This is a genomic window from Sanguibacter biliveldensis (assembly GCF_033798665.1).
In the GTDB taxonomy this organism is placed as follows: Bacteria; Actinomycetota; Actinomycetes; order Actinomycetales; family Cellulomonadaceae; genus Sanguibacter; species Sanguibacter inulinus.
This window is the reverse complement of sequence record NZ_CP138359.1, coordinates 1432278-1488248: the sequence shown is the minus strand read 5'-3', so window position 1 is coordinate 1488248 and position 55971 is coordinate 1432278. Positions and strand designations below refer to the sequence as shown.

Genomic DNA, 55971 nt, shown 5'->3' with positions numbered 1-55971 from the left:
GCCGGGATCTCGACGACGCCTGGCGCGTTGACCTGCCCGACGACGTGGACGAGCACCGTCTCGCCGCTCGCCCCTGCTCCGGACGAAGCCTCGTCCCCCGGATCGGACGACCCGTCTCCCATCTCACCGGAGGTCGTCTGAGCGGCATCGCCCTGGTTCTCTCCACCGTCCTGATCGTCTCCGATCGTCTGAGCCTCAGCAGCCGCGCCGTCACCCTCGCTGACGGCGACAGGCTCGACCGACATGGTCCTCAGGTCACGCACCACCACGACACCCCCGACGACGAGCAGCGCCACGGCAGCTGCGAGGGCCGCTCGCAGCCCGAGCGCCCAGCGTCGGCGTCCTGTCTCGCGGTCCACGAGCGTGTCGTGCTCGGCCGGGTGGCCGTGGGCTGCGGTGTAGGCGGCAGCGACCGAGCGGACGAGCGCGCTGCCCGGGGCCTCGGGCAGGTCTCTGGCGTCGGACGCCGCCGACAAGTCGTCAGCCCAGTCGTCAGCCAAGCCGCCTGGCCCCTCGTGCCCTTGGACGTGCTCCCGCTCGCGCGAGTCCCCGCCGTCCTCCCGCAGGCGACCTCGGGACCTGGTCGGAAGTCCACCGGAGGGCCCGTGCTCGTCTGGTCCGTCAAGAGATCGAGGTGCAGTCACCTGCCAGACGCTAGATCTGGGCGCGTGCCTCGGCACTCGCCCTCGCGCCGTCTGTGGAAGCCCCGGCTACCCGAAGGCCTGTGGACACAGAGCAAGCCTGTCGAGGCCCCAGGGGCCTCGGCCTACTGCTCCCCAACCCCGACGTCGACAGCTCCCGGGTCGTCGACCGACACGAGCGCGAGCAACCCCGGTCCGACGTGAGCCCCGAGGACAGCGCTGACCGGCGAGACGAGCACAGAGCGACCTGTCGCGTCCTCGACCCGCCGCGCGCACCCCCTCGCCGCCGCGTCGTCGCCCAGGTGGTGCACGGCGAAGCGCACGTGCGGGCTCGCATCGAGGGCCGCCTCTGCTGCAGCGACCAGCCTGTCGGCACCGGCACCTCGGGACCGGACCTTCTGGACCACCTCGATCCGCCCGTCGCGCACGCCGAGCACGGGCCGCAGCCCGAGGGCGGTCCCGATCGCCGCAGCAGCAGCACTCAGTCGTCCGCCCCGTCGCAGGTGGTCGAGGGAGTCGACCACGAACAGCGCACGGGTCGACTCCGCCACCCGCTCGGCGACACGCACCACCTCGTCGGCGGGCGCGCCGGCCGCAGCGGACCGGGCTGCGGCGAGGGCCGCGAAGCCCAGGCCTGTCGCGACGGTCCGCGAGTCGACCACCTCGACAGGGACCGGGCTGTCGGCCGCGGCGAGGGCGGCTGCCCGGACCGTCCCTGAGAGCTCACCCGAGAGGTGCACCGAGACGATCCGCTCGGCTCCGGCAGCCGCAGCCGCCCTGTAGACCTCGAGGAAGGCACCCACCGAGGGCTGCGACGTCGTGACGACGGCGTGCCGGTCGAGCGCCGCGACCAGGGCAGCCGAGTCGAGGTCGAGACCCTCGTGGAAGGTCTCGCCGTCGATCCCCACCTGGAGCGGGACCACCCCGACCCTGTGCTCGGCCGCGAGGCCCGCAGGCAGCGAGGCCGTCGAGTCCGTCACGACCAGGACGCGGCGCAGGGCCGCGCCGGCTGCTGCCGGCACGGCCCCGTCGGTGCGGTCTCCCGCCATGTCTGCTCGAGCCGCTACTTCGCCGGGACGATGTTGACCAGCTTGGGCGCGCGAGTGATGACCTTCATGACCGCACGGCCGTCGAGCGCACGCTGCACCCCCGGGTCGGCGAGGGCGAGCGCCTCGAGGTCCGCCTCGGAGATCGCCGGCGGCACGTCGGCGCGGCCGCGCACCTTGCCCTGCACCTGGAACACGCAGGTCACCGAGTCCTGGACGAGGTACTGCTCGTCCGCGACAGGGAAGGGCTCGTAGGTGAGCGACTCGTCGTGGCCGAGGCGCTCCCACAGCTCTTCGGCGATGTGCGGGGCGACCGGTGCGGTCATCAGCACGATCGCCTCGGCAGCCTCGCGCGGCACGGCCTCGAGCGTGGTCAGGTGGTTGTTGAGCGTGATGAGCTTCGCGATCGCCGTGTTGGTGCGCATGTTCTCCATCTCGACGCGCACGTCGGCGATGGCACGGTGCACGTGGCGCAGCGTCTCGTCCGAGGCCGGCTCGTCGGTGACGGTGAGCTCACCGGTCTCCTCGGAGACCACGTTGCGCCACAGGCGCTGCAGGAACCTCTGCGACCCGACGACGGCGCGCGTGTCCCACGGGCGGGACACGTCGAGCGGGCCCATCGACATCTCGTAGACCCGGAAGGTGTCCGCACCGTAGGCCTCGTACATGTCGTCGGGCGTGACGACGTTCTTGAGCGACTTGCCCATCTTCCCGTACTCACGGGTGACGGACTCGCCGTTCCACACGTACATGCTCGAGCCGTCGCCCGCCGTGATCTCCTCGACCTCGTCGGCCGGGACGTAGGCGCCGCGCGCGTCGACGAAGGCGTAGGCCTGCACGTAGCCCTGGTTGAAGAGCTTGTGGAAAGGCTCGACGCTCGACACGTACCCGAGGTCGAAGAGCACCTTGTGCCAGAAGCGCGCGTAGAGCAGGTGCAGCACGGCGTGCTCGACACCGCCGACGTAGAGGTCGACACCGCCGGCAGCACCAGCGGTCGAGTTGTGGTTCGGACCCATCCAGTACTCGTCGAGGCTCGCGTCGACCGGCACCGTCGCCGACGGGCCGTCGTTGTGGGGGTCGAGGTAGCGCAGGTAGTACCAGCACGACCCGGCCCAGTTGGGCATGGTGTTGGTCTCGCGCCGGTACTCGCGCGGTCCGTCGCCCAGGTCGAGCGTGACGGTCACCCAGTCGTCGTTGCGGCCCAGCGGTGGCTCGGGCGAGGAGTCCGCGTCGTCGGGCGCGTAGGTGCGCGGCGAGTAGTCCGGGACGTCCGGCAGGTCGACGGGCAGCATCGCCTCGGTCAGGGCGATGGGCTGGTCGTCGTCGCCGTAGACGATCGGGAAGGGCTCGCCCCAGTAGCGCTGGCGGCTGAAGAGCCAGTCGCGCAGGCGGTAGGTGATGGTGCCCGAGCCGTAGCCCTTGGACTCCAGCCACTCGATCATGCGGCTCTTCGCCTCGGCGACCGAGAGCCCGTCGAGGGAGACCTCGTCGTTGGCGGAGCCGACGATCGCGCCGTCACCCGTCCAGGCGCCTCCCTCGAAGCCCTCGGGCGTCGCGACCGTGTAGACGACGGGCAGGCCGAAGGCTTCCGCGAAGGCGAAGTCGCGCTCGTCGCCGCCGGGCACGGCCATGATCGCGCCGGTGCCGTAGCCCATGAGGACGTAGTCCGCCGTGAAGACGGGCAGCAGCTGGCCGTTCGCAGGGTTGGTCGCGAGGTGACCTGTGAACACACCGGTCTTCTTGCCGGCGTCGGCCTGACGCTCGACGGCCGTCTTGGCGGCGGCCATCGCGCGGTAGGCGGCGACGGCGTCCGCGGGGGTGGCGTGCTCACCGGTCCAGGCGTCCGACGTGCCGTCAGGCCACTCGGCCGGGACCTCGTCGAGCAGCGGGTGCTCGGGAGAGACCACCATGAAGGTGGCGCCGAAGAGCGTGTCCGGACGCGTGGTGAACACGGTGACAGGCTCGCGCCCGCCGACCACGTCGAAGACCACGTGCGCACCCTCGGAGCGGCCGATCCAGTTGCGCTGCATCGCCTTGACCTTGTCCGGCCAGTCGATGCCCTCGAGGTCGTCGACCAGGCGGTCGGCGTAGGCGGTGATGCGCATGTTCCACTGGCGCAGGTTGCGCTGGAACACCGGGAAGTTGCCGCGCTCGGAGCGACCGTCGGAGGTGACCTCTTCGTTCGCGAGCACCGTGCCCAGGCCGGGGCACCAGTTGACCGGGGCGTTCGAGACGTAGGCGAGACGCTGGTCGTTGATGACCTCACGCTGCTCGGCGCTCGTCAGCTCGGCCCACGCGCGGCCGTCGGAGGCCGTCCGCGTCCCGGCGGCGTACTCCGCCTCGAGCTCGCCGATCGGGCGCGCGCGGCCGGTCCCGCCGTCGGGACGCACGGCGTCGACGTCGTACCAGGAGTTGAACATCTTGAGGAAGATCCACTGCGTCCAGCGCACGAACTCTGAGTCGGTCGTCGCGAAGGAGCGGCGATCGTCGTGGGCCAGACCCAGACGGCGGAGCTGCCGGCTCATGTTGGCGATGTTCGCCTCGGTCGTGATGCGCGGGTGCTGACCCGTCTGGACCGCGAACTGCTCGGCTGGCAGGCCGAAGGCGTCGTAACCGAGAGCGTGCAGCACGTTGTCACCGGACATGCGCCGGAAGCGGCCGACGACGTCGGTCGCGATGTAGCCGAGCGGGTGGCCGACGTGCAGGCCTGCACCCGAGGGGTACGGGAACATGTCCATGACGAAGAAGCTCGGGCTCGACGGGTCGGCGTTGCGACCCTTGCCGTCGGTCAGCGGACCTGTCGGGTTGGCGGCGTGGAAGGTCCCGCGCTCGGCCCAGCGCTCCTGCCACCGGAGCTCGATCTCGCCCGCGAGGGCAGCGGTGTAGCGCTGCGAGGGCTCTCCCGGTCCTGTCGAGGAGGGAGTCTGGGCGTGGGTGGCATCCTGCGTGGTCACCCGGACAACTTTACCGCCAGGCTCCGACGCCTCGGACCCGCGTCCGGGGGGCCGGCTCCGTCCGCCCGGCAGCGCGTGGACGGTCCGGAGTCCTCCGCGGTCAGGAGTAGCGCAGGTGGTCCGCGATCGCCGGGGCCAGCGCGATGACGACCCACGCCGTGACGACCAGGTACAGCGCGACCAGCAGCACGAAGCGGTTGCGGACGATCACGCTGCGGATCTTCTCCGACGCCGGGACCATGCGCTCCTGGACCGAGTAGACGAGCGAGTACCAGAACAGCGGGATCACGGCGAACCACACGACCATGCAGTAGGGGCAGAGCTTGCCGAGCTCGGCGACCGACGTGTAGACGAGGAAGACCACGAGCCCGAGCGCCGCGACGGTCCCCCCGAGCAGCGAGCGCCAGTACCAGGCCGGCAGCCGCGCCCCGGCCAGCAGCACGACGCCCGAGGTCACGACGACGGGGAAGGCGGCGACGCCGATGAACGGGTTGGGGAAGCCGAGCAGGCTGCCCTGCCACGAGCCCATCGCTGCCGAGCAGTCGAGGAAGAGGTTGAAGCTGCAGCTCGCGACGTGGTCCGGGTCCTGGAGCTTGAGCACCTTCTCGATCGACAGCGCGAGCGACGCCGCGAAGCCGATCAGGCCGAAGACCAGCAGCACCCAGCCGTAGCGGCGGTCGCCGAGGGTCCGGCTCCGGGCCTGCGGGAGGGCCATCTCGGCGGCGAGGAGCTCGTCGTCGGTGAGGTCGGCGTCGGGGTCGACGACGTCGGCGTCCGCGCCGGCCGCGCGTCCCTCGGCGCCGGACCGTCCGGACGAGCCGGGAGCGGTGTGCTCGTTCCTGGTAGCCACACGGTCTCCTAGGTCAGCGGTCGGACGGGGCGGTTCACCGTAGCCAGCGACGCTGGGGGTTTCCTGAGACTGCCACGACAGGATCTGTCACGCACGGCGGCGCACCGCAGGTCGGCTGCGGCGCACCGCAGGTCGACGTCGGCGCGCCGCAGGAGCGCACGGATCAGTGTGCGAGGAGCTCGGCCGGGACCCGGGTGATCTTCTGGCGCCCGAAGAGCACGATGACCGCGAGCCCGACGATCGTCAGCGCGGCCCCTGCCCAGGCGAGCGAGAGATAGCCCCAGCCTGCCGCGATGACCAGCCCGCCGAGGAAGGCGCCGTTCGCGTTGGCGGCGTTGAGCGAGGAGTGGCACAGCGCCGCGCCGAGGGACGGGGCCGCCGGCGAGAGGTCCATGAGCCGGGCCTGGAGCGCGATCCCGAGGATCTGCGACGTCACCCCGATCGCGAAGAGCGCGACGACCGCAGGCACCGGCGAGGCGCCGACCAGACCGAAGGCCACGAGCGCGAGCGCCGTGCTCACGTACCCGAGGTAGACGGTCCGCATGACGTCCCGGTCGACCAGCCTGCCCCCGATGAGCACCCCGAGCGTCATGCCGATCCCGAAGAGCGCGAGGATGCCCGGGACTGCGCCGACCGACAGGCCGGTGACGTCGATGAGGGTCGGCTTGACGTAGGAGTAGACGGCGAACATGCCGCCGAAGCCGATCGCGCAGCCCGCGAAGGCCACCCACAGCGGTCCGTTGCGCAGCGCGCCGAGCTCGGTGCGGGGGGTCGCGCCGGCGGCGGCCGGGGTCCGCGGCAGCAGCGCGAGCAGCCCGACGACGGTCACCAGCCCGAGGCCTCCGATGATGACGAAGGCGACCCGCCATCCCAGGTGGTCCCCCACCCACGAGGACAGCGGCACCCCGACGATGTTCGCGACCGTCAGACCGGCCATCATCATCGCGACGGCGTGCCCGCGACGCGCGCGGCCCACGACGGCCGTGCCGACGATCGCGCCGGTCCCGAAGAACACGCCGTGCGGCAGCCCGGTGACAAATCGCCCGAGGAGCAGCAGCTCGAGGTTCGGGGCCGCAGCCGAGACGAGGTTGCCGATCGCGTAGGCGATCATCAGCCAGACGACGAGGGTCTTGCGCTCGACCTTGGCGGCCAGCACGGTGATGAGGGGCGCACCGAGGACGACACCGAGCGCGTAGGCCGTGATCGTGTGACCGGCGGCCGGGATGGACGCCTGGAGGTCGTCGGCGATGTTGGTCAGCAGCCCCATCGTCGCGAACTCGGTCGTGCCGATCGTGAAGCCACCGAGGGCGAGGGCGAGGAGCGCGAGGCCGGGGCGGCTGCCGCGAGCCGGAGCACCCGTCGTCTCCGGAGCCGCGGCCGTCGGAGCGTCCTTGGCCAGGGACACCGAGGGGTCGGGGGTCGTCACCGCGTCACGACCCACACGGCGTCAGCGGCACGCAGGCCGAGGTCGACCGTCGTCGTGCTCTCGGGAGCGTCGCTCGGGGCCCACTCGATGCAGAGCACACCTGCGAAGTCGCGACGTTCGACGACTGTGAGCTGCACGTCGAGACCGAAGCCGATCTCCGCGAAGTACCGCAGCACCTCGGCGTCCGCGTCGGAGATGCGGGCGACCACGGCCTGCGTGCCGGCCTGGAGGGCCGCGAGCGTGACGGCCGGGGGCGTCGGGACCGTGCCGTCGGGCGCCGGGATCGGGTCGCCGTGAGGGTCCCGGGTCGGGTGACCGAGACGCTGGTCGATCCTGTCGACCATGAGGTCGGAGACGGCGTGCTCGAGGACCTCGGCCTCGTCGTGCACCTCGTCCCAGGTGTAGTCGAGCTCGGACACGAGGAAGGTCTCGATGAGCCTGTGCCGGCGGACGATCTGCACGGCGTGCCTGCGGCCGAGCTCGGTCAGCTCGACCGAGCCGTAGCGCGGGTGCTCCAGCAGGCCCTGGGCCGTCAGGCGGCGCACGGTCTCCGAGACTGTCGACGCACCGACGCCGATCCGCTCGGCGAGGAGCTTGGTGGTGACGGGCTCGTCCGACCACTCCTGGGCTCCCCAGACCACCTTGAGATAGTCCTGGGCCACAGCGGTCAGCTCGAGTTCATCTGTCACCGGTCAAGCGTAGGGCACCCTGACCTGCCTCCAGCGTGATGTCCGGCACGGGTGCGCGGCTGGTTGCCGCGCTCAGGCGCGCACGCGACGGCTCCGCCAGGTCGCCGAGTAGGCCACCCCGAAGGCGAGGCCCTGCATGAGCACGATCATCCCGGCGCTCGACGCGTCGAGGCAGTAGCTCGCGTACATCCCGGCCACGGCGCAGAGCGCCGCCACGGCTGGGGCGATCACCAGCATGCGCGAGATGCGGTCGGTGAGGAGGAAGGCCGTCGCACCGGGGGTGATGACCATCGCGACCACGAGGATCACCCCGACGGCCTGGAGCGCGACGACGACGGTGATCGCCAGCGCCGCGAGCAGCAGAGCACGCAGCCTGCGCGGCGAGAGCCCGATAGCGTGCGCGTGGACGGGGTCGAAGGCGAGCAGCGTGAGGTCTCGGCGCTTGACGACGAGGACCGCCGTGGTGAGCGCACCGAGGACGACCACCTGCCAGATGTCCGCATCGGTGACACCGAGCAGGTTGCCGAAGAGGATGTGCGACAGGTCGATGTGGCTCGGGGTGACCGAGACCAGCACGAGCCCGATCGCGAAGAGGGTCGTGAAGACGACGCCGATCACGGCATCTTCTTTGAGCCGCGTCGTGTCGCGCACAGCGCCGATGAGCGCGACGGCACCGAAGCCGAAGACGAGCGCGCCCGCTGCGAAGGGGATGCCGACGATGTACGAGAGCACCACGCCCGGCAGGACGGCGTGCGAGACCGCGTCACCGAGCAGGGACCAGCCGATGAGGACGAGCCAGCAGCTGAGCAGCGCGCAGACGATGCTCGCGACGACGGTGACCAGCAGCGACCGCTGCATGAACTCGTAGGTGAAGGGGTCGGTCAACCAGGTGAGCGCTGTCATCGCAGGTCCTCTCCGCCGAAGGCGCGGGCCAGGTTCTCAGGGGTCAGCACGGCGTCCGGCGTGCCGGAGGCCAGGACCGAGTGGTGGACGAGGACGACGTGGTCGGCGAGGGACGGGAGCGCGACGAGGTCGTGGGTCGAGAGCAGCACGGCGCCGCCCCGGGCGACGAGGTCACGGAGCACCGCGACCACGAGGGCCTCGGAGCCTCGGTCGACCCCTGCGAAGGGCTCGTCGAGCAGCAGCACCTGGGCCTCCTGGCACAGGCTCCGGGCGACGAAGACCCGGCGCCGCTGCCCACCGGAGAGCCGTCCGATCTGGCGGTCGGCGAGGTCGGCGAGCCTGACCTGCTCGAGCGCCGCGTCGACGGCCAGCCTGTCGTCGCGCCCGAGACGACGGGTGGTGCCGAGCCGTCCGTAGCGTCCCGTCGAGACGACGTCGCGGACCGTCAGCGGGAAGGTGTCGTCGATGGCCTCGGCCTGCGGCACGTAGCCCACGAGACCGGCGCGCCGCGCGGCCTGGGGTGCCTGGCCGAGGATGCTCAGGTCCCCGGTGTCGGGCTCGATCATCCCCATGAGCGCCTTGAACAGCGTGGACTTGCCAGCCCCGTTGACGCCCACCAGCCCGGTGATCGACCCCGTGCGGACGGTCAGCGAGGCCTTGTCGAGGGCGGGTCGGGCAGCCCTGCCCCGGCCCGAGGACGAGGGATAGGTGTAGCTGAGGTCGTCGACAGTCACCGCGTCGACGGCGGTCGACCAGGTGACCGCCGCGCGGTCCGCACGGCTCATCGTCCGGCCCCGGCGGACGCGGGCTGCGCCGAGGGACGGCTCACGGAGTCGGTACCGGCCGCGCCGGTCAGCCCCGCGATGATGAGCTCGACGTCGTGGGTGAGCAGGTCCTTGTAGGTGGGGACGGGTCCGTCGGGCTCGGAGAGCGAGTCGACGTACAGCACCCCTGCGAAGGTCGAGCCGGACTCGCGGGCCACCTGCTCCTGGGAGTCCGAGGAGACCGTCGACTCGCAGAACACCGCCGGCACCTGACGGTCCCGGACCGTGGAGATCGCCGCCTCCATGCGGCGTGGGCTCGACTGTCCCTCGGAGTTCACGGGCCACAGGTACACCTCGTCGAGACCCGCGTCCCGGGCCAGGTACGAGAAGGCCCCCTCGCAGGTGACGAGCACCCGGGACTCGGCGGGGATCTCGGCGAGCGCCGCGGTGAGCGTCTCCCCCACTGCGAGCAGCTCGCCGGCGTAGCGCTCGGCGTTCACCCTGTAGGCCTCCGCGTGCTCGGGGTCCTGGGCAGCGAAGGCCTCGGCCGCGGCGTGCGCGTAGTGGGCGCCGACAGCCGGGGACATCCACGCGTGCGGGTTCGGGGCACCCAGGTCGTCGCCGGGCGGCGCCTCACCCTCGACACCGACGGACTCGACGACCGGGAGCGCCTCGATCCCGTCCGACAGCGTGACAGTCGGGACGTCGAGGCCGGCGACGAACCTGTCGAACCACGCCTCGAGGCCGAGGCCGTTCTCGAGGACGAGGTCCGCGTCCGAGGCCCTCCTCAGGTCCGAGGGGGTCGGTTCGTAGCCGTGGATCTCTGCCCCGACCGCGGTGACCGACTCGACGTGGACGTGGTCACCCCCGACCTCACGGGCGATGTCGGCGATCACCGTGAAGGTCGTCAGGACCAGCAGCCTGTCACCGGCCTCGTCCCGCACCGACGCGGTCGGGGCGCAGGCGGAGACGAGCAGGGCGAGCGTCGCGGCGGCTGCGACGAGCACGGGTCCGCGGCCTGGACGGCGCACCAGGACGCTCACGGGTCTCCGGATCAAGAAGTTCGGCATACCGAACTTTCTCATCCGTGCCCCCGGATGTCGAGTCGTCCCCCTGCGGACGAGGGGTTCAGCCCGTCGTCTCGACCTCCCCCGGGGTCTCCGCGCCAGGGTCGGCAGCCGGGGCAGTCGGCGTGTCGCCCGGAGCGAGCGTCGAGACGTCGGTCGGTGCGTCCGTGGGCGCGTCGGACGAGCCGTCGACCGCGGTGCCACCCGACCCGCTCGAGGCGCCGCCGGGGATCGGCGGGAAGGTCATGCGCTCCCCGACCTGGACCGAGCGGTCGGGCTGGACGGCGATCACCTGGTAGTCGAGCATGACGCGACGCTCGCGGTCGAAGCGGAAGACCGTCATCTCCGCGGTGCCGTTGAGCGGGCCGATGGTCGGCTGGCCGGAGGCCGCGCCGGCCGTCGTCGAGCTGACGTACCGCACGCCCTTGCCGAACTGGAGCGGACCAGACCTGTGGTGGATGTGCCCCGACAGCTGGATCGGGACGCATCCCGAGGCCATGACAGGTTCGCCCACGCCCGGGGTGTGGATGAGCAAGATGTCGGCCGGGTCGTCCTCGGAGCAGGCGACGTCGCGCAGACGGTTCCCGGCCTCCTCGTAGCTCTCGCCAGCGACCGACGTCGACCCCTGCCCGATGCGGGTCTCCTTGGGGTCGGAGTCCCCGAGGAACCTCACGCCGTCGATGTCGACGACGGAGCCGTCGAGCACGGTCGCCCCGGCCGAGCGCGCCTGGTCGGAGGTGATCGAGCTGTCGTGGTTGCCGTCGGCCTGGACCCAGTCGACACCGTCGGGCGCAGCCCCGACGAAGGAGTCGACGCAGAACCTCTCGACCGCCGTGCCGTTGATGGTCGAGTCACCGCCGTTGATGATGACCGACGCCTCGGACAGGGTCGCAGCCGTGGTGATGAGCGGGCTCATGCCGGTGTTGCAGTGCAGGTCGGAGACCATGAGCATCGTGACGACGTCATCGGGGTCGCTCGTCGACGGGGTCTGCGTGGGCTCGTCGCCGGGTTCCTCGGTCGCGTCGCCCTCGGCAGGGCTCGAGGCATCTGCCGACGCGGCGTCCGTCGCGTCGTCCGAGGACGCGCCGTCGGAGGGCGTTGCCGAGGCGTCGGCCTCTCCCGCGTCGTCACCCGCGGCGCCGGCGAGTGTCTCGGCGCGCCCCGAGACGCCGTTGTCCCAGAGCAGGGACGTGCGCTGCTCGTCGAAGGCCTGGCGGTCCGCCCACGCGGTCTCGAGGTTGCGGTCGGCCGTCTCGTAGAAGGACTCGTTCGACCTGTACACGTTGACCAGCTGGCCGCCGTAGGTGTCGATGACCCCGGAGAGCCGCCCGGTGATGCGCGCCCCCTCGAGAGCCGTCCCGTCGAAGACCGGGGACGCCTGGGCGTCGACCCTGTCGAGCGCTGTGCTCGCACGGTCGGTGACCACGAGCGTCGTCGCGACGAGGGCGACAGCCACCCCTCCGGCGACGACCACCGATGCGCGGGCGAGGGGCTCGCCGAGCTCGCGCCGCCGGGTCGCACCGAGCGCGAGATACCCCGCACAGCCCACCACCAGGATCGCCGCGAGCGCTCCGGCGGCCCGCCAGGCGGCGTCGGTGAGCAGCGTGCGGGTGACGTAGGAGATGGTCGCGTCAGGGCCTGAGAAGAACTGGAGATAGCCGTCGACGTCACCCGCGAGCGCGTTCAGCGTGGTCGCAGAGTCGACGGCCGTGAGGTCGGCGGGGATCTCCTCGATCGTGACGCGCACGCCGAGCATGAGGGGCAGGGGCGACTCGAGCTGGACCGTGCCGAGAGGACCGAGGTCGACGGTCACGAGGGAGGAGGTGGTGACCTCGTAACGGGCGTTGTGGGGTCCGAGGCTCGCCTCGGTCGACGCCGTGGTGATCCCGAACCAGAGGCAGGAGAGCACGGCGAGCAGGCCCACGAGGGTGTACCGGACCCAGCGCGGCAGCACAGGGAGCCTGTCGGAGAAGCTGGAGACCTTGCGTCGGACGGCGTCGCGCGGAGCTGTCATCAGTTCCCCGCAGCGCGGTACTGCGCGACGACGTCGTCGGGGATCTTCTTGCCCCGGGCGGGCAGCGCGATGCCGCGGGCGTCGGCCCAGGCGCGCAGCGCGGCCGGGTCGTGGCCGGTGACGACTCGCGTGAAGCCGCGGGTCGACCCGAGCGACGAGGACTTGCGTCCGTGGCCGACGTGCTGCGCCAGGGCGTCACGCAGGGCGTGCGCGTTCTGGGCGGAGAGGTCGATCTCGTACTCGCTGCCGTCGAGGCCGAAGCGGACGGTCTCGGTCGCCGGACCGCCGTCGAGGTCGTCGGTCAGGACGACCTTGGTGTGCTGTGCCACGAGCGTTCTCCCGACGTGTCTGTGCTGCTCCCCGGTCTGGTGAACGCGTCGATCTTAACGTGGCGGCCTGGGGCCCGCGCGGTGCTGGAGGTTGTCCACAAGCAGCGGTAACGGGTTGCCGCAGCCCAGCGCACCGGGCAGGCTCGTGGGCATGGCCAGAACTGTCGCACGCGCCGAGCGTGCCACCCGCGAGCAGCTGCTCGACTTCGTCCGTCCGCGCCACCGCGCGGTCCTCACGACCTACAAGCGTGACGGGTCTCTGCAGACCTCCCCCGTCGCCTGCGGCCTCGACGCCGAGGGCCGGGTCGTCGTGTCGACGTACCCCGAGCGCGCGAAGGCGGCCAACGCCCGTCGCGACCCGCGCGTCATGCTCTGCATCCTGTCCGACGACTGGGACGGTCCCTACGTCCAGGTCGACGGGACGGCCGAGGTGCTCGACATGCCGGAGGCGCTCGAGCCTCTGGTCGAGTACTTCCGGGTGATCGCCGGGGAGCACCCGGACTGGGACGAGTACCGCGAGGCGATGCGCGCGCAGGACAAGTCGCTGATCCGCGTGACCATCACGTCGTGGGGCCCGCTCGCCTCGGGCGGTTTCCCGGCGCGGCTCGCATGAGCGGCGCGAGCACGCAGGCGCCACAGGTGCCGGTCAGCAGGATGGTGATCGGCGAGACCGACTTCCTGCTCGACGGGGAGCCTGTGCGGATCCTCTCCGGGGCGCTCCACTACTTCCGGGTGCACCCTGACCTCTGGGCCGACCGCATCCACAAGGCCCGGCTCATGGGGCTCAACACGATCGAGACCTACGTGCCCTGGAACGCGCACGCACCCCGCCGCGGCGAGTTCCGGACCGACGGCGGTCTGGACCTCGAGAGGTTCTTGCGGCTGGTCGAGGCCGAGGGCATGCACGCGATCGTGCGCCCCGGGCCCTACATCTGCGCGGAGTGGGACAACGGCGGTCTGCCGGGCTGGCTGTTCCGTGACCCTGCCGTGGGTGTGCGCCGCGACGAGCCGCTGTACATGGAGGCCGTCTCGGAGTACCTCGGCACCGTCCTCGACCTCGTCGCACCCTTCCAGGTGGACCGGGGCGGGCCGGTGGTCCTCGTGCAGGTCGAGAACGAGTACGGCGCCTACGGCTCCGACCACGTGTACCTCGACAAGCTGGTCGCGCTGACCCGGTCGCACGGCATCACCGTGCCGCTGACGAGCATCGACCAGCCGAGCGGGACGATGCTCGCCGACGGGTCGGTCGACGCGCTGCACAGCACGGGCTCCTTCGGCTCGCGCAGCGCCGAGCGCCTCGCCACCCTGCGCGAGCACCAGCCGACGGGTCCGCTCATGTGCGCAGAGTTCTGGGACGGCTGGTTCGACCACTGGGGCGCGCACCACCACACGACCTCGGCCGAGGACGCCGCGCGCGAGCTCGACGAGCTGCTCGCCGCGGGTGCGTCGGTCAACATCTACATGTTCCACGGCGGGACGAACTTCGGCTTCACGAGCGGCGCCAACGACAAGGGCGTCTACCAGCCGACCACGACGTCCTACGACTACGACGCCCCGCTCGCCGAGGACGGCACCCCGACGGCGAAGTTCTTCGCCTTCCGCGACGTCATCGCCCGCTACGCGCCGGTCCCCGACGAGGCTCTGCCCGAGCGGGTCCCTGCGCCGACACCCGCGGTCGACCTGGAGTTCTCGCTCTCGGTCCTCGACGCCGCCGAGGGTCTCGGGTCGTGGACAGCGTCGGAGCACGTGCCGACCACCGACGAGGTCGACAGCTACACAGGCTTCGCCCTCTACCGCACGACGCTCGCCGCCGCGCAGCAGCGCGTGCTGTCTGTCGGCGAGGTGCGCGACAGGGCCCAGGCCATGCTCGACGGGTCGGCCGTCGGCACCCTCGACAGGTCCCGCCACGAGCGGACGCTCTCGCTCCCCGGCGGCCCGGAGGGTGTGCTGACCTTCCTCGTCGAAGACCAGGGCCGGGTCAACTACGGACCGCGCCTCGGCGAGCACAAGGGGATCATCGGGCCGGTGACTGTCGGCGGCACCGAGGTGACGGGGTGGGAGGTCCTCCCCCTCGGCCTCGACGACGTCGGGCCGCTCACCGAGGACGTGCGTGCCCACGGCGGACCCGTGGTCAAGGGCGGCGCCGTGCTCGGACCGTCCTTCGTCGCGGGGAGCTTCGAGGTCGACGAGCCCGCCGACCTCTTCCTCGACGCCGCGCGGCTCGGCAAGGGTGTCGTCTGGGTCAACGGCTTCAACCTCGGGCGGTACTGGAGCGCCGGACCCCAGCAGACGCTCTACGTCCCGGCACCTGTCGTGGTGGCCGGGCGCAACACCGTGCTGGTGCTGACCCTCGACGGTCTCGACGAGGCACCCGTCTTCGTCCCGGGTCTCGACCTCGGGCACGAGGAGCAGTAGCCCGCCACGGGCCTGCGATGCCTCCGGGCCGCGACCACGCGCTGCCGTCGGCCGTGGGTGGCCACGGCACACGGGACGTCGCGTCGGACCCCGAGCCTGCGAGCACAGGGCGGCACTGCTGCCGCCCTGTGCTCGCAGGTGGGTATCGTTCTCCCATGGACACCGGCACCGACGTCGCCTCTCGCTCGTGACGGCCCTCCCCCCGCGCCAGTCGCTGCTGACCCCTGACACCCCTGTCGACCTCGACAACTGCGCGCGCGAGCCGATCCACATCCCGGGCCGTGTGCAGCCCCGCGGGTGCCTGCTGGTGGTTCGATCGAGCGACCTCACCGTCGTCCAGTGCTCCGTCAACGTCGCCGAGCTGCTCGGCCGCCCGAGCCAGACCCTGCTCGGCTCGACGCTGCGCGAGGGGCTCGGCACGTACTTCGAGGGCGTGGTGCGCCGTCACCTGGCTGCAGGTCCTCGCCTGCACGACCGCAACCCGCTGCTCGTGGCCGTCGAGGTCGACGGCCAGCTCCGCGAGATGGACGCGATCCTGCACAGGATCCCGCTGCCCGACGACCTCGACGATTCGCTCCTCGTCATCGAGCTCGAGCCTGCCGAGGGCCCGCGCCCCTTCACCTTCGCCAACACCTACCAGGCCGTCCGCGACGCCGTGAACGACCTCAACCGCGTCTCGAGCCTCGCGGAGGTCTTCGACATCGCGGCCCGTCACGTCCGGGATCTCACGGGCTTCGACCGCGTGATGATCTACGCCTTCGACGAGGACTACAACGGCGAGGTCGTCGCGGAGGTGCACAGGGAAGGTCTCAACTCCTTCCTCGGTCTGCACTACCCGGCGACAGACATCCCCGCCCAGGCCCGCGCGCTCTACGAGAAGAACTGGATCCGGCTCATCTCGGACGTCGACTACGTCCCGTCCGAGATCGTCCCCACGGCCAACCCGATCACCGGCGCTCCCCTCGACCTCACCCACGCGACCCTGCGCAGCGTCTCGCCGATCCACCTCGAGTACCTGGGCAACATGGGCGTGCGCGCCTCGATGTCGATCTCGCTGCTGCGCGACGGCAAGCTCTGGGGGCTCATCGCCTGCCATCACTACTCCGGCCCGCACGAGCCGCCCTTCGGCGTCCGCGCCGCCGCAGAGTTCCTCGGGTCCACGCTCTCCCTACGGCTCGTCGCGCAGGTAGAAGAAGACCGCCTCGCCGCCTCGCAGCGTGCCGCAGGGATGCTGGCCGACCTCGTCGCCCGCAGCCGCGACGAAGAGCTCCCGCTCGGGCAGGCCCTCACGAGCTCCGACCTGCTGCTCGACCTCGTGCAGGCCGACGGCGTGGTCGTCTTCGCCGACGACGAGGTCTCGACCCGGGGCGAGACCCCCGACGCGCAGAAGAGCCGTGAGCTCGCCGAGTGGGTGCTGGAGCAGGACGACGACCTGGTCCGGACCGACAGCATCGTCGCCTCGGTGCCCGAGCTCGCGGGGGCCGACGACGCTGCTGGTCTCCTCGGGATCACGCTCCCCGACGGTCAGGCCGTCGTGTGGCTGCGGCACGAGGCCACCCGCGACGTCGACTGGGGCGGCGACCCGCACAACAAGACCATCGAGCGCCTCGAGGACGACTCCGTCCGCCTGAGCCCGCGCAAGTCCTTCGAACGGTGGCGAGAGGTCGTCCGCGACCACAGCATCCCGTGGCAGGACGACGTCGTCGCGTCTGCCACCTCGTTGCGCGCCCACCTCGTGGAGGCGCTGTACCTGCGCGGGCAGCGCGACCTGCGCTCGGCCCAGGCCATGCAGCGGTCCATGCTGCCGTCCTCCCTCCCCCAGCCGACAGGGTGGCAGGTGACCGCGCGGTACGAGCCCGCCGACGGTGGACGGGTCGGCGGCGACTGGTACGACGCACTCGTCCTCCCGAGCGGGCGGCTCGCTGCGGTCGTCGGCGACGTCGCCGGCCACGGGCTGCCTGCCGCAGCCTCGATGGGTCAGCTGCGCAACGCGCTCCGCGCGATCCTCGTCGGCTCCGAGTCGCCTGCACGGTCGATCGCCGAGCTCGACCGCGTCGCGCGCTGGACCCTCCCGGACCAGTACGCCACCGTGCTGGTCGCTGTGCTCGACCTCGCGACGGGCGAGGTCGAGTACTCCTGCGCGGGTCACCTGCCGCCGCTCCTGCTCGCCCCGGACAGCTCGTCGACGTGGGACCGCCCGCTCGGCACCCCGCCGCTCGGGGTCATCGACAGCGAGCCCGCCACGCGACGCGTCACGGTCCCCAAGGGCGGCGGGATCGCGCTGTTCAGCGACGGTCTGGTCGAGCGACGCACGGAGTCGATCGTGGTCGGTGTCGACAGGCTCCAGTCCGCGCTGGCCGGCGGCGCGGGGGTCGACGGGGCGATGGAGCTGTCCCATGCGGCCGACTCCAACGACGATGCGACCCTGCTGCTGCTCTGCCGCGACGACGACTGCGCCTGACGGCAGGAGACGTCGGTCCGCCGTCGCGCAGCGTGGCAAGGACCGGGAGCGGCGCACGTCCGTGCGGGTCGTCCGGCCCCGGCCCGGACACGGGCGAGGCGACGTCGGGCCGCGTAGGAGGTCGCGGCTGCTCGCGGAGCGCTACCCCAGGTCCGCGAGGGGCAGGTCGTCGTCCGACGTCGACGACGTCGTCCGGAAGTCGAAGCGCGAGGTGAGCCCTGTCACGTCGATGATCCACTGGGCGCGCTCAGGCACGTCCACCAAGACCGGGCGCTGCCCCTCCGGGGTCACCTTGAGCGCCTCGTAGAGGATCCGCAGACCGCTCGAGTCGATGAAGGTGACGTCCCCCATGTGGACCTCGACAGGCTCGAGGGAGCGACGGTCCGCGGGCCACACCTCACGGAACCGCGTGTTGACCACGACGTCGACCTCGCCGCTGAGCACCCACAGGTGCGGTGACGCGTCGTCGAGCGAGAAGCGCCCGCTCGTGGTCTTGCGGTTGTCCATGAACTCTCCCCAGGTACGACTGCGAGCACGTCGGTGCTCGGCACACAACTATCTCAGACCCTCGCCACCTCGACCACAGGAGACTGTGGACGTCAGCACTGTCCAGGGAGCTACCCAGAGAGTCTCTCCCCGTAAGCGTCCGCAGGCCGGGTGAACCGTGACCAGGACGGTCGAGCCACGTCCCGCGTTGAGCGCGCACTCGGCGCGGACCGGTGGCAAGATGGCCGTTCACCGCAGACACCAGCGCGGCGACGGCGTCCCCGAGCGTCGACCGCCCGAGACCACGAAGGGCCTTCCTTGTGAGCGAGATCAGGTCAGCACGGCCCCCAGCCGACTTCACCGAGGTGCGCCACTGGATCCTCGACTCTGTCGACGGGCTCGCGAAGCTGCGCGGCTCGCTGTTCCGCGAGCTCACGGGCACCCCGTACCTCGGCAGCTCGTCGCTCGACGAGATCCCCGAGAAGATGGTCCTGGTGACGAGCGAGCTCGCGACGAACGCGCTGCGCCACGGGAAGCCGCCGACGATCGTCACCCTCATGGTCAACGGAGACGAGCACCTCCTCGACGTCGCCGACCACGACACGTCGAGCGTCCCTGCGCTCGCCGAGGAGCGGGAGCCCGGCGAGGGTGGCTTCGGCCTCATGCTGGCCCAGCAGCTCGCGCTCGACGTCGGCTGGTACGTCTCGGAGACCACCAAGCACATCTGGGCGCGATTCTCCCCGGCCCACGCCACGCCCGAGGGTCGGCCCGGCGCCTCGGCCGAGATCCCTCAGACCTGAGGACGGTCCGGCCCTGCCGGGGCTCAGGCCTCTCGGTCGCGCCCCGCTCTGCCCACCTCGGCCACCTGGTCCGACCCGCCCCTCAGGTGTCGTCAGACCTGAAGCCGTTGACCTTGTGCGTGCCGTCGCACAAGGGCTTGATGGCTGAACCACCGCACCTGCACAGCGCGACGACGTTGCGCGACCGCGGCAAGGGCTGACCGTCGGGCCCCAGGAGCGTGGCCGGTCCACGCAAGAGCAGCGGTCCGTCCGGGCACAAGGTCACGGTGACGTCACTCTCCAGGGGCGCGACGGCGGCCAGCGGCGCGCTCGTCTGGCCCACGGGGAGATCCCGTGCCGCACCCGACCCCGCGGTCCAGGTCATGCGACAGACCGCAGCGCGAGGGAACCGCGCTCCCACGAGGCGAGCAGCGCCGCAGCAGCCCACCCGTCGACCGCGAGGCAGGCCGCGGCCCCGAAGACGATGTCGGACAGGAGTGCCGGGTCGTCCTCGGCGAGACGCCCGGCCAGGTCGCGCCCGGCGATCTGCTCGTGGACTGCGTCAGCCTCGACGTGCTCGTCGAAGTACCGCGTCGTCGCGGCGTCGTGCCCGGTGCGCCTGAAGCCGTTGCCGTAGAGACGGTTCGGGATAGACGAGGTCATCTCGAAGGCCGCGAGGTGTCCCACGATGGCCCCGCGCAGCCGGCGGTGCAGCCCGAAGAAGGACATGAGGTTGACCGAGGCGAGGGTCGCGGCGTCGACGTGGTCGACGTAGGCCCCGTAGGAGTCGTCCAGGCCCATGCCGCGCATGGTCTGGGCGAAGAGCGCTGCGTGCATGAGCGCGGGGTCGCCGCCGCCGTACTCGTCGGTCTGGATCTCGACGAGCGCACCCTTCGGCGCTCCCCCGAGACGCGGGATGGCCCAGGTGTGGGGGTCGGCCTCCTTGAGCTGGTAGACGGACCTGTGCACGAGGAGGTCGCGGAGCTGCTCCTCGGTCGCCTTCTTGGCGACGAAGTGTGACAGCCCTGGGCCGGAGTCCCGCGAGGTGAGGTCGAAGAGGGCCTCCGCGACCGAGGCGCGGTCCGGCGCGGGCAGCTCAGGCATCTCGACACGGCTGCGGAGCTCTGCCTCGAAGGCATGCTCGATCACAGCACGGGCTGCAAGGAGCGACGGGTCCCACTCCCAGTCGTCGCTGACGCCCTCGATGCCGCGGTAGTGGAGCTCGTAGAGGCAGAACAGCGCGAGCTGGACGTCGTGGTCCTGCGTCAGGAGGACGTCCTGGTCGGCCACGGCCGGGACGGACCGGACGGCCTCGTCGAAGGTGTCGCGGGCGGACTGCGGGGCGTCGACAGGGTCGAGGACGAGCAGCGCGAGCAGCGCCTCGCTCACCGGCCCTTGAGGGGTCGGCAGCGGGAGGGTGCGCGCGCCGTCGCGGGCAGACGTGGACACAGAGGGCTCCCGTACGTCGGAGGACATGGAGAAAGGACAGTCGACCTGACCGTAGGTGCGGTCTCCCGCTCTCGCGACCCGGCGCCTGTGGACAACTCCGGGTGCCCACGACCCGGTACCGGGACGACGCCGCAGGTCACGGCTGGGTATCGGCCAGGTGGTCGCTGGTGTCAGGCGGCTCCACTACTGTGTCGACGTGGATTCACTGTGGTTCGCCGAGGCGACGAAGAACAGCGTGATGGGCATGGCGGCCAAAGAGCTCGCCTGGGACCAGACGCCGCTGGGTCGTCCCTCGACCTGGCACCCCGCCCTGCGGCAGGCCGTGCAGCTGTGCTTCTCGACGACCTTCCCGGTGATGATCGCCTGGGGCCCCGAGTACACGATGATCTACAACGACGGCTACCGGGACATGCTCGGGACCGACAAGCGCCTCAACGCGATGGGTCGTCCGTCCAAAGAGGTCTGGGCGGAGATCTGGGACTACGTCGGCGGTCTGTTCGCCGAGGTCGAGCAGACCGGGCGCTCCGTGGGCGAGGTCGACCAGTTGCTGCTCATGAACAGGTCGGGCTTCGACGAGGAGACCCACTTCACGTTCTCCTACAGCCCGATCACCGACGAGACCGGGGCGGTCCTCGGGATCCTCAACATCACCTCCGAGACCACGGCCTCGGTCGTCGACCGCCGCCGCCTCAAGACCATCGACCAGCTGCACGCCACCATGACCGAGCACCGCAGCAGCCTCACCGCGCTGTCGGCCGCGGTGCTCGACGTCCTCCGTGACAGCGACGACATCGCCCGTGCTGAGCTGCACCTCACCGAGGGCGGCGACCTGGTGCTCGCCGGGGCGACAGACCTCGTGCACAGCGAGCTGGTCGACGCAGAGGTGGTCCGCAGGGCGTGGACGACCCGGCTGCCCGTCTCGCTGAGCCCGACGCTCGTCGCCCCGCTCTCGCGCGCCGACGAGCAGGCCGCGCACGGCGTCCTCGTCCTCAAGGGGAGCGTGCGCAGGCCTTACGACGCCGCCCAGCGTGCCTTCCTCATGCTCGTCGCGTCTACGGTGAGCGCCGCTCTCGGCGCGGCGACCGACCTGCGCCGAGAGATCGACCTGCTCAACGCCTACGCCGAGCTCGCCGCGCGCGAGGCGGAGCGCACCCGCGAGTCCTCTGTCGCGCTCCAGCACTCGTTGCTCACCTCTCCCCCGGAGCCTGACCACCTGCACATCGTGGTCCGCTACCACCCGGCCTCCGACGACCTCGAGATCGGCGGCGACTGGTACGACTCCTTCCTCACCGACGACGGCTCGACGGTCCTCGTGATCGGCGACGTCACCGGGCACGACCACCACGCGGCGGCCGCGATGGGGCAGATCCGCGGCATCATCCGCTCGATCGCCTACGACCGCGGCGAGGTGCCCTCGCAGGTGCTCATGCGATCCGACAACGCGATCCACGGGCTCAACCTCGGTCAGACCGCGACAGCGAGCGCGATCGTCGCGCGGATCGAGCAGGACCGGGCCGACCTGCGGTCGCGGGTCCGCACCATCCGCTGGTCGAACGCCGGCCACCCGCCGCCCGTGATCCTGCGCGCCGACGGGTCGGTCGAGGTGCTGCGGCGTCAGAACGACCTGATCCTCGGGATCATCCCGGACCACCAGCGTCACGACTTCACGATCGCTCTCGCTGACAACGACACGTTGATCTTCTACACGGACGGGCTGATCGAGCGCCGCAACCGGACGATGACAGCGAGCGTCGAGGCGCTGGTCCGCACGCTCGAGAACCGTCAGGACGACGACCTCGACGAGCTGTGCGACCACGTGCTCACGACGCTGGTGCCAGGTCGCGCGGACGACGACATCGCGATCGTCGCCGTGCGGGCCTACCCGCAGGACGAGCCGCGGCCGCCCGAGGCCGGCCCGAACGAGAACCTCCCGCCCGAGCTCGACGACGGGGACGTCGGCACCACGTCGGTCTGAGCGAGGCGCTCCTGGGTGGCTGGCCCTGCCCTGGGTAGGGGTCCTGCCGTGGACGTGGATGCGCCTCCCCGTCGCGGTTCTCCCTGCGGACCTACCCCGGGCAGACCGCCGACGAGACTGCTCCCCTCAGCCCGTCTTCTTCGCCGGGGTCTTCTTCGCGGAGCCTGACGTGGCCTTGGTCGCGGTGGCACGCGCGGTGGTTTTCTTGACCGGGGCCTTCGAGGCCGAGCCGGAGTCCTTGGTGCCTGAGGCACCGGAGCTTGCTGGCTTCTTCGCAGCGCTCGTCTTCGCCGGGGTCTTCTTGGCCGGGCTGCGCCTGGAGGTCGAGCTCTTCGCAGCTCCGTCACCCGCGGAGTCGCCGCCCGACGTGCCCGACGTGCCCGACGACCCTGACCCGCGCGAGCGCTCGACGCTGCGGCGCAGGACCTCCATGAGGTCGATGACCTCGGCCACGTCCTCCTTCTCCTCGTCGGGTTCTTCGCCGAAGGTCGCGGCCGTGTCGACGGCGTCGCCGTGCTCGAGCTTGGCGTCGATCAGGGTGCGCAGCTGGACCTGGTACTCGTCGGTGAACTTCTCGGGCTCGAAGTCGCTCTCGAAGCTCGCGACGAGCGCCGAGGCCATCTCGAGCTCCTTCGCGGTGATGCGAGGCGTCTCGTCGAGAGAAGGGAACTCCGGCTCGCGGACCTCGTCGTCCCAGCGCAGGACCTGGAGCAGCAGCACGTCGCCCCGTACTCGCAGCGCCGCGAGCCGGGTGCGCTGGCGCAGGGAGAAGGACACGACGGCGACGCGGTCGCTCTCCTCGAGGGTCCGTACGAGCAGCCTGTACGACTTGACCGACTTGGAGTCGGGCTCGAGGTAGTAGGCGTGCTCGTACATGATCGGGTCGATCTGGTCACGCGGCACGAACTCGACCACGTCGATCTCGCGGCTGCGCTCGACGGGCAGCGCGTCGAGGTCGTCCGGGGTCAGGACGACCGTGCGCTCCCCGTCGTCGTAGGCCTTGGCGATGTGACCGAAGTCGACGACCTTGCCGCACACCTCGCAGCGGCGCTGGTAGCGGATCCGGCCGCCGTCGGTGTCGTGCACCTGGTGCAGGCCGACGTCGTGGTCCTCGGTCGCGCTATACAGCTTGACGGGCACGTTGACGAGCCCGAACGTGACGGCACCCTTCCAGATCGCTCGCATCACCCCATGATGCTCCCGGATGCCGAGGGTCGCACCCGTGGCCATGATGGGTCTGTCAGCGACGGTCCGCCGCACGACGTCGGCGGACCCACCCGGGCGGAACGGCTGCCGAGAGACGGTCCACGTACCCGACACCCGACGGAGGTCCCTGTGCCCGACGACGACAGCACCGGCGGCTCGCGGCGCGACGCGCAGCGCGAGACCGTGACCATCGACGGGCACAAGGTCACGCTGACCAACCTGTCCAAGGTGATCTACCCGGAGACAGGGACCACCAAGGCCGACGTGCTCGCGTACCTGGCTGCGGTCGCCCAGCCCTTCGTGGCCCACGCGACGGGACGTCCGGCGACCCGCAAGCGGTGGGTGCACGGCACGGGTGGGCCGGTGTTCTTCCAGAAGAACCTCGACGACTCTGCTCCCGACTGGGTGCACAGGCGCGACATCCAGCACTCCGACCACGTCAACACCTATCCGCTCGTCGACGACCTCGCGACGCTCACGTGGCTGGGTCAGGTCGCCGCCCTCGAGATCCACGTGCCGCAGTGGCGGTTCGGCCGGACAGGGGTCGAGCACAGGCCCGACAGGCTGGTCCTCGACCTCGACCCCGGCCCGGGGACCGGCTTGGACGAGTGCGTGCAGGTCGCGCTGTGGGCGCGGGAGATCCTCACGGGGATGGACCTCGAGCCCTTCCCCGTGACGAGCGGGTCCAAGGGGATCCACCTCTACGCCGCGCTCGACGGGGCACACGACTCCGACGCCGTCAGCGCCGTCGCGCACGAGCTCGCCCGGGCGCTCCAGGCCGACCACCCGGACATGGTGGTCTCGGACATGAAGAAGTCGCTGCGCGAGGGCAAGGTGCTCGTCGACTGGTCGCAGAACAACCGCAACAAGACGACGATCAGCCCGTACTCGCTGCGTGGCCGGGACAAGCCCTACGTCGCCGCGCCCCGCACGTGGGCCGAGCTCGAGGCGGGAGGCCTCGAGCACCTCCTCGCCGACGAGGTGGTCGCCAGGCTCGAGCGCGACGGCGACCTGCTCGCGCCGCTGCTCACCGGCGGCCACGCGGCGCTCGAGCCGACGGCCGAGCGCATGGCCGGCTTCGAGCGGACGGACCGGCTCGAGGTGTACAGGTCGAAGCGCGACGCGTCGAAGACACCTGAGCCTGTCCCCGAGGCTCCGTCCGGGGGGCCTGCTCCGACGTCCGACGGCGAGGAGGCTGCCGCGCCGACCTTCGTCATCCAGGAGCACCACGCGCGGGCGCTGCACTACGACTTCAGGCTCGAGCACGACGGTGTGCTGGTCAGCTGGGCGCTGCCCAAGGGTGAGCCCGTCGACACGACCCACAACAGGCTCGGCGTGCTGACCGAAGACCACCCCCTCGAGTACGGCAGCTTCGAGGGCACCATCCCGAAGGGCGAGTACGGCGCCGGCACAGTGTCGATCTGGGACCGCGGCACCTACGACCTGCACAAGTGGCGCGAGGGCGAAGAGGTCATCGTCACGCTGCACAGCGACGGCTCGGGCGGGACCGACCGCGGGTCGCGACGCCTCGCGCTCATCCACACGGCCCACACCGGGGGTGGCACCTCGTGGCTCGTGCACAAGATGGCCGACGAGGGTGCAGGCTCCCACGGCGGGCGGCGTCGCGCGGGCGGTGGGACGGATCGCTCCTCGGACGGGTCTGGAGAGGGCGCGGGCGACGGGGCGTCCGAGGGCACCGCGACGGACGTGCGTGGCGAGGCGAGCGGCAGCAGTGGCTCTGCCAAGCCGATCACGCCCATGCTCGCGACCCCCGGGTCGGTCGACGACCTCGACGAGGACGACTGGGCCTTCGAGATGAAGTGGGACGGGATCCGCGCGATCGCGACAGTGGTCGCGGACCGTGAGGGGTCCCCTGGGTCGGTGCGCCTGACGAGCCGCAACGGCAACGACCTCACCGCCTCGTACCCCGAGCTCGAGGTGCTGTCGTCGTGCGTGACGGAAGACGTGGTGCTCGACGGCGAGATCGTCGCCCTGGACCGCGGGGGCCGACCTGACTTCGGCCGGCTGCAGACGCGCATGAACCTCACGGCCCGCCGGGACGTCGCCGCGGCGCAGAGGGCCCAGCGGGTCGACTACATGGCCTTCGACCTCGTCGAGCGTGCTGGTCGCCGGCTCACGCGGGTCGGGTACGACGGGCGACGCGCGGCGCTCGAGGAGGTCGTCACCGAGTCAGGGCCCGTGCACGTGCCTCCCGCCTTCACCTCGGACGCCGCGACCGCGCTGGCAGCGAGCAAGGAGCTCGGCCTCGAGGGGATCGTCGCCAAGCGCAGGTCGAGCACGTACAGGCCGGGGCGACCGGCCCACACCTGGGTCAAGGTCAAGCACGTGCAGACGCAAGAGGTGGTGGTCGTCGGGTGGCGTACCGGCAACGGCGCGCGTGCCGAGACCCTCGGCTCCCTGCTGGTCGCCGTGCCCGACGACTCCGGGACGCTCCGGTACGCGGGCCGGGTCGGCACAGGCTTCACCGAGGCGACGCTCGGACGGCTGGCCGAAGAGCTGGCCCGCTACCCGCGTGCCACGCCACCGGTCGATGACGTCCCTGCGGCCGACGCACGGGACGCGCACTGGGTCCGTGCGGACAGGGTCGGTGAGGTCGCCGTGAGCGGCTGGACCGCTCAGGGACGACTCCGTCACCCTGTGTGGCGCGGGTGGCGGACGGACAAGTCGCCGTCTGACGTGGTGCGGGAGAACGCCTGAGCCCAGAGCGCGGAGCAGGTCGGTCGCCGGTGCATCAGACCACGTGCCGTCGCAGCGTGCGGCTCCACCGGTTCGAGGGCAGCGCGGCGTCGAGGGCAGCCAGACCGACGCAGTACTTGCTGAGGCTCACCGGGCGGTGGCCGCGTGCCCACAGCCACCGGTCGACGGCAGTGGCGGTCCCGGGCGACTTGCTCTCGAGCACCACCTGGTCGCCCAGGCCTGCGTGACCCGCCGTGCTGTACCCGCCCTCCGCCGCCAGCTCCGACCGGTCCTGCGGCGCAGGCGTGCACAGCAACGCCGCGTCGCAGGTCAGTCGTGTCCCGGCGACAGGGTCGACGAAGGTCGTGCGGTCGTAGGTGGTGACGAGCGTCGGCACGAGGGCTGCCACGACGTGTCGCGCGTCGGGGAGCGCCTGCTGCAGCACCGTCGCTGCGAAGGCGCGTGCCTGCGGGTCGATCGACGCGGCCGAGGCACGGTCGTAGGCGAGCCGCTCTTTGACGGTCTCGCCGCGCCCGCCCTTGACCTTGACCTCGAAGACGCACTCCCCCGAGTCTGCGTAGGTCCGGGTCCGCACCTTGAAGCGGCGGCGACGCCCGTGGGCAGCACTGCGGTACGACTGGAGGGCGGGGGTGTCGAAGTACACCGACTCGTAGCCGAACCTGCGCCGCCCGGCGATCTCGAGGACCCGCAGGCCCTGGTGGTCCGCGAGCAGGTCGGCGAGCACGCTCGTCGGGACGACGTACTTGCGGTCGACGCGAGTCTGCAGGTCGGCGAGCTCCTGGATCTCGGTGAGGTCGACGGCCCCGAAGCCCGAGACGAGATCGGTGAGCCTGAGGTCGGGGGCCGACGGTGCCGTGGGTGCCGTGGGTGCCGTGGGTGCCAACGGTGCCGAGGGTGCCGTGGGCACGACGTCGGGCGTCGTCACGAGCGCACCGCCGCGTCGGTCGCGCGGTCTGCCGCGAGCCGGGCGTCGGACGAGGCCCCGCCTGTGTGCCCCGCTCGGCGGGCCGCAGGGCGCAGCGACTCGGGGACGTCGGAGGCGAAGGTCCCGGCGCCGAGGGACGGGGCATCGGCGGTGCTGCGGGCCGGCAGGGTCGAGGCCAGCAGCGGGGAGCGGGTCGTCACCCCGGGCCGGACCACGTACCGGACGTCGACGCGCTGCAGGTCTCGCACCAGGTCTGTCTCCTGGACGACGACGCGGCGCACCGTGCCACCGAGGAGGTCTTCGAGTCGCGCGGTCAGCTGGGTCTCGTCGGGGTAGACGGTGTCGAGGGTGACCACCTGGCGCCTGTAGCCGGCGGTCTTCGGGTTCGAGTCGACGAGCAGCATCACGACGATGAGCGCGGCGCTGAACAGCGGTGCGATCCACCACGGGTCGGGCTGGAGCCCGGCGATGAGCCCCAGGGCGAGGGAGGCGAAGAAGTACGCGACCTCTTCCTGGGCGAGCTCGGAAGACCGCAGCCGGATGATCGACAGGACCCCGAAGAGCCCGAGACCCAGACCTGCACCCACCGTCGACGTCGCGAGCACGCTCGTCACGGCGAGGACCCCGACGTTGAGCCCGATGTACGCGAGCAGCATCTCGCTGCGGCGGTGACGGCGGAAGTAGACGGCATAGGTGAGGACGAGGATGGCGACGAGGTCGACCGCGACGATCCACAGGTTCGGCATGAGGGCTCCAGGGTTCAGAGGGTGGTGCTGGCGTGATGGGTCATGTCTAGGCAGCCGACCTATGACCCGGCTGTGCGGGGTGTAGGTGCAGCCGAGGAACGCCGGGTGGGACGGAGATGGACGGCAGGTAGACACCCGCTGAAGGGTGCCGCCAGCACCCGCCTCGGGATGGTCCGCCGTCGCGCCGTTGTTCGCTCACAGCGAACGGATCCTGGCTTGGCACTCGCCGACCTCGAGTGCTAAAAAAATGTCTGTAGCCACCTCGGGCGGCAGGCGCCCGAGACCACGACCGGTCCCGAGATCCGGGACCTGTGACGAGGAGGTGATGCGTGATGGCTGCACGGATCGACCCGTTCACGGAGATGGAACGACTCCTGACCTCGGCCCTGCCGACAGCCCGCACCGCGACCAGCATGCCGATGGACCTGCTGCGCGAGGGCGACCACTACGTCATGTCCGTCGACCTCCCGGGCGTCGACCCCGGGACGATCGACGTGTCGGTCGAAGACCGCACCCTGACGGTCCGCGCGGAGAGGTCGGCCCGCTCGTCGTCGGCAGACTGGCTCGTGCGCGAGAGGCCCTCGGGGACCTTCGCCCGTCAGCTGACCGTCGGACGAGGGCTCGCTCTCGACAAGATCTCGGCCTCGTACGCCGACGGTGTCCTCTCCCTGACCATCCCGGTGAGCGAAGACGCCAAGCCGCGCAAGATCGAGGTCTCCCACGCCGGGACGGCCTCGCAGATCTCCCCGGCACACGCCGTCGAGGCCTGAGCCCCCGGTCCCCCGCCCACCCCGAGGGCCCCGCCGACGGCGGGGCCCTCTCGTCTGCACAGCCTGCGCACAGCCCACGCTGACGGTCCGCGAAGGCGCAGGCGGTGAGGTGGTGCCCTTCCCAGACCGCTCCGCAGAAGGGCACCAGATGTCGACCGACCTGGCACGCACGTCCACCCACACCCGCAGCCGCAGCCGTAGCCGCAGCCGCACAGTGCGCCGCTTCACGGCGCTCGCCGTGGGATCCGTCCTGGCCTTCGGGTCTCTCGCCGCGTGCAGCAGCGACGACTCCGCGAGTGCCACCTCGGGCACGGGGACCGAGTCCACGGGGACGTGGGGCGACTCCTCGGTGCGCACGGCGGGCGACGTGGAGGGCACGGTCTGGGACTCGACCGCTGTGCACACCATCTCGGTCGAGGTCGACGGGGAGGAGCTCGCGGCGATGATCGCGACCTACTCCGCCGAGGACAGCAAAGAGTGGTTGACCGCCACGGTGACCATCGACAGCGAGACCTTCGAGGACGTCGGTCTGCGCCTCAAGGGCAACTCGTCCCTGCGTGCGGTCAGCACAGACACCCCGGCACAGGACGTGCCGTGGCTCATCCGGCTCGACAAGTTCGTCGACGGACAGGACCTCGACGGGTCGACGGACTTCGTCGTGAGGTCCAGCACGTCCGAGACGTCGCTCAACGAGGCTGTGGCACTCGAGATGCTCGGCGCCGCCGGGCTCGCGACCGAAGAGGCCATCGCCACGCGCTTCTCGGTGAACGGCTCCGACGAGGCACTGCGCCTGGTGGTCGAAGACCCTGACGACGCCTGGGACGCAGCGTCCTTCGACACCGAGGGCATCCTCTACAAGGCGCAGTCCGGCGGCGACTACAGCTATCGCGGTGACGACCCCGAGTCGTACACGGACGTGTTCAGCCAGAAGAGCCCCTCGGGCGAGGACGACCTCACGCCGCTGATCGACTTCTTGAAGTTCCTCGACGAGTCCGACGACGCCACCTTCGCGGCCGAGCTCAGCGAGCACCTCGACGTCGACGCCTTTGCGACGTACCTCGCGATGCAGGACATCGTCGGGAACTTCGACGACATCGACGGTCCGGGCAACAACTCCTTCCTGCGGTACGACTCCGAGACGGGTGCGTTCACCGTGGTGAGCTGGGACCTCAACCTGGCCTTCGGGCAGATGAACGGGATGGGCGGCGGTCAGCCCGGCGAAGACATGCCCGAGGGCTTCACACCTCCGGACGGAGCCGAGCTGCCCGACGGCGAGCTGCCCGAGGGGTTCACGCCCCCAGACGGGGCCACCATGCCCGAGGGCATGACCCCGTCGGACGGCACGACCGACGGTGCGCGTCCTGACCGCGGTGCCCGCCCGGGACCTGCGGACACCACCACCACGGAGGACGGGTCGACGACCGACGGCACCGGGGCAACCGACGGGGCCGCCGGCGCCGCCGGCGGGCAGCGCCCCGACGGCGGGATGGGTGGCGGGATGGGAGGTGACAACGTCCTCGTGACCCGCTTTCTCGCGGACGAGGACTTCGCAGCGCTCGTCGACCAGGCGACGGCCGACCTCACGTCGTCCCTGGTCACGGACGGGACGGCCCAGGAGATCCTCGACCGGTGGACCACGCTGCTCACCGACGAGGCCAGCGACCTGGTCGACCCGACCACCATCACGTCGGAGTCGGAGAGCATCGCGAAGGCCCTGACGTCATAGGACTTCCGACCCTTGATCACGGCCCTCGGAGCATCTCGCGAGGGCCGTGATCTTCATCACTCGACCCCTGCTCTCAGCGCGCAGAGTCTTAGCATCGAAGCCGTGGCAGACAGCACAGCAACCCCCAGCACCCCGGTCGACGTCGTCCTCGTGGGTGGCGGAATCATGAGCGCGACGCTCGGTTCCATCATCCGGCTGGTCGAGCCCACCTGGTCCATCCGCATCTACGAACGCCTCGACGCCGTGGCGCAAGAGAGCTCCAACGCGTGGAACAACGCCGGCACCGGGCACGCCGCCCTCTGCGAGCTGAACTACACGCCCGAGAAGGCCGACGGCTCGATCGACATCACCAAGGCCGTCGCGATCAACGAGCAGTTCCAGACCTCTCGCGAGTTCTGGCAGCACCTGGTCTCCGCCGACCTGCTGCCCGAGCCCGAGGGCTTCATCGCCTCGACGCCGCACATGACCTTCGTCCGCGGCGCCGCGAACGTCGACTACCTGCGACGCCGGCACGCCGCCCTCGTCGTGCACCCGCTGTTCAGCGACCTCGAGTTCACCGACGACCCCGCGGTCGTCGGCGAGTGGGCACCGCTGCTCGTCGCCGAGCGGTCGTCCGACGAGCCGATCGCCGCGACCCGCTCGACGTCCGGCACCGACGTGAACTTCGGCGCCCTCACGCGCAAGCTCACCGACTACCTCGAGTCGACGGGTGCAGAGCTGCACCTCCAGCACGAGATCACGTCGCTGCGCCAGCGCAAGGACGGCACCTGGCGCCTCAAGGTCGCCGACCGCAGCTGGAACGCTGCCGAGCGCCGCAGCACCGTCGACGCCAAGTTCGTGTTCATCGGAGCGGGCGGCGGCGCGCTGCCGCTGCTGCAGAAGGCCGGCATCCCCGAGGCCAAGGGCTACGGCGGCTTCCCGATCAGCGGGCTCTTCCTGCGCACGACCAACCCCGAGCTCGTCGCCCAGCACCAGGCCAAGGTCTACGGCAAGGCCGACGTCGGCTCCCCACCCATGTCGGTGCCGCACCTGGACACGCGCGTCGTCGACGGTGAGACCTCGCTGCTCTTCGGCCCGTACGCGGGATTCAGCACGAAGTTCCTCAAGAAGGGCTCGCTGCTCGACCTCTTCCTGTCGATCCGTCCGAGCAACATCGTCACGATGCTCGCGGTCGCCAAGGACAACATGGACCTCACGAAGTACCTCATCAGCGAGGTGACGAAGTCCCGCTGGAACAAGTTCAAGACGCTGCGCGACTTCATGCCGACGGCTGACCCGAAGGACTGGGAGTTCATCACCGCCGGGCAGCGCGTCCAGGTGATGAAGAGCCACCCCGAGAAGCACGGTGTGCTCGAGTTCGGCACCGAGCTCATCACCGCAGCCGACGGGACCATCGCCGGTCTGCTCGGCGCCTCGCCGGGCGCGTCGACGGCTGTCCCCGCGATGGTCGACCTCCTCGAGCGCTGCTTCCCGCAGCAGTTCCCGGCCTGGCACCGCGAGCTCGCCACCATGATGCCGAGCCTGGCACCCCAGGAGTGGAGCTCCGAAGAGGCCTTCGCCGAGCTCGAGGCCGACGACGCGGACTTCCAGAAGACAGCCTGAGCACCACCTGACCAGAGGGACCGCTGCGCACGAGCAGCGGTCCCTCTGTGCGTGGGTCCTCGCGGGTGCGCCGCACCCGGCGCCCCGCACCCGGCGCCCCGCACCGGCGAGCATGCTCGTGCGCCCCGGGCGACTGGCTTCGGGCGGGTACCTCGCCCCGCGATCCGCACCCACGGTGACAGGTCTCACCCTGCGCCCGCGGGACCTGCGCTGCTATGATCTTCTGCGGTGCGAACGGTCCTGCGTGGACCGCACCTGAGCCGTCACAGGCTCGAGACGTACCGATGTGCAACTACCTGCTGACAGAGCAAGGCGGCACCCAGCTGCCGCGGAGGCTCTCTTGGCACAGCAGACATCACCCCTCACCCTGATCCAGCACACCGGCCGGTGGTACTTCCCGCTCGCCTTCGTCGCCAGGCTCCCCTTCGCCATGATGGTCGTCGGAGTCCTCACGCTCGTCACCGAGGTGCACGGATCAGTCGCCCTGGGTGGTCTCGCCTCGGCTGCCGTCGGCATCGGCGTGGTGATCGCCGGTCCCTTCATCGGAGACGCGGTCGACAAGTTCGGCCAACGCAAGGTCCTCGTCCCCGTCGGGCTGGTCAACGGCCTGCTGCTCGCAGCCTTCCCGCTGGTCGTCTTCGCCGGCGCCTCGACGGGCATCGTGCTCGGCCTCGCCGCACTCATCGGGCTGAGCGCCCCGCAGGCCGCCGCGATGAGCCGCAGCCGCGTCATCGCGATCATCCGCGACCGCCTGCTCCCCCAGCAGCGCCAGCGCACCTACTCCCGCGCGATGTCCTACGAGTCCGCCGCCGACGAGACAGCGTTTGTCATCGGGCCGTTCCTCGTCGGCATCTTCGCGTCCTTCCTCGCCCCCTGGGCACCCGTCGCGATCGCCGCCGCCCTGAGCCTCGTCTTCGTCACCGCCTTCGCCCTCCACCCGACGGCGCGTGCCACCAGCTCGGAGGCCGAGGAGGCCGTCGAGCGCGCCCCCTTCACCGCCGTGCTGCGCCCCCGGGTGATGGTCCTGGTCGGCGGCACCTTCGCGATCGGCTTCTTCTTCGGCGCGGTCCTCACCTCGCTCACCGCCGACATGGAGGCGCAGGGCGAGGGCTCGCAGGCCGGGCTGCTCTACGGGATGCTCGGCATCGGCTCCGCAGCCCTCGCCCTGGCCGCTGCCGCCCTGCCGGAGCGCTTCTCGCAGCGGTGGCGCTGGCTCGTCTTCGCCGCGGTGATGACCGCCGGCTCGGTCGCCTACGCGACCGCCGACAGCCGCTCCGCGACCGTCGTCGCGCTCCTCGTCATGGGGCTGGGCGTCGGGCCCGCGCTCGTCACGATCTTCTCCCTCGCCGGGCACCGCAGCCCTGCTGGCCGCTCGACGACCACCATGACGATGCTCGCCTCCGGGCTGACCCTCGCCCAGGCTCTCGCCTCGGCGATCACCGGCGCCGTCGCCGAGCGCGTCTCGGTCGACGTCGCCCTCGTGCTCCCCGTCGCAGCCGCTGTGCTGCTCGTCGTGCTGGGTGCGCTGAACGTCGCGATCGAGCGACGTGAGCGCAGCTCCGGCGCGGCCTCGGCTGCTGGCACGGGTCTCGGGCCGGTCCCTGTGGCCGACGACCGGGAGCCCGTCCTGGCCGGGGCCTCGGTCCCGGGTGCGACGACCGCCTCCGACGCCCTCACCGAGGGTGCTGGACGCTCCTGACTCTCGTCAGCCGATCCGCCGGTGCATGGAGATCGACCCGTTGGTCGGCCTCTCGAAGCCCAGCTGCTCGTAGAGGCGCTGGCCCGGCAGGTCGGCCATGAGGGTCACGTAGGCGCCTGCCGGGGCACGGTCGCTGATCTCGTCGAGCAGGGCGCTGAGAACCGCGCGCCCGAGTCCCTTCTTCTGGTGCTCGGGCAGCGTGGCCATGTCGGCGACGAGGAAGTACCAACCGCCGTCGCCGACGACACGGCCCATCGCGACGGTCTGCCCCGACTGCGTCTGCACGGTCCGCCAGGCCCAGCTGTTCGCGAGGGCCGGTCCGGCCTGCTCCGCGCGCTTGGGGGTCAGCCCGGTCAGCTGCCGCAGGGCGAGATACTCCTCGAGCGGGGGCGGGTCTGTCGTGAGCGTGTAGGTCGCAGCATCCATCTCTCAAGTCTGGCAGGAGCCGTCGACCCCGTGGTCGACCATGTCGACGGGTCCTGCGCGGGGGGAGCACGCGCTGACGGGACAGCCCCCGTACCTTGTCCGGTTCACTAGTGGATTTATCGACTAGTCCGTGTCACGATGAGCGCATGGACGACATCGACCTCACCGGGGAGTGGCTGCGCGGGCTGCTCGGCACCTGCGCCCTCGCTGCTCTGTCGCGTGGGAGCGCCCACGGCTACGCCGTCGTGCAGCAGCTGCAGGCAGCGGGCCTCGGCCCGATCAAGGGCGGCGCGCTGTACCCGGTCCTCAACCGGCTCGAGCGCGACGGGGCGGTGACCGCCCAGTGGCGAGAGGGCGAGGGTGGGCCCGGGCGGAAGGTCTTCACACTGACCGAGGCCGGGCGCCAACACCTCGCCTCTCTCCGCGGCGCCTGGGCACCGTTCGCCGAGACCGTCGGGCTCCTGCTCGACGCACCTGACGCAGCCGACGCAGCCGGCGCACCTGCGCCGAGGAGCACGACGACCGTCGCGCCTGCGCCGACGAGTACCGCGACCGTCGTCCCTGCGCCGACCACGACCACCTCAGGAGATCGCTCATGACCTCGACGAGCACCCGTTGGCCCACCGACGACGACCAGGCGTGGGGTGACAGGCTCCTGCTGCGCCTCGGTCTGGACAGCACGGTCCCCGCAGGGGTGGCCGACGAGGCTGTCGCCGATGCGCGAGATGCCTGCCACGAGTCAGGGCGCCCGGCCGCCGAGCTCTTCGGCGACGCCGACGCCTATGCCCGCGAGGTAGCACGCGAGCGCGTGCCGGTCGACGAGCGGGCGAGCGTCGACCTCGACGGAGGGACACCCCGCAGCCGGATGACGCACCTGCTCCTGACGGTCGGTCTGGCCGGCGCCTTCCTCTGCCTCACCCTGCTGGTCACCTCCGGGTGGACGGCCGGTGTCAGTCCCGCGCACGTGGTGCTGTTCGCGGGGGTTCTGCTGTCCTGGGTCGCGGTGCTGTGGGGGCTGCTGGACCGCCGGGCCGGTCTCGTGCGCAGCGGCTGGGCCTGGTGGGCTGGGGCCGCCGTCGGGATCGTCGGCTCGGCAGCCGCAGCAGTCTCGCTCAAGGACCACGAGCCGTCGTTCGAGTTGCCCTTGCTGGTCCCGCTCGCCGCGTCCGTCGCACTCGTGGTCGCAGCCCTGAACCGGACCCCACCTCCTCCACCGGCCGACGTCTCGTCGGCTCTGACGGCCGACGCGTGGTTCGACCGCCTCGCCGGGCTCCTCCGAGGTCGCTACTACCTCCCTCGGGCGGCTGTGCGCCAGCACGTGGCCGACGCACGCGCCCACTGGCAGGACAGCGGGGCGTCGCACCCACGGGACGAGTTCGGCGCACCCGAGGTGTACGCCCTCGAGCTGCTCGACGGCTCCCCCGAGCCGCGACGCAACCGGCGGCTCGCGTCAGCCTGGGGCTGCACAGCCTTCGCAGGATTCTGGACCTACAACCTCGTCATGGCGGTGGTCGACGGCGACGGCACGTGGGGAGTCGTGTGGCGGACCGCAGCCCTGCTCCTGACCGCCGGGCTGGCGGCCCAGACCTGGTGGCAGCACCTGGCGGACCGGCCGGAGCCCGACCACGGCTGACGCAGGTAGAGGGGGCACCGGCAGGCCACCAGCGGGCTCGTCACCCCGGCTGGCGCGGCTCTCCAGATCCCACCGGGCTCCGGCACCGGGCCAGGGTGCCGCGCAGCCCCTAGGCTGGGGCGATGGACACCCGATCAGCCTCACGCCTCCCGTTCCCCGTCAGCCCTGTCGGCCTCGGCTGCTGGCAGCTCGGAGGTGACTGGGGCGAGGTGACCGAAGGGTCGGCGCACGGCGTCCTGGGCGCCGCGGCCCACGCAGGAGTGACGTTCTTCGACACCGCAGACGTCTACGGCGACGGCCGCAGCGAACGGCTCGTCGGGTCCTTCCTCGACGCCCGCGGGGTCGATGACGTCCGCGTCGCGACCAAGATGGGACGCCGTGCCGACCCGCACGACGCCTCCGCCTACACCCTCGACGCCTTCCGCGACTGGACCGACCGGAGCCGCCGCAACCTGGGCGTCGACACCCTCGACCTCGTCCAGCTGCACTGCCCGCCGACGGAGGTCTTCTCCTCCGACGCCGTCTACGACGCGCTCGACACCCTCGTCTCCGACGGTGCCATCCGTGCCTACGGCGTCTCGGTCGAGACCTGCGCCGAGGCCCTCACCGCGATCGCCCGCCCCAACGTCGCGAGCGTGCAGATCATCCTCAACGCCTTCCGCCGCAAGCCTCTCGAAGAGGTCCTGCCTGCCGCGCGCGAGGCCGGCGTCGCAATCATCGCCCGCGTCCCGCTCGCGAGCGGCCTGCTGTCGGGCAAGTACGACGAGTCCACCACCTTCGCGGCCGACGACCACCGGACCTTCAACCGCTCGGGCGCAGCCTTCGACGTCGGCGAGACCTTCGCCGGGGTGCCGTTCGAGGTCGGTGTCGCAGCCGCTCGCGAGGTCGCGGCGCTGCTGCCCGAGGGATCGACGGCCAGCACGTCACAGCTCGCGCTCCGGTGGATCCTGGACCAGCCGGGCGTGACGACGGTGATCCCGGGTGCGCGCAACGCCGCACAGGCGGAGTCCAACGCGGCTGCCGCCGACCTCCCGCCGCTGACCGACGAGCAGCTCGCGCGCTTCGAGGAGATCTACGACGCGTCGATCCGCGCACACGTGCACGACCGCTGGTGATGCTCGACCTGTGCCGCTGGGAGGCTGGCCGGTCCACCGGTCGGCCTTCCTCACGCCGGGCGCCAGCCAGCCAGGGACCCGGTGCCCGGTGCCCGGTGCCCGGTGCCCGGTGCCCGGGAAGAGTAGACGAGCGATCAGCCTCGGGCCCAGGACGCCCGACCGGGTGAAGGTGCAGGCCACACCGCTCGGGCACTGCCCCGGAGCGCGCCAGACCTGCACACTGGGAAGATGGCCGACGCCGAGGGGTTCGAGTACACCGTGCGGGGTGATGCGCTCGTCGTCATCACCCACCACGGTCGCGCTGCGGCGCGCCTTCGCGGCGACGCCGCCCGCGCGTTCCTGAGCGAGGTCGAGACGTCGGACCCTCAGCTGCTCATGGCCAGGGCGACCGGCAGCTACAAGCGGGGCAACGAGCGCGCCGCGAAGATGCACCCGCGCAACCTCCGCAGGTTCACCTGACCGCAGCTGTCACTGGAGCGTAGGTCTCGACCCGTCAGGGAGGCGGAGGCCGTCTCGGCCCCGGTGGCCTCATGGAGAGACGCTCAGGGCGCGACCGGGCTCCGGTGCTCGTGCTCGTGCTCGTGCTCGTGCTCGTGCTCGTGCTCGTGCTCGTGCTCGTGCTCGTGCTCGTGGAGATGGTCGAGCCGCGCGCGGACCTCAGGTCTGCGCAGGGGCGGGACTGTCGTCGGCGGCTGTCGTCGGGCAGGCAGCTCGTCGAGGAGACGCGCGACGATCGCCGCGATCTCGTCGACCGCCCGGTCGAGAGGTTCTGCGGTCGCGGCGCTCGGCGACTGCACCCCCGTGACCTTGCGGACGAACTGGCGGGCGGCGGCCGCGATCTCCTCGTCGGTCGCCGGCGGCTCGAGACCGCGAAGGGTTGTGATGTTCCGGCACATGAACCAACGGTAGGACTGTGACGCGGGTCACGCCAAGGGCGCTCGCAGGTGTGCTGGTCAGCGCGTCGGCGCTCCCTTGGACCACCGGTCTGCGGCACAGCAGCTGCAGGCGGCAGGGACCGCAGCCCCGTCGGCCCTCGCATGCTGCGCTCAGCGCGTGAGGTGACCGCCACTCTCACGGAGATAGCAGGCCGCGCACAGCGACTCGTAGGCGACCTCGACCCCGTCGATGGCGACCTGCGCGCCGTCGAAGATGAAGACCCCGTCGACCGAGCGGGCGTTGAAGATCGCCTTGCGACCGCAGCGGCAGATCGTCTTGAGCTCTTCGAGGCTGTGCGCGATCTCGAGGAGGCGGCGGCTGCCGGGGAAGGCAGCCGTCTGGAAGTCTGTGCGGATGCCGTAGCAGATCACCGGGATCGCATCGAGGGTCGCGATGCGCAGCAGGTCGTTGACCTGCCCGGCCGAGAGGAACTGCGACTCGTCGACGAGCAGGCAGCTGACGTCGCGCCCCGACTCGGTCTGCACGTGCGCGCGGTGCTGCTGGAACAGCGCGTAGGCGTCCTGCCCCTCCCCCACCATGAAGTCGACGTCCCTGTCGAAACCGAGCCGCGACTGGATCGCCCGGCCCGCCTTGGTGTCGATACCGGGCTTCGCGAGGAGGACCTGGTGGCCACGCTCCTCGTAGTTGTACGCAGCCTGCAGCAGAGCCGTGCTCTTGCCGCTGTTCATCGCCCCGTACCTGAAGTACAGCTTTGCCATCGGGTCCCTCTCGTGAAGCGGTCGACGGACATCCCATCACATCGCGCGCCCGGGCGTCGGCGCGGCGGCCGATCGTGGGCGCGCTCCCGCCCGCGACGGGCTCTCTCGCAGGTCCCGCGCGACACGACCTGGAGACTTCGGTAGCGTCGACGGCTCACGACCACTCGGGCGTGAGGACCGCTGCACCCGTCGCCTCTGACATCGCAGCGCACACGGATCCACGGGGGACCACGTCCATGAGAGCCACGACGGCACCAAGAGCACGCTGCGCCCGGCTCTCACCGCGAGCACGGCTGCAGGTCGGTGCCTCGCTGCTCACCGCGGGCGTCGTCGTCGCTGCCCTGCACCTGGTCGTGGACGGACCGTTCGTCGTCGCCGTGCTGGGGCTGCTCTGTGTCGCGTCCGGGAGCTCGATGATCGGGACGCAGCTCCAGCGCCGCAGCGTGGAGCGGGACCGCCTGGCACGAGAACGGCGGATCGCGGTGCAGCGCCGCCCGTGGCCCGGCACCGACGGAGGATCGGGCGACGACCCAAGACCGCGCCACGACCAGGGCTGAGACCTCAGGCCGGGCGCCCTGGGAGCACGGCCACCCCGGCCGAGGCGACGAGCGCGAAGGCCGCGAGCACGAGGGTGCGGAACCCCTCCCCCTCGACGTCGAGCCGCTCACGGGCGGTCACGCCCCAGCCATCGCGTCGCAGCCCCGAGCGCACCTCGCACAGCCGGCCCAGGAGGGGCGCACGGTCAGCGGTCGGGGGACGGCGCCTGCTGTGCGACCGTCATGCGCTCTCCGTCCGCCGGGAGACCGACACCCGGGTCTCCTCCCTCGACCGCCACGTCGGCGAAGGCGAGGGGGACGCCCTGGCCTGTCCAGGCCGACCGGCGGTCCATGAGCTGCGCGTGGACGTGCGGCTCGCTGCTGTTGCCCGAGTTGCCGCAGGCGCCGACGCGCTGCCCGGCGCGGACCCGGTCGCCCTCGCGCACGGTCACGGACCCGCGCTGGAGGTGGGCGACGAGCGCGAAGACGCCGTCGTCGCTGCGGACCACCACGTGGTTGCCGACGATGAACCGGGGCCCGCCGAGCTCGCGCAGCATGCCCTCGACCATCATGTAGCCCACCGCTGCTGTGGACGAGCGTGCGCGGTGGTCGCGCTGGCGATCGTGCACGGTGACGACGACACCGTCGACCATGGCCCGGACGTCCTGCCCGAAGGCCGGGTACTCCGTGACGTCGCGCATCGCGGCACCGCTACCGAACTCGGGACGGGCGCCGTCGACAGGCTCGTGGACCAGGTCGATCGCGTAGGCCTGGCCGTAGGCGCGCACGCCGTGGCTCGGCACCTTGGTCGCCGGGCTGTTGAGCGCCGCCCAGCGTCCCACGACGGGGCTGCGCACGACGACCGGCTCCCCCACCTGGAGGTGACGCGACGCTGGCGGCGCGACCAAGAACGCAGCCAGCATCCCCACGAGCCCCACCAGGGGCAGCAGGGAGACCACCGAGGCCACGGTCCCCGAGGGCAGGACGAGCGACAGGAGGGTCCCGGCGAGGATGGTCACCGCCGACCCGAGCAGCAGGGGTGTCCGGACCCTATACAGCGCCATCACGGCCGTGCTCATCGCTCGACCGCCACGAGGCAGACCAGGAGGGGCACGACGCGCGACGGCGGGACCTCGTAGGTCCCGCGGCCGCTCTGCCGCAGCCACCCGGCGGTGAGCAGCTGCCGCAGGTGGTGGTGCAGCTGGCCGGTCGTGCCGAGGGAGTCGATCGCGGCGAGGTCGGCGGTGGCTCTGGTCCCGGACAGCACGTGGCGCAGCAGCTCGACGCGGACGGGGTGGCCGAGCGCCGCGAACGCGGCCGCCCTGTCGGTCCAGTCGACCTCGAGGAGGCCGGCGCTGCCTGCGCCCTGCTGCCACTCGACGGGTGTCCCGTCGGGCAGTGTCACCGAGCCGGAGAGCATCACGGCACCGTCCTCGGTCGACGGGTGCTCGGGCCGCCGGGCACGCAGGCCGTCGAGCGCCCAGAACGTGTCGGGTGACGCTGGCGACCCAGCGTCGCTGGCAGGCGGCACACCCCCTCCGGGCCTCTCGTCGTCGTGCCTCTGCCGGGCCTCGGCCTCGAGGACGGCGACCCTGTCGTCCAGCGCCTGGATCGTCCGCAGCAGTGCGTCCATGTCGTGTGCCATGCCCGTATGCTACGTCAGAACGTTCCTACGATCTAGTGGAGCATCACTGGTGGACAGCCGTCGCCCCGTCATCCCCTGTCACTGCGACAGGTACAGCCTCCGCACCACGTCCTCGATGTCCGGCTCTTCGATCGCGACGTCGCGCACGGTCGCCCGCGCCGCGACAGCGGCGATGACCTCGGCGGCCGTCGTCAGCCCTGGCGTGAAGGCGAGCCGCTGACGCAGGCCGTCCGCCTCGACCGCCACGAGCTCGGTCCCTGGGATCCCGTGCAGGTCGGGCACCTCGGCGGCCCGACCTCCAGCCTCCCCCGCACCGCCGGCACCACCACCGACCCCGGCTCCGGCTCCGGCTCCGGCTCCGGCTCCATGAGCACCGCCGAGCAGGTCCACCACCACGACCCGCTGCGCCCCGACCCTGTCCACGAGCCCGGCGAGCGTCCCGTCGAAGGCCATCTGACCGTGGTCCACGACGAGGATCCGCTCGGTGAGGCGTTGCACGTCGTCCATGTCGTGGGTGGTGAGCAGCAGCGACGTGCCGTGCGCGGCACGCTCCTCGACGAGGAACCCGCGCAGGCGCTCCTTGGACAGGACGTCGAGGCCGATCGTCGGCTCGTCGAGGACCAGCAGCCGCGGCGAGTGCAGGAGCGCCGCCGCGATCTCTCCGCGGATGCGTTGCCCGAGCGAGAGCTGGCGGACTGGAGTGTCGAGGAACTCCCCGAGGTCGAGCCTGTCGACGAGCTCGGCCTGCCGCCGCGCCGCACGGTCGGAAGGCAGCCTGTGGATGGCGGCCAGCGCACGGAAGGACTCGTGCAGCGGCAGGTCCCACCACAGCTGGGTGCGCTGACCGAAGACGACGCCGATCTCGCGGGCGAGCTCACGGCGCTGCCGGTGCGGCTCCTTGCCGCAGGTCCGCGCGGTCCCCGCAGTCGGCACCAGGATGCCTGTGAGCATCTTGATGGTCGTCGACTTCCCCGCCCCGTTCGCGCCGATGTACCCGACGGCTGCGCCCTCGGGGACGGAGAACGTGAGGTCGTGCACGGCATGGACCGTGCGCGACGCCCGGCGCAGCCGACCGGCCGGAGCACGCACCGTGAAGTCCCTCGAGAGCCCGGCGACGTCGATGATCGGCTCGGTCATGATCCTGTCCCTGTGTAGTGGCGGAGCCCGGCCTTCCAGCCGGTGAGGGCGACGGCCCAGGCGACGACAGCGGCGACCGGCGCGAACCACCCGAGCCAGGCCGGGGTCCACGCGGGTCCTGGCTCGCCGAGCAGCAGCAGGGTCGGCAGGTAGGCGGTGAAGGCGGCGGGCAGCACGAAGGTCACGGCAGCGCGCAACGGCGTGGTGAACACCGACGTGGGGTAAGAGGCAGCGTTCGACCCGCCGTAGACGAAGGCGTTGGTGAACTCGGCGCCGTCGACGAGCCAGAACTGGGCCGCCGCGGCCGCGACGAAGACCGCCGCGAAGATCACCGCCCCGACCAGCGGGATCGCGACCACGAGCAGGGCAGCACCCCACCCCCAGTCGATGCCTGCCTGCGGCAGCGCGACCGCGAGGATCGCGACACCCACGGCGCAGCGTCCGAGCCTGCGCAGCTGCACGTCGCTCGTGACGAGCTGCCCGAGGACCGACAACGGTCTGAGCAAGAAGGCGTCGAGCGTCCCCGACCGCAGATAGGTGGGCAGGGCGTCGACGTGCCCGACCACGATGTCGGCGAGCGAGAAGCCGAGGTTGGCGAAGGCGAAGACGAGCGCGACGCCGGCGAAGTCGAGGCCGCCGAGCTGCGTGACATTCGTGAAGATCACGTACACCGAGAGGAACTCGAGGAGACCGACCCCCGCAGAGCCGGCGACGTCGAGCGCGAAGGACCGCCTGTAGGCGAGCTGGGACCGGATGCGCGAGGACAGGACCGCGCGGTACGGGGCGAGGTCAGCCACCCTGGACCACCAGCCTGCGGACGCCGCGGGCGAGCACGACGCGGCCGAGCAGCAGGACCCCGAGGAACCACGCGACCTGCACACCGATGACTCCGAGCGCCTCGATGCCCTGCACCCGTCCGGCGAGCAGGTCGACAGGCGCCTGGACCATCGAGGGGAAGGGCGAGGCCGCGGCGATCCGCGCGAGCCAGTCGGGGAACCAGTGCACGGGGACCGTAAGCCCGCTGAGCGCACCGACGGCGACCATGTGCAGCGTGAGCACCCCGCGCAGCTCGACCAGCCAGAAGGCCGCGAGGTTCACGAGCCAGCGGCAGGCGAAGGACACGCAGACCCCGAGCGCCAGGGCGATCAGGCCCAGGACGTAGGGCAGGACCGTCGTGGGCAGAGCCAGCCCCGTCACCAGCGCCCCGACGAGCAGCGGCGGGAGCCCGCGCGGGAGCACCTGGAAGGCAGCGCGCCCGAGGTCACCCGCGAGGTAGGTCATCTGCAGGTCGACAGGCCGCGCGAGGTCGACGGCGATGTCCCCGCTGCGGATGCGCAGCGCCAGCTCGTTCCAGGTCCACACGTTGACGGGCGTGAGGACCGCCTGGGTCAGCCAGGCGTACGTGGCCCCCTCGAGAGCCCCGTACCCGGCGAGCTCACCGCCCGCGGCTCCGATGACCGCCATGGTGATCGGCGCCCGCAGCAGCCCGAAGACCGAGTTGGTGAAGGCCCCGGCCGCAGTCGCCAGACGGTACGCCGAATAACGCCGGAAACCGAGCGCGGCGAAGACGACGTACGTGCGGAGTGGGTTCATGAGGACCGGTCACATTACCGCACGCCGCCTGCGACGTGACGGCGCAGGCGTCAGTCGCGGCTCTTCATGTCCCGGGGGCGGGGGGCGTGGAGGTCGTAGCGGACCCCGAGGAGCCGGACCGCGAAGCACACGGCCGCAGCGACGACGGTCCACGGGAGCAACGGCAGACCGCCTGCGTCGAAGGCGGCGGTCAGGCCCGCGGCGATCAGCGCGGGGACGGCGTACAAGCCCGAGTGCAGGACCGCAGGCACCTGACGCACCATGACGTCGCGCAGCGTGCCACCGCCCACGGCGGTCACGCCGCCGAGGATGATCGCCTGCGTCGCGCCGAGCCCCCACTCGAGCCCTTTGAGGGTGCCCGTGACGGCGAAGAGGCTGAGCCCGGCGGCGTCGAGCACGTTGATGGGTGTCGCGAGCTTCTCGAGGCGCTGCCCTAGCACGAAGGCGATGAGCCCTCCGAGCGCGGCGACCGCGAGGTACCGGCCGTCGAGGAAGGTCGCGGGCGGCAGGTCGTCGAGCAAGATGTCGCGGATGAAGCCGCCGCCCAGGGCTGTCATCATGCCCAGCGTCACGATGCCCACGATGTCGAGCCGCGCCGTGCGGACCGCGGTCATCGCGCCGTTGATCGCGAAGGCCAGCGTGCCCAGGAGGTCGAGGGAGACCAGGGCGGTCGAGGCTGAAGGCATGGGGCAGGTCTACCGGAGCGCGATCCAGATGAGCAACTGCGTGACGAGGAAGCCCGAGACCATGTTGAGCCAGAGGAACCTGCGCCAGCCGGCGTTCGCCCGCTCGCAGTCTGCGTCTGCCAGTCGCCGGAACGGCGCGATGTTCACGAGGTAGATCACCGGCACGACGGCCGCGAGGACGCCGGGCCACCCGGCGCCGATCATCAGCAGCGCCGACGCCGCATACGCGGCCATCGCGAAGAGCACGGTGCGCGAGGCACCGAAGACTGTCCCGATCGACGCGATGTCGGCCTCGCGGTCTGCCTCGATGTCCTGCACGGCGCCGAAGGCCTGCGAGGCGACGCCCCACAGGAAGAAGGCCGCGAGGGTGAAGACCACGGGCCCCGAGAAGGACGACCCCGCGTACACGAGCCCCACGACGGCAGGGCTGACGAAGTGGGTGCTCGACGTGAGCGAGTCGAGGACCGGCCGCTCCTTGAAGCGCAGACCCGGGGCCGAGTACGCGACGACGGCGAAGACGCTCACCGCGAGAGTCACCAGGCACGCGGCCGGGCTGATCCCCTCAGGCCCGCCGAAGGTCGGCCAGGCGAAGGCCGCGGCGACGAAGAACACGAGGAAGGGCAGGTTGCTCAGCACCGCAGACCACAGCGTCACCCTGTGCATGCGGCGGTCGAGGACGATGCCCTCGACGCCGCCCTTGCGGGGGTTGCGCAGGTCCGACTCGTAGTCGAACACGTCGTTGATCCCATACATCAGCAGGTTGTACGGGATGAGGAAGTACAGCGTCCCGACGACGAAGGTCGCCGTGATGCCGCCGCCGCTCATGAGGTACGCAGCCGCGAAGGGGTAAGCCGTGTTGACCCAGCTGATAGGGCGCGAGGACCCGATCACCGAGGCGACGACAGACCCGCCCGAGCTCTGCGGGGTGTGTGCGGTGCTGCTCGTGGGGGTGCTCACCGTTCGTCCTTCCGTCCCAGCCAGGTCCACAGCGCGGGCAGCAGCAGCCCTGCGGCGATCGGCCACGCGAGGTCTTCGACAGGTGTCAGCCACAGGTCGAGGCCGATCATGAGGTCGTCGTCGTAGCGGAACAGGTCCGCCATGATCATGAGCGAGTCGAAGACGACCGTCAGCACGGCGAGGACGACGACCACGAGGGCGACCGCCTGCCACCACCGAGGTCCGACCCCGGCACGGCGCGTGAGCACCACGGCCACGACACCGGCGACCGCGAGGAACACGAGGTTCAGCTGCGCGTAGCTCATCCGCGCACCTGCGCCCGCGGCCGGACGACGAAGCGCCGCACGATGCCGAACAGCACCATCGTGCAGTAGCAGAGGAAGGTGATGAAGACGAGCTCTTCGGGCGGGAAGTCCGGTGCGATCTCGAGGCCTGTCATCCCCGGGCTGTCGCCCCTGTAGAAGACGCCCGACAGGATGCCCGAGACGTCCCACAGCAGGAACATGACGATGCCCGCGCCGAGCACGATCGAGGCACGGCGCGCGTCTGCCCAGAAGAACAGCCTCCAGCGGAAGTCCATGAGCACCATCGCACCGAGCGACAGGAGCAGCGCGCCGAGATACTCCCAGCCCGTCACAGGGGTTCCGCCAGCGGGCCTGTCGACGTGTCCCCGCGCAGGCGCTTGAGCGCGATCTCCGCGGAGATGAGGCACATCGGCAGCCCGATGCCGGGGATGGTCGTCCCGCCGGCGTAGAGCAGCCCGTCGACGAGGGCGGAGGCGTTGCTCCCGCGCAGGAAGGCACTCTGCTTCCAGGTGTGCGCAGGGCCGAGGGCACCCCCGGACCAGGAGTTGAAGTCCGCCACGAAGTCGGCCGGCCCGACGGTCCGCCGGACGGTCACCCGCGACAGGAGGTCGGGGATGCCCGCCCACTCGGCGAGCTGGGCGATCGCCGCGTCTGCGGCCTTCTCGACGAGCGGGTCACCCGAGCCGTCGTCGCCGCCCCGGCCGATCGTGGGGTCTGGCGGGACGGGCACGAGGAAGAAGAGGTTCTCGGAGCCTGCGGGCGCGACGGTCGCGTCCGTCGCCGACGGGCGGCACACGTAGATCGACGCAGGGTCGGGGACGGCTGTGTGCTCGCCGAAGATGTCGTCGAAGTTCTTCTGCCAGTCGGCCGTGAAGAACAACGAGTGGTGCGCGAGCTGGGGCAGCTCCCCCTCGACGCCGAGGTAGACGAGCACGGCGCCCGGGCCGGACTCGCGCGAGTCCCACCACCGCTGCGGGTAGGTCTGCAGGTCGGGCGGCAGGAGCGTGGTCTCGGTGTGGTGCACGTCAGCTCCGCTCACCACGACGTCGGCGTCGATCGTCTCGACCGAGCCGTCGGCGAGGGTGTACCGGACCCCGGTCACGGCAGCACGACGACGCCACCCAGCCGTGCGGCGACGCCCCGAGACCGCTGTGCCGAGCGGCCCCGTGACGATCTCGGTGACTCGTGCACCGGTCCGCACCTCGACACCCTCGGCCCGGGCGAGGCGCTCGATCGCCGTGATGATCGTGGTGAAGCCGCCCTGCGGGTACTGCACGCCGTCGGCGAGGTCCAGGTGGCTCATCAGGTGGTACATGCTCGGTGCGCGATCGGGCGAGGACCCGAGGAACACTGCCGGGTAGCCGAGGATCTGGCGCAGCGTGCGGTGCCTGAAGGACTTGGCGACGAAGCCCTCGAGCGGGCGCAGCAGCAACGAGACGAGCTGTCCGGCACGCGCGACGACGTCACGCCGGGCGAGCACGAGCTTCGACTGGAAGGACGTGTAGAGGAAGGTCTCGACGGCGATGTCGTAGGTCCGGCGCGCCGACGCGAGGTACCGGCGCAGCTGTTCACCGGCCCCGGGCTCGATCGACTCGAAGGTCGCGACGTTCGTCTCCAGGTCAGGGCTGACGTCGACGGGCGCGTCGGCACCCTCGGCGAACACCCTGTACCCGGGGTCGAGCACCGTGAGGTCGAGCTGCTCCGCGGCGCTCGTCCCGAGCAGCCTGAAGTAGTGGTCGAAGACCTCGGGCATGAGGTACCAGGACGGTCCGGTGTCGAACCTGAAGCCGTCTTTCTCCCACGACCCCGTCCGGCCGCCGACGACGTCGTTCTTCTCGAGGACCGTCACGTCGTGCCCGTCCCGCGCGAAGAGACCGGCGGTCGCCAGCCCTGCGATCCCAGCGCCGATGACGACGACCTTGCTCATGCGATCGATCCTCTTCTCAGTGCGGCCGCGAGGATGCGGGCCTTGGTCGGCGCCGGGACGCGGACGCGTGTGCGCAGCAGCTCCGCGGCAGGGACTGCCGCGACGCGACGGTTGAGCTCGGAGAACAGGCCGTGGGCCGCGGAGACCGCGGTCCGGCTGTTCGACGGGAGCCGTGGGATCACCGTAGCGGCTCGGTCGAGGTCGGCCTGCACGTCGGCGACGAGCACGTCACGGTCCGCGTCCGAGAAGGCCGTGAGGTCGAGCCCGGGGAAGTACGTCCGACCGAGGTCGTCGTGGTCGGCCGCGAGGTCCCGCAAGAAGTTGATCTTCTGGAAGGCCGCACCGAGGCTCCGGGCACCCGGGGTGAGATCGGCGACGTCGGTCCGCCCCTCGGCCCCGAGGAACACGTCGAGGCACATGAGGCCGACCACCTCGGCCGAGCCGTAGATGTACTCGTCGAGAGACTCCGGCGTGTGGACCGAGCGGGTCAGGTCTGTGCGCATCGAGGCGAAGAAGGCCCGCACGTGGTCGCGGTCCAGACCGAAGCGCCGCGCGGTGATCGCGAAGGCGTGCACGACGAGGTTGGTGCTGTACCCCGTCTCCATCGCCTCGTAGGTCTCGCGCTCGAGGTCGTCGAGCTGCCGGGTGCTGCGGGCAGGGTCGAGGGCCGCGAGCGGGCCGTCGACGATCTCGTCGGCGAGGCGCACGAGCGCGTAGATGTTGCGGACGTGACCGCGCACAGGGCGGTGCAGGAGGCGGCTCGCCCACCCGAAGGAGGTCGAGTAGCCCTCGATGACCACGGCGGCGCTCGCCTGCGCGACGGCGTCGTAGCGCGGGTCGCGGAGCTCCCGCGGCTCCTCGCCGCGGCGACCTGCGGGCTGGTTCTCCCCTGTCACGGACCGGTCCCCCGTCACGCTGCTCGGCGCGCGAGGTCGCGCGTGACGGACTCGAACCAGCCTGTGAAACCGTCGGGCAGGGAGATCTCGTCGGCGAGCCGGCGCGCCGAGGCGAGGTGCTCGGCGGCGAAGTCTTCGATGAAGGTCTTCGAGCCGGCTGCCTCGAGGGCCTCACGGACGGCGTCGACCCCGTCGTGGGTGAGGTCTGCGTCGCCGACAAAACGGCTGATGGTCGGCCACGCGTCGGTCTGGCGGGCGTGGGCCATGAGCGGCGTGAGCTTGCCCTCGCGCAGGTCGGTCAGCGCGCTCTTGCCCGTGGTCTGCTCGTCGCCGAACACGCCGTCGAGGTCGTCGAGCAGCTGGAAGGCCGTGCCGAGCAGCCGCCCGACGTGGCTGAGCCACTCGATCGTCCGCAGGTCCGCACCTGCGAGGACAGCGCCGGCCTGGAGCGGCAGCTCGAAGGAGTACACGGCGGTCTTGTGGGCGGCCATCGCGACGATGTCGGCGAGCCCGACAGGTGCCAGGTCGAGGCTGTAGCGGACGTCCGAGAGCTCTCCGGCAGCCGTCACGTACACGGCGTGGTCGAAGAGCCTGACGAGGTCGCGGCGGGTGCCCGACGGTGCCGCGCTGAAGGCGACGAGCCTGTGCGCGCCGGTGAGCGCGAGGTCTCCGGCGAGGATGCCGGCGGCGGCGCCGAGGTTCTCGGCGCGCGCCTCGTCGGCACCCTCGGTGCGGGCACGCTGCGCGAAGGTGCCCGACACGTTGAGCCGCCCACGACGGACGACGTCGTGGTCGATCACGTCGTCGTGCACGACGAAGGCGGTGTGCAGCAGCTCGACCGCGGCACCGATGGTCGCGGCGAGAGCCGGGTCGGAGCCTCCGAGCTGGTCGTACACGCCGGTGAGCAGCAGCGGGCGCAGGCGCTTGCCGCCCTCGGAGGCGGACCGCAGGCTCTGCCACAGCGCCGTGTAGTCCGGGCCGTAGGCGTCGGCGTGGCTGATCGCGTCGTCGAAGAACTCCTCGAGCACGCTGTCCACGGTGACGCTCTGGGGCGCAGCGCCCTGCCCGTCCCGCGCCGTCGAGGCGTCAGGCCGCGAGGTCGGGGCAGGTCCGGTTGCCAGCGTGTCCCCTGCCGGGTGCGGACCACCCGGGTGCGGGTGGTCCGTCGTGCTGGTCATCGACGCTCCGCCCCGAGGTCGATCTCGCCGAGCTGGTTGAGCTGGCTGACCATCCACGGGCTGAAGGCCCACGGGGTCGCGGTGATGGCCGTCCCGAGGTCCTGCATGCTCGTCCACGCGAGGTCCATGACCTCGTCGGGGTTCGGCTCGCAGTCCTGGGTGGTCGTGGCGAAGAAGACCGGGCAGATCTCGTTCTCGACGACGCCCGAGGCGTCGACCGCGCGGTAGCGGAAGTCGGGGAGCACCATCTCGATGCCGGAGACCTCGAGGCCGAGCTCGTGCGCGGCGTGACGGCGGATCGCGTCGGTCATCTCCTCGCCGAAGCGCGGGTGCCCGCAGAAGGAGTTGGTCCACACCCCTGGCCACGTGCGCTTGGCGAGCGCGCGGCGGGTGAGCAGGACCTGACCGTCCTCGCGGAGCAGGTAGCACGAGAAGGCGAGGTGCAAGGGGGTGTCGAGACCGTGGACCGTGGCGCGGGGCGTGTGCCCGATACGGCTGCCGTCCTCGGCGAGGAGGATCACGTGGTCGTGGACGGGGGCGGCCTCGGTGGCCTGGGCTGAGCCCTGGTCGGACGTGGCTGTCGTCACGGGTGACCTCCTGGTGTCTGCGAGGACCTGTTCGGTCGGTCGGTCAAGCGTTCGCTAGCCAAACTACTTACTTCTCAAGGTAACATAATGGCGTGACCCCATCGGAGCAAACCGACGACGGCCCTGGGTACTGGTACGACAACAGTGACTCTGTGGTCGAGATCCTGCACGCGCTGAGGCGGTTCCGCCAGAGCGACCAGGGCATGCGCCGCCGGATGAGCGCCGACATGGGCATGAACGAGACCGACATGCAGGCGCTCCAGTTCGTCGTGATCTCGACCAGCAACGGAGACCACGCGACCCCGCGCGCCCTGTCAAAGTTCCTGGGGATCTCGAGCGCGTCGACCACCAAGCTGCTCGACAGGCTGTCCGCCTCGGACTACCTCGAGCGCCACCCCCACCCGACAGACCGCCGCGGGCTCGTGATCACCGCGACCCAGCACGCGCACGACGAGCTGCACGCCCGCATGACGGGCATGCACCGAGCGTTGCGTGAGCTCGCCGAGAAGGTGCCCCCTGAGTCACGCCGAGACGTGGTCGACTTCCTCGTCTCGGTCTCCAGCCACCTCGAGACCGAGGGCGGCGTCAAGGCCGAACCTGGCACAGCAGGACCGACGAGCGTCGAGGCCGTCACGGCTCTCGGCTCGGTCGACTGACGTCGGGGCCGCTGAAGCTCTCCTCCACAGCGCCCGGACGGCTCGCGAGGGCCAGCGAGACCACGGATAGGGTGGCGGGATGACTCTGAGCCTCGAGGCGTCCGCCGCCGTCTGGTCACCGTCCGCGCCTGCCCGGGACGACGCTCCACTGCTGGTCCTGCTGCACGGCTACGGCTCGCACGAGCACGATCTCGTCGGCCTCGTGCCGCACCTGCCGCGGTCTCTGCGGTCGGTCGCGGTCCGGGCGCCGCTGACCGCCGGACCTGGGTACGCCTGGGTGCCGATCGTCGACCCCGGCCGTCCTGACCCTGCTGCCACGCAGGACGCGGCCGAGGCCGTGCTGACCTGGCTCGACGAGCACGTCCCGGCCAGCACGCCAGTCGCGCTGCTCGGGTTCTCCCAGGGTGGGCTCATGGTGACGCACCTGCTGCGGAACCGTCCGGACAGGTTCTTCGCCGGTGTCGTGCTGTCGGGGTTCACCGCTGACGTCGAGCTGCCAGGCGACGCTGCCCTCGCCGAGACCGCCCCCCCGGTGTTCTTCGGCCGCGGGGATGTCGACCCCGTCATCACGCCCGAGGCCTTCGCCCGGACGAGCGCGTGGCTGCCCGAGCACATGACGCTGACCGAGGTCATCTACCCGGGGCTCGCGCACGGGATCTCCCAGCAGGAGCTCGCCGACGTCGCCAGGTTCCTCACCGGGGTCCTGCCAGGCTGAGCCTGCGGTCGACGCCTGGACTCGCAGGCCCGGCCGACGTCAGGACTCGCTGGTCCGGTCGACCTCAGGACTCGCAGGTCTTGTCGACGTAGTCGTAGACGGCCGTGCGAGCGGTCATGAACTCGTCAGCGAGCACCGCCTCGGTCGCGTCGCTGACCTTCTGCTGGTCAGTCCCGCTGGTGAAGTACTCGCCGACCTGGACGACTGTCGCCGTCATCGTGTCCCACGCGTCGGCGATCTCCTCGGGGGCGTCGGCAGACTCCATCTGCTCGCCCGCCTCGGTCCAGGCTGTCGCAGCCTCTTCCATCGTCTGATCACCTGTCGCAGAGATGGCCGTCCGGGCGTCGGTCGCGACGTCGCAGAAGTCGTCACCGCTCGAGCAAGCGGCGGGGACGAGGAGGACTGCGCACCCGAGGAGGGCCGCTGCGGTGCGCTGCGGGAGGTTCATGGGCTCATCGTCGCCCGACCCGCAGCGATCGCGCCACGGGGAGAGGTCTCCATGCGACCCGTGAAGCGCCCTACTCCAGCGTGTTGTGCCCAAAACCCTGGAGGAACTTCGGCCCGTCGGCCGCAAGCTCGCGCGCGAAGGCGTCGGCCCACCCGCCGAAGGGCGTGTGCGACAGGGACTCGTTCGAGAACCGGCGGTCGTCGGTGACCTCCGTGACGCAGAACGACGGGATGCTGAGGTCCGTCACGGGGCCTCCGCGCTCGCACTCCGCGACGATCAGCGGCCGGTTCGCGCCGCCGAACACGTCGACCACCCACCCGTCACCGCCGAGCCACAGGGCGTAGCGGTTCTTGATGATGCGCTTGCCACCCAGCCGGATCATGTCGAGGCCGACGTTGACGTCGATCTCGCGCTCGGCCTCGTAGCGGGTGCCGCCGTTCATCGGCCCTTTGACGGTGATGGCGCAGAACTCGAACTCGCTCGCGAAGTCGCCGAGCACCTGGAGCTCGTCCTCGGTGCCGTCGAGCGGCAGCAGGACCGTGCTCGACTGCACGCGCATACGCATCGCATAACCCTCAGCAGCGAGGTAGTAGCTCTGCACGATGAGCTCTGGGTCGGGCTCGTTGAGCACAGCGGGTGGGAGCTCGTCGACGAAGAACCGCCGCTCGAACTCGAAGTCACCAAATCCGCAGTCGCTCATCGTCTCCCTCCCGCTCCGTCGTCTGTCTCTGTCATCAGTCTCGTGCGTGCAGACCGGCAGTGCGTGCAGACCCGCCGCCGGGGCTGAAGGGCGCCCGACCGGCCCGGACACGCCGGAAGTACCAGTCTGCCCCTCCCCGCCTCAGGGCACCAGGGGCTGTGGACGGCGCTCCGGGGTACGTGGCACCCCGGGGTGCGCCCGGGGGCAAGACGCACGAGACTGGGCCGATGATCTCCACCGACCTCGCCCGCGACCTCGCACTGGCCGGTCTGCGCTGGCACCCCGCCCCCGGCGACAGGTTCACCCTCGAGGCCGAAGACCTCGACGAGGTGGTCTACACAGTCAGCGAGCTGACCATCGAGGTGCACGAGTACCCGACCGGGACGATCCTCGGCTTCAACGGCACGACCGAGTGGGCCCTCGACTCCGTCGACATGGACCAGACGCTCTGGCTGCCCTCCGAGGAACAGCTCCGGGCGCTGCTCGGCGCGACCTTCAGGTCGCTCGCCCGGACCGATTCCGACGACTACGTCGTGACGATCACCCTGCACGGCGAGCCCGCCGAGTTCCGCGCCGACGCGGCACCCGACGCCTACGGGCAGGCCCTGCACTCGCTCATCTCGGCCGCCTCCGCCGTCGACGCCTGACCGGCCCGTCAGGCCGCGGCGAGCGGGGGCAGCGCGACGAGCACAGGCGCGAACCAGTCTGGCGCGACGTCGACGGAGACGTCGCGGACGAGCGACACGGGGCGCTCGGGCACGAGGACCGGCCTCGACGCAGCCCCGACCACCTGGGTCACGGGGACCAGCTGCCCGGGTGCGTCGGCCCTGGAGGCGAGGACCGACACCAGCAGCCAGAAAGCTCCCGGCGGGACGTCCATGAGGATGAAATAGCCCTCGGGCCCCATGAGCGTCCCCGCCACGGGCACACCGTGCGCCGCACGCCGCCGGAACAGACCGACGTACACCGCAGGGCTGGGTCCCACGCTCGTGCGTGCGGCCGGGCTCAGGTGGACCGCTCCTGTGATCACCGTGCCGTCGGTCTGCGGGCCGCGGACGCTCACCGGGCGCGGCTGGCGGTCGGCGAGGGTGTGCGGCAGCCGACGGAAGTCCGTCGGGCTCAGGCCGACCACCTTGACGAACCGCGTGGTGAAGGTGCCGACCGAGCTGAAGCCCACGGCGTTGCAGATGTCGATCACCTTGTCCTCGCCCGCGAGCAGCATCTGCTTGGCGCGCTGGAACCTGTGGGCCGCGAGGAACTGACCGGGCGGCATGCCGACGTACCTCTCGAAGGACCTCGCGACGTGGAACGGGCTGTAGCCGACATGGTCGGCGAGGTCGTGCAGGGTCACCGGCTCGTCGGAGTGCTCGACCAGGAAGCGTGCGGCACTGACGATCGTCAGGTACATCCGCCCACCCCGCCGAGCCGCCGGATCTGCCGTGGTGTCATGATCCCGATCATGCCCAGGTGTGCCATGGATCACAAGACCTCCATGTCCGGCCGGTACTGTGCCTTGACGCGCGCGACGCGCGTCACCCTGCTGGGGTCTCCCCCGGCAGGGCAGGGGGCGACACCGAGGAGATCGACCTGTGCCTGAGCAGCTCATGTGGGAACCCGACGTCTCGCGGGGCGAGTGGTTGCGCCCGATGGAGTCCGAGCCCTTCGCCTCGATCCTCTCGGTCGTGCCACGAGGCTTCGAGGCCTACGCACGGATCTTCCACACGGTCGAGCGAGACCGGCCCCGCGCGACAGGGACGTGGCACGGGGTCGAGGAAGAGTCTCTCTTCGCCGGGGTCACCGACATCGAGGCGGCGCTCGAGACCGGACGCACCACGTGGGCGGAGGTCGCCGCAGCCTTCGGCACGACCATGCACAGCGAGGCGCAGTACGCGCGGCTCGTCGGGCTCGGGAGGTGGGAGGAGTCCCAGACTGTGGCCCCCGACGGCTGGCGCTACGACATGCCCCCGGAGGGCAGCTGCGACCCTGACTCCTTCACAGCTGCAGCACGTGTCCTCGCACGTCACACCACCACACCGTCCGCCGGCGTCGCCGCGGTCTGGGAGGGCTGGGGCGGACTCATGAGCTCTGCGGGCTACGCCACGTACACCGCCGAGATTCCGGACCCGACCACCGACGACCGTGGTCTCCGGTCGGCGGTCCGGGCTGCAGGCACACGACTGCGCGCCACGCTGCGCCGAGCGCTCACCCGTGTGAGGTGGGCGACGACGGACCGGATCGCTCTCTTCCACCGAGACCCCGAGCCTGGCACCGGCCTGCTGTCCCACGAGATCGCGAGCGGACCGACCTTCGACCTGCACGGCGGCACCGGGCGCACCTACGTGCTCTTCCAGGCCGGCGCAGACGACTTCGCCGACCCGGCGTGGGGCGACCGGGCTCCCTGGGTCCGCCCGGGCTGGTCGCCGCAGACGCCCAGCATGGTCTGGCCCGAGGACCACGCATGGTTCCTCGCGACCGAGATCGACTGGGACTCGACCCTCGTGGCCGGCTCGGCCGAGCTCGTCCGAGAGCTGGTCGAGACCCCGGGCCTCGAGGTGCTGGCCATCGACCCCGACGCCCGCCTGACCAGCGACGGCGACACGATCAACCCGGCCCCAGAGACGGAGACAGCATGAGTGCCGACGACTACGACAGGTTCGCTGACGACTACGAGGCGGAGAACGCGACGAGCCTGCTGAACGCCTGCTACGAGCGCCCCGCCGTGCTGGACCTGGTCGGCGACGTGCAGGGCAGGCGCATCCTCGACGCCGGGTGCGGGTCCGGGCCGCTGGCCGCCGAGCTCGTCGCCCGTGGCGCGGACGTCACCGGCTTCGACGGGAGCCCGGCGATGATCGACCTGGCTCGCCGCAGGCTGGGTGGCACGGTCCCGCTGACCGTGCACGACCTGGCGGAGCCGTTGCCCTACGAGGACGAGTCCTACGACGTGGTCGTCGCCTCCCTGGTGCTGCACTACCTCGAGGACTGGGACGGGCCGCTCGCCGAGCTCCGACGCGTCCTGCGGCCGGGCGGCCGGCTCGTCGCCTCTGTCAACCACCCGTTCGCCCAGGTGCTCAACGCTCCCGAGGACGACTACTTCAAGACCAGGCTCTACTCCGAGGACGTCGAGCTCAACGGCCAGACGACCGAGCTGACCTTCTGGCACCGCCCGCTCCGGGAGGTCGTCCGGGCAGTGACCGACGCGGGTCTCGACCTGCGCGTCCTCGACGAGCCAGGACCGTCGAAGGACACCCCACCCGAGCTCATGCCCCCACGGATCGCGAGCGGGGAGCGGAGCGCGTTCTTCTGCTTCTTGTTCGTCGTCGCCGAGCGCCCCGGTGTGGTCCACTAGGGCATGCTCTCTCAGGTCGCCCTCGCCCGGGCCTTCGCCTCTCTCCACGTCTCCGGCTCGCCGCTCGTGCTCCCCAACGCCTGGGACGTCGCCTCGGCACGGGTCGTCGCAGCGGCCGGAGCAGCCGCTGTCGCCACGACGAGCGCGGGGGTGGCCTGGGCGCACGGGTCGGCCGACGGCAACCGGCTGG

General features: G+C 71.1%; 57 protein-coding genes (2 of these 57 running past the window's edge). 21 read left to right on the top strand and 36 right to left on the bottom strand.

Annotation, left to right across the window (positions count from 1 at the left end):
* From SANBI_RS06465 to SANBI_RS06415, 11 genes are all read right to left on the bottom strand, one after another.
* Positions 1-500, bottom strand: partial view of a ComEA family DNA-binding protein gene (locus SANBI_RS06465; protein WP_319160076.1) — the 5' portion only. 397 nt of this gene lie to the left of the window's left edge; 500 of the gene's 897 nt are visible here — the first part of the coding sequence; the start codon lies at positions 498-500; its stop codon lies off the left edge, out of view.
* Positions 501-766: 266 nt separating this feature from the next.
* On the bottom strand, positions 767-1690 hold the full coding sequence (locus SANBI_RS06460) for a DegV family protein (RefSeq protein ID WP_319160073.1): 924 nt from the start codon (positions 1688-1690) through the stop codon (positions 767-769).
* Positions 1691-1704: 14 nt separating this feature from the next.
* Entirely contained in the window at positions 1705-4641 is a 2937-nt protein-coding gene (leuS, locus tag SANBI_RS06455; protein ID WP_319160071.1) for a leucine--tRNA ligase, read from the bottom strand.
* Between the two features lie 100 nt (positions 4642-4741).
* Entirely contained in the window at positions 4742-5491 is a 750-nt protein-coding gene (locus SANBI_RS06450; RefSeq protein ID WP_056131553.1) for a vitamin K epoxide reductase family protein, read from the bottom strand.
* Between the two features lie 163 nt (positions 5492-5654).
* Positions 5655-6890, bottom strand: coding sequence for an MFS transporter (locus SANBI_RS06445; protein WP_408669755.1), 1236 nt, complete (start codon positions 6888-6890; stop codon positions 5655-5657).
* Positions 6891-6913: 23 nt separating this feature from the next.
* Entirely contained in the window at positions 6914-7606 is a 693-nt protein-coding gene (locus tag SANBI_RS06440; protein WP_319160068.1) for a metal-dependent transcriptional regulator, read from the bottom strand.
* A gap of 72 nt (positions 7607-7678) precedes the next feature.
* Entirely contained in the window at positions 7679-8509 is an 831-nt protein-coding gene (locus SANBI_RS06435; protein WP_319160066.1) for a metal ABC transporter permease, read from the bottom strand.
* Positions 8506-9294, bottom strand: a complete 789-nt coding sequence (locus SANBI_RS06430; RefSeq protein ID WP_319160064.1) for a metal ABC transporter ATP-binding protein — start codon at positions 9292-9294, stop codon at positions 8506-8508. The genes SANBI_RS06435 and SANBI_RS06430 overlap by 4 nt, the downstream gene beginning before the upstream one ends.
* Complete coding sequence (locus SANBI_RS06425) at positions 9291-10343, bottom strand: metal ABC transporter solute-binding protein, Zn/Mn family (RefSeq protein WP_319160062.1); 1053 nt, start codon at positions 10341-10343, stop codon at positions 9291-9293. The genes SANBI_RS06430 and SANBI_RS06425 overlap by 4 nt, the downstream gene beginning before the upstream one ends.
* A 58-nt stretch (positions 10344-10401) precedes the next feature.
* Entirely contained in the window at positions 10402-12354 is a 1953-nt protein-coding gene (locus SANBI_RS06420; protein WP_319160060.1) for a metallophosphoesterase family protein, read from the bottom strand.
* Positions 12354-12683: a histone-like nucleoid-structuring protein Lsr2 gene (locus SANBI_RS06415; RefSeq protein WP_319160058.1), complete on the bottom strand. Its 330-nt coding sequence runs from the start codon at positions 12681-12683 to the stop codon at positions 12354-12356. Before SANBI_RS06415 ends, SANBI_RS06420 begins: the two co-directional genes overlap by 1 nt.
* Positions 12684-12834: 151 nt before the next feature.
* On the opposite strand from SANBI_RS06415, the gene SANBI_RS06410 reads away from it, so the two are divergent.
* The 3 genes from SANBI_RS06410 (at position 12835) to SANBI_RS06400 (ending at position 17559) form a co-directional block, all read left to right on the top strand.
* Entirely contained in the window at positions 12835-13296 is a 462-nt protein-coding gene (locus tag SANBI_RS06410) for a PPOX class F420-dependent oxidoreductase (protein WP_056131531.1), read from the top strand.
* A 41-nt stretch (positions 13297-13337) separates the two neighbouring features.
* Positions 13338-15098 (top strand): glycoside hydrolase family 35 protein, encoded by a 1761-nt coding sequence (locus SANBI_RS06405; protein ID WP_319161204.1) that lies wholly within the window; start codon positions 13338-13340, stop codon positions 15096-15098.
* A 187-nt stretch (positions 15099-15285) separates the two neighbouring features.
* Positions 15286-17559, top strand: coding sequence for a SpoIIE family protein phosphatase (locus tag SANBI_RS06400; protein ID WP_319160055.1), 2274 nt, complete (start codon positions 15286-15288; stop codon positions 17557-17559).
* A gap of 141 nt (positions 17560-17700) precedes the next feature.
* Here SANBI_RS06400 and SANBI_RS06395 read toward each other — a convergent pair whose 3' ends face one another.
* Positions 17701-18066 carry an STAS domain-containing protein gene (locus SANBI_RS06395; RefSeq protein WP_319160053.1) on the bottom strand — a complete coding sequence of 122 codons (366 nt, stop codon included), beginning with the start codon at positions 18064-18066 and terminating at the stop codon, positions 17701-17703.
* Positions 18067-18365: 299 nt separating this feature from the next.
* Here SANBI_RS06395 and SANBI_RS06390 point away from each other — a divergent pair, with 299 nt between their 5' ends.
* Positions 18366-18845, top strand: coding sequence for an ATP-binding protein (locus tag SANBI_RS06390; RefSeq protein ID WP_319160051.1), 480 nt, complete (start codon positions 18366-18368; stop codon positions 18843-18845).
* A gap of 82 nt (positions 18846-18927) precedes the next feature.
* Here the strand turns inward: SANBI_RS06390 and SANBI_RS06385 are convergent, their stop codons facing one another.
* Together SANBI_RS06385 and SANBI_RS06380 are read right to left on the bottom strand one after the other, a co-directional pair.
* A complete protein-coding gene (locus tag SANBI_RS06385; protein ID WP_319160049.1) occupies positions 18928-19209 on the bottom strand; it encodes a CDGSH iron-sulfur domain-containing protein in 282 nt (93 codons plus the stop codon).
* Complete coding sequence (locus tag SANBI_RS06380; RefSeq protein WP_319160047.1) at positions 19206-20273, bottom strand: iron-containing redox enzyme family protein; 1068 nt, start codon at positions 20271-20273, stop codon at positions 19206-19208. The genes SANBI_RS06385 and SANBI_RS06380 overlap by 4 nt, the downstream gene beginning before the upstream one ends.
* A gap of 196 nt (positions 20274-20469) precedes the next feature.
* Here SANBI_RS06380 and SANBI_RS06375 point away from each other — a divergent pair, with 196 nt between their 5' ends.
* The gene (locus SANBI_RS06375) at positions 20470-22248 is read left to right on the top strand and encodes a PP2C family protein-serine/threonine phosphatase (RefSeq protein WP_319160046.1); all 1779 of its coding nucleotides are present in this window, start codon (positions 20470-20472) and stop codon (positions 22246-22248) included.
* Positions 22249-22374: 126 nt separating this feature from the next.
* Here the strand turns inward: SANBI_RS06375 and ku are convergent, their stop codons facing one another.
* A complete protein-coding gene (gene ku / locus SANBI_RS06370) occupies positions 22375-23433 on the bottom strand; it encodes a non-homologous end joining protein Ku (RefSeq protein ID WP_319160044.1) in 1059 nt (352 codons plus the stop codon).
* Between the two features lie 150 nt (positions 23434-23583).
* On the opposite strand from ku, the gene SANBI_RS06365 reads away from it, so the two are divergent.
* Entirely contained in the window at positions 23584-26172 is a 2589-nt protein-coding gene (locus SANBI_RS06365; protein WP_319160042.1) for an ATP-dependent DNA ligase, read from the top strand.
* Positions 26173-26206: 34 nt separating this feature from the next.
* Here the strand turns inward: SANBI_RS06365 and SANBI_RS06360 are convergent, their stop codons facing one another.
* The gene (locus SANBI_RS06360) at positions 26207-27097 is read right to left on the bottom strand and encodes a polyphosphate polymerase domain-containing protein (protein ID WP_319160040.1); all 891 of its coding nucleotides are present in this window, start codon (positions 27095-27097) and stop codon (positions 26207-26209) included.
* Positions 27094-27843, bottom strand: a complete 750-nt coding sequence (locus SANBI_RS06355; protein ID WP_319160039.1) for a DUF4956 domain-containing protein — start codon at positions 27841-27843, stop codon at positions 27094-27096. Before SANBI_RS06355 ends, SANBI_RS06360 begins: the two co-directional genes overlap by 4 nt.
* A 332-nt stretch (positions 27844-28175) precedes the next feature.
* Between SANBI_RS06355 and SANBI_RS06350 the strand changes: the two genes are divergently transcribed.
* From SANBI_RS06350 to SANBI_RS06335, 4 genes are all read left to right on the top strand, one after another.
* A complete protein-coding gene (locus SANBI_RS06350; RefSeq protein ID WP_056131511.1) occupies positions 28176-28613 on the top strand; it encodes an Hsp20/alpha crystallin family protein in 438 nt (145 codons plus the stop codon).
* Positions 28614-28761: 148 nt separating this feature from the next.
* On the top strand, positions 28762-30339 hold the full coding sequence (locus SANBI_RS06345) for a CotH kinase family protein (protein ID WP_319160037.1): 1578 nt from the start codon (positions 28762-28764) through the stop codon (positions 30337-30339).
* A gap of 93 nt (positions 30340-30432) precedes the next feature.
* Complete coding sequence (locus tag SANBI_RS06340) at positions 30433-31941, top strand: malate:quinone oxidoreductase (RefSeq protein WP_319161201.1); 1509 nt, start codon at positions 30433-30435, stop codon at positions 31939-31941.
* Positions 31942-32281: 340 nt separating this feature from the next.
* Positions 32282-33640 carry an MFS transporter gene (locus tag SANBI_RS06335; RefSeq protein ID WP_319160035.1) on the top strand — a complete coding sequence of 453 codons (1359 nt, stop codon included), beginning with the start codon at positions 32282-32284 and terminating at the stop codon, positions 33638-33640.
* Positions 33641-33646: 6 nt separating this feature from the next.
* Here SANBI_RS06335 and SANBI_RS06330 read toward each other — a convergent pair whose 3' ends face one another.
* Positions 33647-34066, bottom strand: a complete 420-nt coding sequence (locus tag SANBI_RS06330; RefSeq protein ID WP_319160033.1) for a GNAT family N-acetyltransferase — start codon at positions 34064-34066, stop codon at positions 33647-33649.
* 146 nt (positions 34067-34212) lie between these two features.
* On the opposite strand from SANBI_RS06330, the gene SANBI_RS06325 reads away from it, so the two are divergent.
* The 4 genes from SANBI_RS06325 (at position 34213) to SANBI_RS06310 (ending at position 37273) form a co-directional block, all read left to right on the top strand.
* The gene (locus SANBI_RS06325; protein WP_319160031.1) at positions 34213-34665 is read left to right on the top strand and encodes a PadR family transcriptional regulator; all 453 of its coding nucleotides are present in this window, start codon (positions 34213-34215) and stop codon (positions 34663-34665) included.
* Positions 34662-35699: a hypothetical protein gene (locus SANBI_RS06320; RefSeq protein ID WP_319160029.1), complete on the top strand. Its 1038-nt coding sequence runs from the start codon at positions 34662-34664 to the stop codon at positions 35697-35699. Before SANBI_RS06325 ends, SANBI_RS06320 begins: the two co-directional genes overlap by 4 nt.
* Positions 35700-35821: 122 nt before the next feature.
* Positions 35822-36814 carry an aldo/keto reductase gene (locus tag SANBI_RS06315; RefSeq protein ID WP_319160027.1) on the top strand — a complete coding sequence of 331 codons (993 nt, stop codon included), beginning with the start codon at positions 35822-35824 and terminating at the stop codon, positions 36812-36814.
* A gap of 228 nt (positions 36815-37042) precedes the next feature.
* Positions 37043-37273: a hypothetical protein gene (locus tag SANBI_RS06310; RefSeq protein WP_319160025.1), complete on the top strand. Its 231-nt coding sequence runs from the start codon at positions 37043-37045 to the stop codon at positions 37271-37273.
* A gap of 83 nt (positions 37274-37356) precedes the next feature.
* Here SANBI_RS06310 and SANBI_RS06305 read toward each other — a convergent pair whose 3' ends face one another.
* On the bottom strand, positions 37357-37710 hold the full coding sequence (locus tag SANBI_RS06305) for a DUF2277 domain-containing protein (protein ID WP_319160023.1): 354 nt from the start codon (positions 37708-37710) through the stop codon (positions 37357-37359).
* A gap of 150 nt (positions 37711-37860) precedes the next feature.
* Positions 37861-38469 (bottom strand): thymidine kinase, encoded by a 609-nt coding sequence (locus SANBI_RS06300; protein ID WP_056131489.1) that lies wholly within the window; start codon positions 38467-38469, stop codon positions 37861-37863.
* Positions 38470-38705: 236 nt separating this feature from the next.
* Between SANBI_RS06300 and SANBI_RS06295 the strand changes: the two genes are divergently transcribed.
* Positions 38706-39026, top strand: coding sequence for a hypothetical protein (locus SANBI_RS06295; protein ID WP_319160021.1), 321 nt, complete (start codon positions 38706-38708; stop codon positions 39024-39026).
* 185 nt (positions 39027-39211) lie between these two features.
* Here SANBI_RS06295 and SANBI_RS06290 read toward each other — a convergent pair whose 3' ends face one another.
* The 13 genes from SANBI_RS06290 to idi form a co-directional block, all read right to left on the bottom strand.
* On the bottom strand, positions 39212-40084 hold the full coding sequence (locus SANBI_RS06290; protein ID WP_319160019.1) for a M23 family metallopeptidase: 873 nt from the start codon (positions 40082-40084) through the stop codon (positions 39212-39214).
* Positions 40081-40650: an ArsR/SmtB family transcription factor gene (locus SANBI_RS06285; protein ID WP_319160017.1), complete on the bottom strand. Its 570-nt coding sequence runs from the start codon at positions 40648-40650 to the stop codon at positions 40081-40083. Before SANBI_RS06285 ends, SANBI_RS06290 begins: the two co-directional genes overlap by 4 nt.
* A 78-nt stretch (positions 40651-40728) precedes the next feature.
* Entirely contained in the window at positions 40729-41787 is a 1059-nt protein-coding gene (locus tag SANBI_RS06280) for an ABC transporter ATP-binding protein (RefSeq protein WP_319160015.1), read from the bottom strand.
* Positions 41784-42584 carry an ABC transporter permease gene (locus tag SANBI_RS06275; protein WP_319160013.1) on the bottom strand — a complete coding sequence of 267 codons (801 nt, stop codon included), beginning with the start codon at positions 42582-42584 and terminating at the stop codon, positions 41784-41786. Before SANBI_RS06275 ends, SANBI_RS06280 begins: the two co-directional genes overlap by 4 nt.
* Positions 42577-43380 (bottom strand): ABC transporter permease, encoded by an 804-nt coding sequence (locus SANBI_RS06270; protein WP_319160011.1) that lies wholly within the window; start codon positions 43378-43380, stop codon positions 42577-42579. Before SANBI_RS06270 ends, SANBI_RS06275 begins: the two co-directional genes overlap by 8 nt.
* Before the next feature lie 50 nt (positions 43381-43430).
* Positions 43431-44066 carry a trimeric intracellular cation channel family protein gene (locus tag SANBI_RS06265; RefSeq protein ID WP_319160009.1) on the bottom strand — a complete coding sequence of 212 codons (636 nt, stop codon included), beginning with the start codon at positions 44064-44066 and terminating at the stop codon, positions 43431-43433.
* A gap of 9 nt (positions 44067-44075) precedes the next feature.
* A complete protein-coding gene (locus tag SANBI_RS06260; protein ID WP_319160007.1) occupies positions 44076-45023 on the bottom strand; it encodes a prenyltransferase in 948 nt (315 codons plus the stop codon).
* Positions 45020-45328, bottom strand: a complete 309-nt coding sequence (locus SANBI_RS06255) for a lycopene cyclase domain-containing protein (protein ID WP_319160005.1) — start codon at positions 45326-45328, stop codon at positions 45020-45022. Before SANBI_RS06255 ends, SANBI_RS06260 begins: the two co-directional genes overlap by 4 nt.
* Entirely contained in the window at positions 45325-45660 is a 336-nt protein-coding gene (locus SANBI_RS06250; RefSeq protein ID WP_319160002.1) for a lycopene cyclase domain-containing protein, read from the bottom strand. Before SANBI_RS06250 ends, SANBI_RS06255 begins: the two co-directional genes overlap by 4 nt.
* Entirely contained in the window at positions 45657-47255 is a 1599-nt protein-coding gene (gene crtI, locus SANBI_RS06245) for a phytoene desaturase family protein (protein WP_319160000.1), read from the bottom strand. Before crtI ends, SANBI_RS06250 begins: the two co-directional genes overlap by 4 nt.
* Positions 47252-48151 carry a phytoene/squalene synthase family protein gene (locus SANBI_RS06240; RefSeq protein WP_319159998.1) on the bottom strand — a complete coding sequence of 300 codons (900 nt, stop codon included), beginning with the start codon at positions 48149-48151 and terminating at the stop codon, positions 47252-47254. The genes crtI and SANBI_RS06240 overlap by 4 nt, the downstream gene beginning before the upstream one ends.
* Positions 48152-48165: 14 nt before the next feature.
* Complete coding sequence (locus SANBI_RS06235) at positions 48166-49329, bottom strand: polyprenyl synthetase family protein (protein ID WP_319159996.1); 1164 nt, start codon at positions 49327-49329, stop codon at positions 48166-48168.
* Complete coding sequence (gene idi, locus SANBI_RS06230; protein WP_319159995.1) at positions 49326-49916, bottom strand: isopentenyl-diphosphate Delta-isomerase; 591 nt, start codon at positions 49914-49916, stop codon at positions 49326-49328. The genes SANBI_RS06235 and idi overlap by 4 nt, the downstream gene beginning before the upstream one ends.
* 92 nt (positions 49917-50008) lie before the next feature.
* Here idi and SANBI_RS06225 point away from each other — a divergent pair, with 92 nt between their 5' ends.
* Positions 50009-50572: a MarR family winged helix-turn-helix transcriptional regulator gene (locus tag SANBI_RS06225; RefSeq protein ID WP_319159994.1), complete on the top strand. Its 564-nt coding sequence runs from the start codon at positions 50009-50011 to the stop codon at positions 50570-50572.
* A 79-nt stretch (positions 50573-50651) separates the two neighbouring features.
* The gene (locus SANBI_RS06220) at positions 50652-51287 is read left to right on the top strand and encodes an alpha/beta hydrolase (RefSeq protein WP_319159992.1); all 636 of its coding nucleotides are present in this window, start codon (positions 50652-50654) and stop codon (positions 51285-51287) included.
* Positions 51288-51351: 64 nt separating this feature from the next.
* Here the strand turns inward: SANBI_RS06220 and SANBI_RS06215 are convergent, their stop codons facing one another.
* Both SANBI_RS06215 and SANBI_RS06210 read right to left on the bottom strand, forming a co-directional pair.
* Positions 51352-51735: a hypothetical protein gene (locus SANBI_RS06215; RefSeq protein ID WP_319159990.1), complete on the bottom strand. Its 384-nt coding sequence runs from the start codon at positions 51733-51735 to the stop codon at positions 51352-51354.
* Positions 51736-51805: 70 nt separating this feature from the next.
* A complete protein-coding gene (locus tag SANBI_RS06210) occupies positions 51806-52435 on the bottom strand; it encodes a CYTH domain-containing protein (protein WP_319159988.1) in 630 nt (209 codons plus the stop codon).
* Positions 52436-52662: 227 nt separating this feature from the next.
* Here SANBI_RS06210 and SANBI_RS06205 point away from each other — a divergent pair, with 227 nt between their 5' ends.
* Positions 52663-53082, top strand: coding sequence for a hypothetical protein (locus SANBI_RS06205; RefSeq protein WP_056131433.1), 420 nt, complete (start codon positions 52663-52665; stop codon positions 53080-53082).
* 8 nt (positions 53083-53090) lie between these two features.
* Here the strand turns inward: SANBI_RS06205 and SANBI_RS06200 are convergent, their stop codons facing one another.
* Complete coding sequence (locus tag SANBI_RS06200) at positions 53091-53843, bottom strand: helix-turn-helix transcriptional regulator (RefSeq protein ID WP_319159985.1); 753 nt, start codon at positions 53841-53843, stop codon at positions 53091-53093.
* Between the two features lie 181 nt (positions 53844-54024).
* Here SANBI_RS06200 and SANBI_RS06195 point away from each other — a divergent pair, with 181 nt between their 5' ends.
* The 3 genes in view from SANBI_RS06195 to SANBI_RS06185 are tightly spaced (at most 3 nt apart) and all read left to right on the top strand, a layout consistent with a single transcriptional unit that may run on beyond the window.
* Positions 54025-55068, top strand: a complete 1044-nt coding sequence (locus SANBI_RS06195) for a hypothetical protein (protein ID WP_319159983.1) — start codon at positions 54025-54027, stop codon at positions 55066-55068.
* Positions 55065-55781 carry a class I SAM-dependent methyltransferase gene (locus SANBI_RS06190; RefSeq protein WP_319159981.1) on the top strand — a complete coding sequence of 239 codons (717 nt, stop codon included), beginning with the start codon at positions 55065-55067 and terminating at the stop codon, positions 55779-55781. The genes SANBI_RS06195 and SANBI_RS06190 overlap by 4 nt, the downstream gene beginning before the upstream one ends.
* A 3-nt stretch (positions 55782-55784) precedes the next feature.
* Positions 55785-55971, top strand: partial view of an isocitrate lyase/PEP mutase family protein gene (locus SANBI_RS06185; protein WP_319159978.1) — the 5' end (the start) only. 623 nt of this gene lie beyond the right edge of the window; the window shows 187 of its 810 coding nt (coding positions 1-187); its start codon is at positions 55785-55787; its stop codon lies off the right edge, out of view.

Bases quoted from the DNA above. Each gene is read 5' to 3' on its own strand.
- ku (WP_319160044.1), bottom strand. From the start codon at position 23,433: ATGCGAGCGATCTGGAAGGGTGCCGTCACGTTCGGGCTCGTCAACGTG.
- SANBI_RS06320 (WP_319160029.1), top strand. From the start codon at position 34,662: ATGACCTCGACGAGCACCCGTTGGCCCACCGACGACGACCAGGCGTGG.
- SANBI_RS06215 (WP_319159990.1), bottom strand. From the start codon at position 51,735: ATGAACCTCCCGCAGCGCACCGCAGCGGCCCTCCTCGGGTGCGCAGTC.
- SANBI_RS06190 (WP_319159981.1), top strand. From the start codon at position 55,065: ATGAGTGCCGACGACTACGACAGGTTCGCTGACGACTACGAGGCGGAG.
- SANBI_RS06405 (WP_319161204.1), top strand. From the start codon at position 13,338: ATGGTGATCGGCGAGACCGACTTCCTGCTCGACGGGGAGCCTGTGCGG.
- SANBI_RS06325 (WP_319160031.1), top strand. From the start codon at position 34,213: ATGGACGACATCGACCTCACCGGGGAGTGGCTGCGCGGGCTGCTCGGC.
- SANBI_RS06310 (WP_319160025.1), top strand. From the start codon at position 37,043: ATGGCCGACGCCGAGGGGTTCGAGTACACCGTGCGGGGTGATGCGCTC.
- SANBI_RS06425 (WP_319160062.1), bottom strand. From the start codon at position 10,343: ATGCCGAACTTCTTGATCCGGAGACCCGTGAGCGTCCTGGTGCGCCGT.
- SANBI_RS06430 (WP_319160064.1), bottom strand. From the start codon at position 9,294: ATGAGCCGTGCGGACCGCGCGGCGGTCACCTGGTCGACCGCCGTCGAC.
- SANBI_RS06200 (WP_319159985.1), bottom strand. From the start codon at position 53,843: ATGTACCTGACGATCGTCAGTGCCGCACGCTTCCTGGTCGAGCACTCC.
- SANBI_RS06350 (WP_056131511.1), top strand. From the start codon at position 28,176: ATGGCTGCACGGATCGACCCGTTCACGGAGATGGAACGACTCCTGACC.
- SANBI_RS06295 (WP_319160021.1), top strand. From the start codon at position 38,706: ATGAGAGCCACGACGGCACCAAGAGCACGCTGCGCCCGGCTCTCACCG.
- SANBI_RS06220 (WP_319159992.1), top strand. From the start codon at position 50,652: ATGACTCTGAGCCTCGAGGCGTCCGCCGCCGTCTGGTCACCGTCCGCG.
- SANBI_RS06235 (WP_319159996.1), bottom strand. From the start codon at position 49,329: ATGACCAGCACGACGGACCACCCGCACCCGGGTGGTCCGCACCCGGCA.
- SANBI_RS06395 (WP_319160053.1), bottom strand. From the start codon at position 18,066: ATGGACAACCGCAAGACCACGAGCGGGCGCTTCTCGCTCGACGACGCG.
- SANBI_RS06285 (WP_319160017.1), bottom strand. From the start codon at position 40,650: ATGGCACACGACATGGACGCACTGCTGCGGACGATCCAGGCGCTGGAC.
- SANBI_RS06305 (WP_319160023.1), bottom strand. From the start codon at position 37,710: ATGTGCCGGAACATCACAACCCTTCGCGGTCTCGAGCCGCCGGCGACC.
- SANBI_RS06300 (WP_056131489.1), bottom strand. From the start codon at position 38,469: ATGGCAAAGCTGTACTTCAGGTACGGGGCGATGAACAGCGGCAAGAGC.
- SANBI_RS06345 (WP_319160037.1), top strand. From the start codon at position 28,762: ATGTCGACCGACCTGGCACGCACGTCCACCCACACCCGCAGCCGCAGC.
- SANBI_RS06280 (WP_319160015.1), bottom strand. From the start codon at position 41,787: ATGACCGAGCCGATCATCGACGTCGCCGGGCTCTCGAGGGACTTCACG.
- SANBI_RS06420 (WP_319160060.1), bottom strand. From the start codon at position 12,354: ATGACAGCTCCGCGCGACGCCGTCCGACGCAAGGTCTCCAGCTTCTCC.
- SANBI_RS06315 (WP_319160027.1), top strand. From the start codon at position 35,822: ATGGACACCCGATCAGCCTCACGCCTCCCGTTCCCCGTCAGCCCTGTC.
- crtI (WP_319160000.1), bottom strand. From the start codon at position 47,255: ATGAGCAAGGTCGTCGTCATCGGCGCTGGGATCGCAGGGCTGGCGACC.
- SANBI_RS06210 (WP_319159988.1), bottom strand. From the start codon at position 52,435: ATGAGCGACTGCGGATTTGGTGACTTCGAGTTCGAGCGGCGGTTCTTC.
- SANBI_RS06460 (WP_319160073.1), bottom strand. From the start codon at position 1,690: ATGGCGGGAGACCGCACCGACGGGGCCGTGCCGGCAGCAGCCGGCGCG.
- SANBI_RS06385 (WP_319160049.1), bottom strand. From the start codon at position 19,209: ATGACCTGGACCGCGGGGTCGGGTGCGGCACGGGATCTCCCCGTGGGC.
- SANBI_RS06410 (WP_056131531.1), top strand. From the start codon at position 12,835: ATGGCCAGAACTGTCGCACGCGCCGAGCGTGCCACCCGCGAGCAGCTG.
- SANBI_RS06435 (WP_319160066.1), bottom strand. From the start codon at position 8,509: ATGACAGCGCTCACCTGGTTGACCGACCCCTTCACCTACGAGTTCATG.
- SANBI_RS06205 (WP_056131433.1), top strand. From the start codon at position 52,663: ATGATCTCCACCGACCTCGCCCGCGACCTCGCACTGGCCGGTCTGCGC.
- SANBI_RS06255 (WP_319160005.1), bottom strand. From the start codon at position 45,328: ATGAGCTACGCGCAGCTGAACCTCGTGTTCCTCGCGGTCGCCGGTGTC.
- SANBI_RS06270 (WP_319160011.1), bottom strand. From the start codon at position 43,380: ATGAACCCACTCCGCACGTACGTCGTCTTCGCCGCGCTCGGTTTCCGG.
- SANBI_RS06330 (WP_319160033.1), bottom strand. From the start codon at position 34,066: ATGGATGCTGCGACCTACACGCTCACGACAGACCCGCCCCCGCTCGAG.
- SANBI_RS06290 (WP_319160019.1), bottom strand. From the start codon at position 40,084: ATGAGCACGGCCGTGATGGCGCTGTATAGGGTCCGGACACCCCTGCTG.
- SANBI_RS06355 (WP_319160039.1), bottom strand. From the start codon at position 27,843: ATGCCGAACCTGTGGATCGTCGCGGTCGACCTCGTCGCCATCCTCGTC.
- SANBI_RS06265 (WP_319160009.1), bottom strand. From the start codon at position 44,066: ATGCCTTCAGCCTCGACCGCCCTGGTCTCCCTCGACCTCCTGGGCACG.